This is a genomic window from Actinosynnema sp. CS-041913, from assembly GCF_050942485.1.
Classification (GTDB): Bacteria; Actinomycetota; Actinomycetes; order Mycobacteriales; family Pseudonocardiaceae; genus Actinosynnema.
In genome coordinates, this window is the sequence record NZ_CP192037.1 from 1,307,584 (window position 1) to 1,362,262 (window position 54,679).

General features: G+C 70.8%; 63 protein-coding genes and 1 tRNA gene (1 of these 64 cut by a window edge). 29 read left to right on the plus strand and 35 right to left on the minus strand.

Going from position 1 to position 54,679, the window contains the following annotated elements; translation table 11 throughout:
* The 4 genes in view from ACQPZF_RS06425 to ACQPZF_RS06440 are tightly spaced (at most 53 nt apart) and all read left to right on the plus strand, a layout consistent with a single transcriptional unit that may run on beyond the window.
* Positions 1 to 345 carry the 3' portion of a DUF2231 domain-containing protein gene (locus ACQPZF_RS06425; RefSeq protein WP_433269251.1) on the plus strand. 171 nt of this gene lie to the left of the window's left edge, so only the last 345 of its 516 coding nucleotides appear in the window; its start codon lies off the left edge, out of view; the stop codon is at positions 343 to 345.
* 52 nt (positions 346 to 397) lie between these two features.
* A complete protein-coding gene (locus tag ACQPZF_RS06430; protein ID WP_433269253.1) occupies positions 398 to 853 on the plus strand; it encodes a Mov34/MPN/PAD-1 family protein in 456 nt (151 codons plus the stop codon).
* Between the two features lie 53 nt (positions 854 to 906).
* Positions 907 to 1,179, plus strand: a complete 273-nt coding sequence (locus ACQPZF_RS06435; RefSeq protein WP_433269255.1) for a MoaD/ThiS family protein — start codon at positions 907 to 909, stop codon at positions 1,177 to 1,179.
* 2 nt (positions 1,180 to 1,181) lie between these two features.
* The gene (locus ACQPZF_RS06440; protein WP_433269256.1) at positions 1,182 to 2,132 is read left to right on the plus strand and encodes a PLP-dependent cysteine synthase family protein; all 951 of its coding nucleotides are present in this window, start codon (positions 1,182 to 1,184) and stop codon (positions 2,130 to 2,132) included.
* Between the two features lie 95 nt (positions 2,133 to 2,227).
* On the opposite strand, the gene ACQPZF_RS06445 is transcribed toward ACQPZF_RS06440, so the two are convergent.
* Complete coding sequence (locus ACQPZF_RS06445; protein WP_433269258.1) at positions 2,228 to 2,872, minus strand: polysaccharide deacetylase family protein; 645 nt, start codon at positions 2,870 to 2,872, stop codon at positions 2,228 to 2,230.
* Positions 2,873 to 3,073: 201 nt separating this feature from the next.
* On the opposite strand from ACQPZF_RS06445, the gene ACQPZF_RS06450 reads away from it, so the two are divergent.
* A complete protein-coding gene (locus ACQPZF_RS06450; protein WP_433269260.1) occupies positions 3,074 to 3,478 on the plus strand; it encodes a cytidine deaminase family protein in 405 nt (134 codons plus the stop codon).
* Here ACQPZF_RS06450 and ACQPZF_RS06455 read toward each other — a convergent pair.
* Genes ACQPZF_RS06455 through ACQPZF_RS06465 form a run of 3 tightly spaced genes read right to left on the minus strand, consistent with a single transcriptional unit; the run spans position 3,408 to position 4,666 of the window.
* Positions 3,408 to 3,818 (minus strand): hypothetical protein, encoded by a 411-nt coding sequence (locus ACQPZF_RS06455; protein WP_433269262.1) that lies wholly within the window; start codon positions 3,816 to 3,818, stop codon positions 3,408 to 3,410. The genes ACQPZF_RS06450 and ACQPZF_RS06455 overlap by 71 nt on opposite strands.
* A gap of 15 nt (positions 3,819 to 3,833) precedes the next feature.
* Positions 3,834 to 4,157: a hypothetical protein gene (locus ACQPZF_RS06460; RefSeq protein WP_433269263.1), complete on the minus strand. Its 324-nt coding sequence runs from the start codon at positions 4,155 to 4,157 to the stop codon at positions 3,834 to 3,836.
* A 20-nt stretch (positions 4,158 to 4,177) separates the two neighbouring features.
* Entirely contained in the window at positions 4,178 to 4,666 is a 489-nt protein-coding gene (locus tag ACQPZF_RS06465) for a hypothetical protein (RefSeq protein ID WP_433269265.1), read from the minus strand.
* 107 nt (positions 4,667 to 4,773) lie between these two features.
* Between ACQPZF_RS06465 and ACQPZF_RS06470 the strand changes: the two genes are divergently transcribed.
* Positions 4,774 to 5,538 (plus strand): MBL fold metallo-hydrolase, encoded by a 765-nt coding sequence (locus ACQPZF_RS06470; protein WP_433269267.1) that lies wholly within the window; start codon positions 4,774 to 4,776, stop codon positions 5,536 to 5,538.
* Positions 5,539 to 5,566: 28 nt separating this feature from the next.
* Here ACQPZF_RS06470 and ACQPZF_RS06475 read toward each other — a convergent pair whose 3' ends face one another.
* Positions 5,567 to 6,403 carry an SMP-30/gluconolactonase/LRE family protein gene (locus ACQPZF_RS06475; protein WP_433269269.1) on the minus strand — a complete coding sequence of 279 codons (837 nt, stop codon included), beginning with the start codon at positions 6,401 to 6,403 and terminating at the stop codon, positions 5,567 to 5,569.
* A 360-nt stretch (positions 6,404 to 6,763) separates the two neighbouring features.
* Between ACQPZF_RS06475 and ACQPZF_RS06480 the strand changes: the two genes are divergently transcribed.
* The 5 genes from ACQPZF_RS06480 to ACQPZF_RS06500 are packed head-to-tail and all read left to right on the plus strand — an operon-like array spanning position 6,764 to position 9,898.
* Entirely contained in the window at positions 6,764 to 7,381 is a 618-nt protein-coding gene (locus ACQPZF_RS06480) for a rhomboid family intramembrane serine protease (RefSeq protein ID WP_433269271.1), read from the plus strand.
* The gene (gene murI, locus ACQPZF_RS06485; RefSeq protein ID WP_433269273.1) at positions 7,378 to 8,172 is read left to right on the plus strand and encodes a glutamate racemase; all 795 of its coding nucleotides are present in this window, start codon (positions 7,378 to 7,380) and stop codon (positions 8,170 to 8,172) included. The genes ACQPZF_RS06480 and murI overlap by 4 nt, the downstream gene beginning before the upstream one ends.
* 17 nt (positions 8,173 to 8,189) lie before the next feature.
* Positions 8,190 to 8,999, plus strand: a complete 810-nt coding sequence (locus ACQPZF_RS06490; protein WP_433269274.1) for an MBL fold metallo-hydrolase — start codon at positions 8,190 to 8,192, stop codon at positions 8,997 to 8,999.
* The gene (locus ACQPZF_RS06495; protein WP_433269276.1) at positions 8,989 to 9,492 is read left to right on the plus strand and encodes a hemerythrin domain-containing protein; all 504 of its coding nucleotides are present in this window, start codon (positions 8,989 to 8,991) and stop codon (positions 9,490 to 9,492) included. Before ACQPZF_RS06490 ends, ACQPZF_RS06495 begins: the two co-directional genes overlap by 11 nt.
* A gap of 10 nt (positions 9,493 to 9,502) precedes the next feature.
* A complete protein-coding gene (locus ACQPZF_RS06500) occupies positions 9,503 to 9,898 on the plus strand; it encodes an OsmC family protein (protein ID WP_433269278.1) in 396 nt (131 codons plus the stop codon).
* A gap of 105 nt (positions 9,899 to 10,003) precedes the next feature.
* Here ACQPZF_RS06500 and ACQPZF_RS06505 read toward each other — a convergent pair whose 3' ends face one another.
* Positions 10,004 to 10,522 carry a DUF2231 domain-containing protein gene (locus ACQPZF_RS06505; RefSeq protein ID WP_433269280.1) on the minus strand — a complete coding sequence of 173 codons (519 nt, stop codon included), beginning with the start codon at positions 10,520 to 10,522 and terminating at the stop codon, positions 10,004 to 10,006.
* 54 nt (positions 10,523 to 10,576) lie between these two features.
* Here ACQPZF_RS06505 and rph point away from each other — a divergent pair, with 54 nt between their 5' ends.
* Together rph and rdgB are read left to right on the plus strand one after the other, a co-directional pair.
* Positions 10,577 to 11,341, plus strand: coding sequence for a ribonuclease PH (gene rph, locus ACQPZF_RS06510; protein WP_433269282.1), 765 nt, complete (start codon positions 10,577 to 10,579; stop codon positions 11,339 to 11,341).
* Positions 11,338 to 11,943: an RdgB/HAM1 family non-canonical purine NTP pyrophosphatase gene (gene rdgB / locus ACQPZF_RS06515; protein WP_433269284.1), complete on the plus strand. Its 606-nt coding sequence runs from the start codon at positions 11,338 to 11,340 to the stop codon at positions 11,941 to 11,943. Before rph ends, rdgB begins: the two co-directional genes overlap by 4 nt.
* Here the strand turns inward: rdgB and ACQPZF_RS06520 are convergent.
* From ACQPZF_RS06520 to ACQPZF_RS06535, 4 genes are all read right to left on the minus strand, one after another.
* A complete protein-coding gene (locus ACQPZF_RS06520) occupies positions 11,934 to 12,452 on the minus strand; it encodes a hypothetical protein (protein WP_433269286.1) in 519 nt (172 codons plus the stop codon). The two genes, rdgB and ACQPZF_RS06520, sit on opposite strands and share 10 nt — an antisense overlap.
* Before the next feature lie 291 nt (positions 12,453 to 12,743).
* Complete coding sequence (bcp, locus tag ACQPZF_RS06525) at positions 12,744 to 13,217, minus strand: thioredoxin-dependent thiol peroxidase (RefSeq protein WP_433269288.1); 474 nt, start codon at positions 13,215 to 13,217, stop codon at positions 12,744 to 12,746.
* Positions 13,218 to 13,408: 191 nt separating this feature from the next.
* On the minus strand, positions 13,409 to 13,945 hold the full coding sequence (locus tag ACQPZF_RS06530) for a hypothetical protein (protein ID WP_433269290.1): 537 nt from the start codon (positions 13,943 to 13,945) through the stop codon (positions 13,409 to 13,411).
* Positions 13,946 to 14,234: 289 nt separating this feature from the next.
* Positions 14,235 to 15,269, minus strand: coding sequence for an LLM class flavin-dependent oxidoreductase (locus tag ACQPZF_RS06535; protein WP_433269291.1), 1,035 nt, complete (start codon positions 15,267 to 15,269; stop codon positions 14,235 to 14,237).
* A gap of 120 nt (positions 15,270 to 15,389) precedes the next feature.
* On the opposite strand from ACQPZF_RS06535, the gene ACQPZF_RS06540 reads away from it, so the two are divergent.
* The 3 genes from ACQPZF_RS06540 to ACQPZF_RS06550 are packed head-to-tail and all read left to right on the plus strand — an operon-like array spanning position 15,390 to position 18,148.
* Positions 15,390 to 16,427: an FAD-dependent oxidoreductase gene (locus ACQPZF_RS06540; protein WP_433269293.1), complete on the plus strand. Its 1,038-nt coding sequence runs from the start codon at positions 15,390 to 15,392 to the stop codon at positions 16,425 to 16,427.
* Between the two features lie 21 nt (positions 16,428 to 16,448).
* The gene (locus ACQPZF_RS06545; protein ID WP_433269295.1) at positions 16,449 to 17,519 is read left to right on the plus strand and encodes a sensor histidine kinase; all 1,071 of its coding nucleotides are present in this window, start codon (positions 16,449 to 16,451) and stop codon (positions 17,517 to 17,519) included.
* Positions 17,510 to 18,148, plus strand: a complete 639-nt coding sequence (locus ACQPZF_RS06550; protein WP_433269297.1) for a response regulator transcription factor — start codon at positions 17,510 to 17,512, stop codon at positions 18,146 to 18,148. The genes ACQPZF_RS06545 and ACQPZF_RS06550 overlap by 10 nt, the downstream gene beginning before the upstream one ends.
* Here the strand turns inward: ACQPZF_RS06550 and ACQPZF_RS06555 are convergent.
* Complete coding sequence (locus ACQPZF_RS06555; RefSeq protein ID WP_433269299.1) at positions 18,133 to 18,744, minus strand: DedA family protein; 612 nt, start codon at positions 18,742 to 18,744, stop codon at positions 18,133 to 18,135. The genes ACQPZF_RS06550 and ACQPZF_RS06555 overlap by 16 nt on opposite strands.
* A gap of 128 nt (positions 18,745 to 18,872) precedes the next feature.
* Entirely contained in the window at positions 18,873 to 19,310 is a 438-nt protein-coding gene (locus ACQPZF_RS06560; protein WP_433269301.1) for an SRPBCC family protein, read from the minus strand.
* Between the two features lie 14 nt (positions 19,311 to 19,324).
* Between ACQPZF_RS06560 and ACQPZF_RS06565 the strand changes: the two genes are divergently transcribed.
* Both ACQPZF_RS06565 and ACQPZF_RS06570 read left to right on the plus strand, forming a co-directional pair.
* Positions 19,325 to 19,873 (plus strand): TetR/AcrR family transcriptional regulator, encoded by a 549-nt coding sequence (locus ACQPZF_RS06565; RefSeq protein ID WP_433269303.1) that lies wholly within the window; start codon positions 19,325 to 19,327, stop codon positions 19,871 to 19,873.
* A 10-nt stretch (positions 19,874 to 19,883) separates the two neighbouring features.
* The gene (locus ACQPZF_RS06570; protein WP_433269304.1) at positions 19,884 to 20,843 is read left to right on the plus strand and encodes a CobW family GTP-binding protein; all 960 of its coding nucleotides are present in this window, start codon (positions 19,884 to 19,886) and stop codon (positions 20,841 to 20,843) included.
* Position 20,844: 1 nt separating this feature from the next.
* On the opposite strand, the gene ACQPZF_RS06575 is transcribed toward ACQPZF_RS06570, so the two are convergent.
* Positions 20,845 to 20,918 (minus strand) — tRNA-Leu (locus tag ACQPZF_RS06575).
* Between the two features lie 222 nt (positions 20,919 to 21,140).
* Between ACQPZF_RS06575 and ACQPZF_RS06580 the strand changes: the two genes are divergently transcribed.
* Positions 21,141 to 21,362: a DUF3618 domain-containing protein gene (locus ACQPZF_RS06580; protein WP_121002835.1), complete on the plus strand. Its 222-nt coding sequence runs from the start codon at positions 21,141 to 21,143 to the stop codon at positions 21,360 to 21,362.
* Between the two features lie 5 nt (positions 21,363 to 21,367).
* Here ACQPZF_RS06580 and ACQPZF_RS06585 read toward each other — a convergent pair whose 3' ends face one another.
* Entirely contained in the window at positions 21,368 to 21,982 is a 615-nt protein-coding gene (locus tag ACQPZF_RS06585) for a TetR/AcrR family transcriptional regulator (protein ID WP_433269305.1), read from the minus strand.
* A 53-nt stretch (positions 21,983 to 22,035) separates the two neighbouring features.
* Entirely contained in the window at positions 22,036 to 22,338 is a 303-nt protein-coding gene (locus ACQPZF_RS06590; RefSeq protein ID WP_433269307.1) for a hypothetical protein, read from the minus strand.
* Positions 22,339 to 22,620: 282 nt separating this feature from the next.
* Here ACQPZF_RS06590 and ACQPZF_RS06595 point away from each other — a divergent pair, with 282 nt between their 5' ends.
* On the plus strand, positions 22,621 to 23,655 hold the full coding sequence (locus ACQPZF_RS06595; RefSeq protein ID WP_433269308.1) for a zinc-dependent alcohol dehydrogenase family protein: 1,035 nt from the start codon (positions 22,621 to 22,623) through the stop codon (positions 23,653 to 23,655).
* On the opposite strand, the gene ACQPZF_RS06600 is transcribed toward ACQPZF_RS06595, so the two are convergent.
* Positions 23,633 to 24,253, minus strand: coding sequence for a TetR/AcrR family transcriptional regulator (locus ACQPZF_RS06600; protein ID WP_433269310.1), 621 nt, complete (start codon positions 24,251 to 24,253; stop codon positions 23,633 to 23,635). The genes ACQPZF_RS06595 and ACQPZF_RS06600 overlap by 23 nt on opposite strands.
* Positions 24,254 to 24,326: 73 nt before the next feature.
* Between ACQPZF_RS06600 and ACQPZF_RS06605 the strand changes: the two genes are divergently transcribed.
* Positions 24,327 to 25,814 (plus strand): flavin-containing monooxygenase, encoded by a 1,488-nt coding sequence (locus tag ACQPZF_RS06605; RefSeq protein ID WP_433269312.1) that lies wholly within the window; start codon positions 24,327 to 24,329, stop codon positions 25,812 to 25,814.
* A gap of 51 nt (positions 25,815 to 25,865) precedes the next feature.
* On the opposite strand, the gene ACQPZF_RS06610 is transcribed toward ACQPZF_RS06605, so the two are convergent.
* The 5 genes from ACQPZF_RS06610 to ACQPZF_RS06630 all read right to left on the minus strand — a co-directional run bounded on the left by ACQPZF_RS06610 (position 25,866) and on the right by ACQPZF_RS06630 (position 30,565).
* Positions 25,866 to 26,573, minus strand: coding sequence for a type 1 glutamine amidotransferase (locus ACQPZF_RS06610; RefSeq protein ID WP_433269314.1), 708 nt, complete (start codon positions 26,571 to 26,573; stop codon positions 25,866 to 25,868).
* On the minus strand, positions 26,570 to 27,787 hold the full coding sequence (locus ACQPZF_RS06615) for a MurT ligase domain-containing protein (RefSeq protein ID WP_433269316.1): 1,218 nt from the start codon (positions 27,785 to 27,787) through the stop codon (positions 26,570 to 26,572). The genes ACQPZF_RS06610 and ACQPZF_RS06615 overlap by 4 nt, the downstream gene beginning before the upstream one ends.
* A 70-nt stretch (positions 27,788 to 27,857) precedes the next feature.
* Entirely contained in the window at positions 27,858 to 28,340 is a 483-nt protein-coding gene (locus ACQPZF_RS06620) for a helix-turn-helix domain-containing protein (protein ID WP_433269318.1), read from the minus strand.
* Between the two features lie 131 nt (positions 28,341 to 28,471).
* Positions 28,472 to 29,137 carry a SanA/YdcF family protein gene (locus ACQPZF_RS06625; RefSeq protein WP_433269320.1) on the minus strand — a complete coding sequence of 222 codons (666 nt, stop codon included), beginning with the start codon at positions 29,135 to 29,137 and terminating at the stop codon, positions 28,472 to 28,474.
* An 18-nt stretch (positions 29,138 to 29,155) separates the two neighbouring features.
* Positions 29,156 to 30,565, minus strand: coding sequence for an LCP family protein (locus ACQPZF_RS06630; RefSeq protein ID WP_433269322.1), 1,410 nt, complete (start codon positions 30,563 to 30,565; stop codon positions 29,156 to 29,158).
* A gap of 771 nt (positions 30,566 to 31,336) precedes the next feature.
* On the opposite strand from ACQPZF_RS06630, the gene ACQPZF_RS06635 reads away from it, so the two are divergent.
* Positions 31,337 to 34,282: a glycine--tRNA ligase gene (locus tag ACQPZF_RS06635; protein ID WP_433274452.1), complete on the plus strand. Its 2,946-nt coding sequence runs from the start codon at positions 31,337 to 31,339 to the stop codon at positions 34,280 to 34,282.
* Between the two features lie 538 nt (positions 34,283 to 34,820).
* On the opposite strand, the gene ACQPZF_RS06640 is transcribed toward ACQPZF_RS06635, so the two are convergent.
* Complete coding sequence (locus tag ACQPZF_RS06640; protein WP_433269324.1) at positions 34,821 to 36,551, minus strand: S8 family serine peptidase; 1,731 nt, start codon at positions 36,549 to 36,551, stop codon at positions 34,821 to 34,823.
* A 310-nt stretch (positions 36,552 to 36,861) separates the two neighbouring features.
* Here ACQPZF_RS06640 and ACQPZF_RS06645 point away from each other — a divergent pair, with 310 nt between their 5' ends.
* Positions 36,862 to 37,974, plus strand: a complete 1,113-nt coding sequence (locus ACQPZF_RS06645; protein WP_433269326.1) for a sugar ABC transporter substrate-binding protein — start codon at positions 36,862 to 36,864, stop codon at positions 37,972 to 37,974.
* Here the strand turns inward: ACQPZF_RS06645 and ACQPZF_RS06650 are convergent.
* Positions 37,967 to 38,413, minus strand: coding sequence for a winged helix-turn-helix transcriptional regulator (locus tag ACQPZF_RS06650; protein WP_433269328.1), 447 nt, complete (start codon positions 38,411 to 38,413; stop codon positions 37,967 to 37,969). The two genes, ACQPZF_RS06645 and ACQPZF_RS06650, sit on opposite strands and share 8 nt — an antisense overlap.
* Positions 38,414 to 38,497: 84 nt before the next feature.
* Here ACQPZF_RS06650 and ACQPZF_RS06655 point away from each other — a divergent pair, with 84 nt between their 5' ends.
* Together ACQPZF_RS06655 and ACQPZF_RS06660 are read left to right on the plus strand one after the other, a co-directional pair.
* Positions 38,498 to 39,154 carry a DUF899 family protein gene (locus ACQPZF_RS06655; RefSeq protein ID WP_433269330.1) on the plus strand — a complete coding sequence of 219 codons (657 nt, stop codon included), beginning with the start codon at positions 38,498 to 38,500 and terminating at the stop codon, positions 39,152 to 39,154.
* Positions 39,155 to 39,157: 3 nt separating this feature from the next.
* A complete protein-coding gene (locus tag ACQPZF_RS06660) occupies positions 39,158 to 39,592 on the plus strand; it encodes a hypothetical protein (RefSeq protein WP_433269332.1) in 435 nt (144 codons plus the stop codon).
* Here the strand turns inward: ACQPZF_RS06660 and ACQPZF_RS06665 are convergent.
* Positions 39,589 to 40,308, minus strand: a complete 720-nt coding sequence (locus ACQPZF_RS06665; protein WP_433269334.1) for a hypothetical protein — start codon at positions 40,306 to 40,308, stop codon at positions 39,589 to 39,591. The genes ACQPZF_RS06660 and ACQPZF_RS06665 overlap by 4 nt on opposite strands.
* Positions 40,309 to 40,345: 37 nt before the next feature.
* Positions 40,346 to 40,687 carry a hypothetical protein gene (locus ACQPZF_RS06670; RefSeq protein WP_433269336.1) on the minus strand — a complete coding sequence of 114 codons (342 nt, stop codon included), beginning with the start codon at positions 40,685 to 40,687 and terminating at the stop codon, positions 40,346 to 40,348.
* A gap of 245 nt (positions 40,688 to 40,932) precedes the next feature.
* On the opposite strand from ACQPZF_RS06670, the gene cspE reads away from it, so the two are divergent.
* Positions 40,933 to 41,139 (plus strand): transcription antiterminator/RNA stability regulator CspE, encoded by a 207-nt coding sequence (gene cspE / locus ACQPZF_RS06675; protein ID WP_053717138.1) that lies wholly within the window; start codon positions 40,933 to 40,935, stop codon positions 41,137 to 41,139.
* A 134-nt stretch (positions 41,140 to 41,273) separates the two neighbouring features.
* On the opposite strand, the gene ACQPZF_RS06680 is transcribed toward cspE, so the two are convergent.
* Positions 41,274 to 41,660, minus strand: coding sequence for a nuclear transport factor 2 family protein (locus ACQPZF_RS06680; protein ID WP_433269338.1), 387 nt, complete (start codon positions 41,658 to 41,660; stop codon positions 41,274 to 41,276).
* A 102-nt stretch (positions 41,661 to 41,762) separates the two neighbouring features.
* Complete coding sequence (locus ACQPZF_RS06685; RefSeq protein ID WP_433269340.1) at positions 41,763 to 43,472, minus strand: acyl-CoA dehydrogenase; 1,710 nt, start codon at positions 43,470 to 43,472, stop codon at positions 41,763 to 41,765.
* A 141-nt stretch (positions 43,473 to 43,613) separates the two neighbouring features.
* On the opposite strand from ACQPZF_RS06685, the gene ACQPZF_RS06690 reads away from it, so the two are divergent.
* Both ACQPZF_RS06690 and ACQPZF_RS06695 read left to right on the plus strand, forming a co-directional pair.
* Positions 43,614 to 44,672 (plus strand): WD40/YVTN/BNR-like repeat-containing protein, encoded by a 1,059-nt coding sequence (locus ACQPZF_RS06690; protein ID WP_433269342.1) that lies wholly within the window; start codon positions 43,614 to 43,616, stop codon positions 44,670 to 44,672.
* A 6-nt stretch (positions 44,673 to 44,678) separates the two neighbouring features.
* Positions 44,679 to 44,963 (plus strand): MoaD/ThiS family protein, encoded by a 285-nt coding sequence (locus ACQPZF_RS06695; protein WP_433269344.1) that lies wholly within the window; start codon positions 44,679 to 44,681, stop codon positions 44,961 to 44,963.
* A gap of 166 nt (positions 44,964 to 45,129) precedes the next feature.
* Here the strand turns inward: ACQPZF_RS06695 and ACQPZF_RS06700 are convergent, their stop codons facing one another.
* The 8 genes from ACQPZF_RS06700 to ACQPZF_RS06735 all read right to left on the minus strand — a co-directional run bounded on the left by ACQPZF_RS06700 (position 45,130) and on the right by ACQPZF_RS06735 (position 53,788).
* On the minus strand, positions 45,130 to 45,945 hold the full coding sequence (locus ACQPZF_RS06700; RefSeq protein ID WP_433269346.1) for an SWIM zinc finger family protein: 816 nt from the start codon (positions 45,943 to 45,945) through the stop codon (positions 45,130 to 45,132).
* Positions 45,946 to 45,993: 48 nt separating this feature from the next.
* On the minus strand, positions 45,994 to 48,951 hold the full coding sequence (locus ACQPZF_RS06705) for a DEAD/DEAH box helicase (RefSeq protein WP_433269348.1): 2,958 nt from the start codon (positions 48,949 to 48,951) through the stop codon (positions 45,994 to 45,996).
* Positions 48,952 to 49,365: 414 nt separating this feature from the next.
* On the minus strand, positions 49,366 to 49,638 hold the full coding sequence (locus ACQPZF_RS06710) for a GlsB/YeaQ/YmgE family stress response membrane protein (RefSeq protein ID WP_433269350.1): 273 nt from the start codon (positions 49,636 to 49,638) through the stop codon (positions 49,366 to 49,368).
* Between the two features lie 40 nt (positions 49,639 to 49,678).
* Entirely contained in the window at positions 49,679 to 50,209 is a 531-nt protein-coding gene (locus ACQPZF_RS06715) for a hypothetical protein (protein ID WP_433269352.1), read from the minus strand.
* A gap of 72 nt (positions 50,210 to 50,281) precedes the next feature.
* Entirely contained in the window at positions 50,282 to 51,370 is a 1,089-nt protein-coding gene (locus tag ACQPZF_RS06720; RefSeq protein WP_433274454.1) for a DNA cytosine methyltransferase, read from the minus strand.
* A 14-nt stretch (positions 51,371 to 51,384) separates the two neighbouring features.
* Complete coding sequence (locus ACQPZF_RS06725; RefSeq protein WP_433274456.1) at positions 51,385 to 51,771, minus strand: very short patch repair endonuclease; 387 nt, start codon at positions 51,769 to 51,771, stop codon at positions 51,385 to 51,387.
* A gap of 53 nt (positions 51,772 to 51,824) precedes the next feature.
* Positions 51,825 to 52,556, minus strand: a complete 732-nt coding sequence (locus tag ACQPZF_RS06730) for a hypothetical protein (RefSeq protein ID WP_433269354.1) — start codon at positions 52,554 to 52,556, stop codon at positions 51,825 to 51,827.
* A 113-nt stretch (positions 52,557 to 52,669) separates the two neighbouring features.
* Positions 52,670 to 53,788 (minus strand): DUF2786 domain-containing protein, encoded by a 1,119-nt coding sequence (locus ACQPZF_RS06735; RefSeq protein WP_433269356.1) that lies wholly within the window; start codon positions 53,786 to 53,788, stop codon positions 52,670 to 52,672.
* Positions 53,789 to 53,859: 71 nt separating this feature from the next.
* Here ACQPZF_RS06735 and ACQPZF_RS06740 point away from each other — a divergent pair, with 71 nt between their 5' ends.
* On the plus strand, positions 53,860 to 54,528 hold the full coding sequence (locus ACQPZF_RS06740) for a hypothetical protein (RefSeq protein ID WP_433269358.1): 669 nt from the start codon (positions 53,860 to 53,862) through the stop codon (positions 54,526 to 54,528).
* The last annotated feature ends 151 nt before the right edge of the window (positions 54,529 to 54,679 follow it).

A 54,679-nucleotide genomic window follows, 5' to 3' on the forward strand; every position in this document is an offset into this window, starting at 1 on the left:
ATGTTCGCCGCCTCCTCCCTGCTCGACCTGATTCCCGGTGAGGGCAAGGCCGCGCAGGCGCTGATCGGGGTGGGCCTGGCGACGGCGCCGGCGGCCATCGCGACCGGCCTGGCCGAGTACACGACCCTGGACGAGAAGCAGCGGCGCACCGCGTTCGTGCACCTCGCGGCCAACGCCACGGCCAACGTCCTCTACCTGACGTCGTTCCGGCTGCGCGCCCACGGCTTCGGCGTGGTCGCCCGCGCGGTGTCGGCGATCGGTCTGGCGGCGATCGGCGCGGGCGGCCTGCTCGGCGGCCACCTGGCGTACACCCAGGCAGCCGGAGTGGAGCGCGAGCCGGCCTAGGTGCCGGTTCTCACACACCGGGACACCTTCCGCCACCACGTAGGATGAGCACGTGCTGGTGATTCGCCGTGACCTCGTCGACGCGATGGTGGCGCACGCCCGTCGCGACCACCCCGACGAGGCGTGCGGGATCATCGCGGGCCCCGAGGGCTCCGACCGCCCCGAGCGGTTCATCGCGATGGACAACGCCGAGCGCTCGCCGACGTTCTACCGGTTCGACTCGGCGGAGCAGCTCAAGGTCTGGCGCGAGATGGACCGCGACGACGAGGTGCCGGTGGTCGTCTACCACTCGCACACCGCCACCGAGGCCTACCCCTCGCGCACGGACGTCTCCTACGCCAGCGAGCCCGACGCCCACTACGTCCTGGTGTCCACCAGAGACCCGGAGCAGCACGAGCTGCGCTCCTACCGGATCGTGGACGGCGTCGTGACCGAAGAACCGGTCGAGGTTGTCGAGTCGTACATGTTCGCGCACACGGGCGCGGACGACACACCCGACTGTCGCTGACGCGCCGCCGTCCGCTCACATCCCGATATCCGGCCCCTCTCGGAGGTTCCAGCATGGCCGTCACCGTCTCCATCCCCACGATCCTGCGCACCCACACGGGCGGGCAGAAGTCGGTCGAGGCCGCGGGTGGCACGCTCGCCCAGGTCATCGACGACCTGGAGGCCAACCACGGTGGTTTGAAGGCGCGTCTGGTCAAGGAAGGCACGCTGCACCGGTTCGTCAACGTCTACGTCAACGACGAGGACGTCCGCTTCGCGGGCGGGCTCGAAGCGGAGGTCAAGGACGGCGACACCGTGACGATCCTCCCGGCCGTCGCAGGCGGCTGACCATGGCCCGGTACGAGTCGCTGCTCGACGCGGTCGGTGGCACGCCCCTCGTGGGGCTGCCCCGGCTGTCGCCGTCGAGGGACGTGCGGCTGTGGGCGAAGCTGGAGGACCGCAACCCGACCGGCTCGATCAAGGACCGCCCGGTCCTGATGATGATCGAGGAGGCGGAGCGGTCCGGCGCGCTGACGCCCGGCTGCACGATCCTGGAGCCGACCTCGGGCAACACCGGCATCGCCCTGGCCATGGCCGCCAAGCTCAAGGGCTACGGGCTGGTGTGCGTGATGCCGGAGAACACCTCCACGGAACGCAAGCAGCTACTCCAGGCCTACGGCGCGCGGATCGTGTTCTCACCCGCCGCCGGCGGCTCGAACCAGGCGGTGGCGCGGGCCAAGGAGCTGGCCGCGCAGAACCCCGACTGGGTGATGCTCTACCAGTACGGCAACCCCGCGAACGCGGGCGCGCACTACCACTCCACCGGTCCGGAGATCCTCAAGGACCTGCCCGCGATCACGCACTTCGTGGCCGGTCTGGGCACCACCGGCACGCTCGTCGGCGTCGGCCGCTACCTGCGCGAGCAGAAGCCGGACGTGCAGATCATCGCCGCCGAGCCGCGGTACGGCGAGCTGGTGTACGGCCTGCGCAACCTGGACGAGGGCTTCGTGCCCGAGCTGTACGACGCGGACGTGCTGACCGGCCGCTACTCGGTCGGCTCGTACGACGCGCTGCGCCGCACCCGGCAGTTGCTGGAGGTGGAGGGCATCTTCGCGGGCATCTCGACGGGCGCGATCCTGCACGCCGCGCTCGCGGTGGCGGAGAAGGCCGCGGGTCGGGGCGAGCAGGCGGACGTGGCGTTCATCGTGGCCGACGCCGGCTGGAAGTACCTGTCCACCGGCGCTTACGCGGGCACGCTGGACGAGGCCGCCGAACGTCTCGACGGACATCTCTGGGCGTGAGCCGTCCACTGGAATGAGACGTGTCGGTCTACGGACACGGAAAAGGGAGCCCGAATCGGGCTCCCTTTCCTATTGGACGTAACAGTAGACGTCCGCTAAGGGGCCACGGCGCGGCCACCCGAAATCCGTCCGGGGCACAGCCCCTTGGCCCGCAGGCCCTGCACGACCAGCGGCACGGCGTCCACGGTGTTCTGGTAGCCGTCGTGCATCAGCACGATGCCACCCGCCGTGGCACTGGTCGCCGACCGCACGATCTCCTCGGTCGGCGGACTGGTCCAGTCCCTGGTGTCGACCGTCCACAACACCTGGTCGAGACCCTGGCGCCGGGCCTCGGCCGCCACGGCGGCGTTCGTGTCGCCGTAGGGCGGCCGGAACAGCGTCGGCACGCGGCCGGTGATCCGGCGGAGTTCGTCCTGCGTGCTCGCGATCTCCTTGGACAGCTCATCCGGTGTCGCCCGGGTCAGGAACGGGTGCGACCAGGTGTGGTTGCCGAGCCACATGCCGGCCCGCGCGGTCGCCCGCACCAGGTCCGGGTGCTCCTTCGCGCGGGTGCCGATGTCGAAGAACGTGGCCCTCGCGCGCGCCGACCGCAGCGCGGCCAGCAAGGGCCGGGTGAACTGGGCGTATGGGCCGTCGTCGTAGGTGAGCGCCACGTACCCGGAGCAGCCGGGCGCGGCGTTGGCCGGCACGGCCGGCGCGACGAACAGCACGGCCGACACGAGGAGGGTTCTCAGCAGCATGGTCGCTCCCTGGCCTGAGGTTTCCGTCCACTATCAGTCCGCCGGACGTGGGCGGACAACGGTTCCGGCGGATTTTGCGGGTCTCAAATGGTCGATTCCGACTCGGCGAATACCGGTGTCGTCCATTCGGTCCTAGCCGTACGGCCGGGACTATTCCTACGATTCGCGAAAACCGTCGGCCGACGACGCGGTGGTGCCCCTGTGACTTTGTCCGAAGCGGACCGCGACCTGCTGGCCCGCGCTCTGGCCCTCGCCCGCGCGCGCACCCGGTGGCGGCACCACAACGTCGCCGCCGCCGGCCGTTCGGCCGACGGGCGCACGTTCACCGGCCTCAACGTCTTCCACTTCGCCGGCGGCCCGTGCGCGGAACTCGTCGTGCTCGGCGCGGCGGCGGCCGAGGGCGTCTACGACCTGGACGCCATCGTGGCCGCCGACACGACCGGCGTGATCCCGCCCTGCGGTCGGTGCCGCCAGGTCCTGTGCGACCTGACGCCGGAGGTCCGCGTGATCGTGGCGGACACCGAAGCCGTGCCCGTCACCGCGCTGCTCCCGCGGGCCTACCGCTGGTCGGAGCACCTGGCGGCGCTGGAGCGGCGCGGCCGGTGATCAGGTCGCGGACGTGGCCGATCTCGCGCACGACCTGCCCGAGCGGCAGCGGGTCGAGGGCGACCGACTCGCCGGACCGGATCGGGTGCTCCGCGTAGACGTCCACCGGCTCGTCCTTGTGCGGGCCCTGGAGGATGATCGTCACCGTCGTGCGGTCGGCCGGGCTCACCACGCGGTGCAGGACGTCCGAGGTGAGCAGGTAGCTGCTCCCCGCGCCCAGTTCCGCGTCGAACCGGCAGCGCAGCCGGGTGCGGCCGGTCGGTTGCAGGGAATAGCCGGTGGTGCCCGAGTGGCCGTGGTAGCGGAAACCGTGGAAATCCTCGCCGTGCTCGTCCGGCACGTACTCCTGGAACCGTTAGCCGCCCACCAGGACCGCCGACGCGAAGTCCCAGCGGTGGTTGTGCACGTTCTCCGTCGCGACCGGTGAATCCGGCTCCGGGCGCCACACGTGCAGCCGCAGTTGGAATTCCACCTCGGCGATCAGGACGATCTTCAGAAAGCCGTTCGGGTGCCGATACGCGCGGTCCGGCAGGTCGCTCTCCGCGGTCCGCCCCAACAACGGGCCGAGGTATTCCGGGCGGGCCACCCGGCGCACGCAGCCGACCAGCGCGGAGTCGTTCCCCGCCCGGTACTCGGCGACGCACCCGGCGATCTCGCGGGCCGCCGTGGACAGTTCCACGGAATACCGCCGTTTCGCTGCTAGCCGAGGGCGATGTGGGCGTTGCGGAACAGCGGTTCGTCGGTCACCTCGCGCAGCACGGCGAGGAATTCCGGCAACGCCACCACGTCGTCTTCCCGGCTCACCTGGACTTCCAGCAGCCAGCACGCCCGGCCGGCCGGCTCGCGGATGTGGTCCACCTCGTACTGCCACGCGTCCCACGGGAATGTGCGGCGGGTTTTCCGGATGACCTGCCGCGTGCCGTCCCGGCCGGCCAGCAGGCGGTCGTACTCCGCGCCGTCGATGGCCACCTCGTCCACCGCCCGCACGCCCGGCCGCAGCGGTCGGAGATGGGCGTACTCATAGCTGGTCACGCCGTTCGCGGTGCGCTTGCGGATGCGCTTCTCCTCGACCTCGGTGACTCTCAGGTAGACCTGTTCGAACTCGATCCGGCCGATCGTCTGCCCGGCGAATGCGGACCAATCAGGTTCCGCGCCGAGGAGGAACTTGCGTTCGATCTCGACCGACACCAGACCCCCGGTTGATGCATTCGAGTGAACCTTGCGCATTGATATTGCCAGGTTCTCCGAAGGTGTTTTCCGCAATTTTGCCGAGAGCGGGCTGCTATCGTGCCGCCATGCAATTGACGGTGCTCGGGTGTTCGGGCAGCGCGCCCGGTCCGGACCGGCCCACTTCGGGCTACCTGGTCGAAGCGGCCGGGATCCGCATCGCGCTGGAACTCGGCGGCGGCGTGTTCGGCCCGTTGCAGCAGAGGTGCGATCCGTTCGAACTCGACGCCGTCCTCCTGTCACACCTGCACCTCGACCACTGCGCGGACTTCAGCGCCCTCACCACCTACCTGCGCGCCCACCCCGCGCCGCCCGCGTCGTTCGACCGGCTGCGGGTGCTCGCGCCGTCCCACGCGCCGTCCCGGCTGGCCGCCGCGCACGCCGCGTCCGAAGAGGAGTTGGACGCGCTGCGCCTGGCGGACACGTTCGACTTCGTGCCGCTGGAGGAGGGCCGCTTCACGGTGGGGCCGGTGTCCATCGAGGTCGCGCCGATGCGGCACATCTGCGAGGCCTACGCGTTCCGCATCTCGCACGAGGGCGCGTCGCTGGTGTTCACCGGTGACACCGTGCCGTGCCCGGAGTTGGTGGCGTTAGCGCGGGGGGCGGACCTGCTGCTGGCCGACGCGGCGTGGCGGGAACAGGCCGGGCGCGCCAACTACCTGCACATGAGCGGCCGGGAGACCAGCGTGGTGGCGACGGAAGCCGGCGTGCGCCGACTCGTGCTGACCCACGTCCTGCCGTGGTCCGACCGGGACGGGGTGCTGGCCGACGCGGTGGAGGCGTTCACCGGCCCGGTGTCCCTGGCCGAACCCGGCGCGACCTACGTCGTCTGACGGCGCCGGCTCGGCCTGGACACCGGCGCTAGCCCGCGAACGCGCTGGACGGCCTGCCCTCGCCCGCGCCGGGCACCACCAGCACGGACCCTGCGAGTTCACTGGACGAGTCCCCGGCCCGCGCCGTCGTGACGTAGAGGTCGGTGAAGTCCTCGCCGCCGAACGCGCACGCCGTCGGCTGCCCGACCGGCAACTCGATCTCGGCGTCGAGCCGGCCGTCGGGCGTGTACCGGCGAACGGCCGCGCCACCCCACAGGGCGACCCACAACGCGCCCGACGCGTCCACGCACAACCCGTGCGGCTGCCCGCGGTCGACCTCGACCACCGGCCGCCGGTTGGTGGCGTCGCCGGAGTCGCGGTCGTAGTCCAGCACGTCGACGCGCCGCGTGGCCGAGTCGACGAAGTACATGCGCGCGCCGTCCGGACTCCACCCGATGCCGTTGCCGGCGCCGACCTCGCCCAACCCGACCTTGGCGTCCCCGGTCGGCTCGACCCGGGCCAGCCACCCGTCGGGTTCCTCGTCGTAGCGGGACGTCCCGGCCCACAGCCGACCGGCCGGGTCGACCGCCGCGTCGCTGCCGCGCACGCCGTCGCGGGCCCAGTAGACGAGCCAGGTCTTCAGGCCGTCCCGGTCGACCAGCGCGATGCCGTCCCGGAGGTTCAGCACCAGCCCGCCGCGCGTGCGGGGCTTGGCGGCGCCGACGTGCTGCGGCACGTCGAGCACGGCGTCCTCGTCCCGCGCCGGGGCGTAGCGGTGGACCTGGCTGCTGAGGACGTCGACCCAGACGAGTGTTCCGCTGCCGTGGTCCCAGGTGGGGGCTCCACCCAGGACGGCTTCGGTCCGCACGGCGACTTCGATCGGCACGGCGTCAGCGTATGCGCCGGCCAACGCGGAGCGATGCGGGCGTACCCCCTGGCGGGGAACCCCCTGCGTTCAGCCAAGCACGGGGGTACGACATTTCACGGTGCGGCGGCTGAGAACGGGCGGTGCGGCGGCTGAGATCGGGGGTGCGGTGGCAGTGCCGGGCGGTGCGGTGGCGGGCGGTGCGGTGCGCGGCCGGGAGGTGCGGCGGCTGTGAGTGGGTAGCGGGGCTGGGCGGTGTGGCGGAGGGGCAGGGCGGTGCGGTGGTGGTGGTCCGGAGTTTCGCCGGCGGCACAATCCGATCAGGGCCTACCGGGCACAAACAGTGCCCTGCAACCCCGTCTTCGCACGTAACCTGAAGGCGTGGATCCCACGGTCGTGTCCCCGGCGCCCAGGTCGCCGGCCAAGCGCGTCATCCCGCCGAACCCGGTGCTGTCGGCGGCCGTCGTGTTGGGTTTCGTCGGGCTGCTCTTCGTGGTCGAAGGCATCGACACGGCCCTCGGCGGGCGGCTGGACGCCGACGGGATCAGCCCGCGCGACTTCACGGAGTGGGACAACATCCTCTGGTCGCCGCTCCTGCACGGCGGCTGGGATCACCTGGTGGGCAACGCCGTGCCGCTGCTGGTCCTCGGCTTCCTCGCGTCCTCCGGCGGCATCAAGCAGTTCCTCCAGGTGACCGCCGTGATCTGGCTGACCGAAGGCCTCGGCGTCTGGATCATCGGCTCACCGGGCAGCCACATCGGCGCGTCCGGGCTGATCTTCGGGTACCTGCTGTTCCTGCTGGTGCGCGGTGTCTTCGCCCGGTCCGCCGGGCAGATCGTGGTCGCGCTGGTGGTCTGCGCGGTGTACGGCGCGGTCCTCTGGGGCGTGCTGCCCGGCCAGCCCGGCATCTCCTGGGAGGGCCACCTGTGCGGCGCGCTGGGCGGTGTGCTCGCGGCCTGGGGTGTCGCCCGGGACGACCGTCGGGCCGTAGCCGCGTGACCGCCGCGGACGCGCCGATCGGCATCTTCGACTCGGGGGTGGGCGGGCTGACCGTCGCCCGCGCGATCATGGACCAACTGCCGGAGGAGAGCATCCGGTACGTCGGCGACACGGCCAACGCCCCGTACGGCCCGCTGCCGATCGCCGACGTCCGCAAGCACGCGCTCGAACTCGCCGACCAGCTCGTCGACGACGGCGTGAAGATGCTGGTGATCGCCTGCAACACGGCGTCCTCCGCGTGCCTGCGCGACGCCCGCGAGCGCTACGACGTGCCGGTGGTCGAGGTCGTGCTGCCCGCTGTCCGCCGCGCCGTCGCCACCACCCGCAGCGGGCGCGTCGGCGTGATCGGCACGCAGAGCACCATCACCTCCGGCGCGTACCAGGACTCGTTCGCCGCCGCACCGGACATCGAGGTCACCGCCGTCTCCTGCCCGAGGTTCGTGGACTTCGTGGAACGCGGCACCACCTCCGGTCGCCAGGTGCTCGGCCTCGCCCAGGCCTACCTGGAGCCGTTGCAGCGCGCCGAGGTCGACACCCTCGTCCTCGGCTGCACGCACTACCCGCTGCTGACCGGCGTGCTCCAGATCGTCATGGGCGACCGGGTGATGTTGGTCTCCAGCGCGGAGGAGACCGTCAAGGACGTCGTGCGGGTGCTCACCGAGCGCGACCAGTTCCGAAGCGGTGACCCCGACCTGCGGTTCTCCTGCACGGGACCGGTGGAGCCGTTCGCGAAGCTGGCCCGGCGATTCCTGCCCCGCCTGGAAAACGCGTCCTTCCACCCCCACGAATGATTTGGCACTCTCCAACGGTGCTGTTGACCATCCTCGGCTGCTCGGGCAGCCTGCCGGGGCCGCAGGGCCCCGCATCCGGCTACCTCGTCGAGGCGGACGGCTACCGGATCGCGCTCGAACTGGGCAACGGTGTGCTGGCTTCGCTGCAAGCGCACTGCGATCCGTTCTCGCTGGACGCGCTGCTGTTCTCGCACCTGCACCCGGACCACTGCGCCGACTTCACCACGCTCACCGTGATGCGCCGCTACCACACCGACCCGCCGCACGACACGACCGAACACCGGCTCCCGGTGCACGGCCCGTCCGACGCGCCGCAGCGCTTCGCCCGCGCCTACGCCGAGAACGCCGAGGAACTGCGCACCGCCGACCTGTCCGACGTGTTCGAGTTCCACGCCTTCACCGCCGAACCCTGCCACGTCGGCCCGTTCGAGATCACCGCCGCCCGCGTCGACCACCCTTGCGAGGCCTACGGGTTCCGCATCGCCACCGAGAACGCGTCGCTCGCGTTCACCGGCGACAGCGGCCCGTGCGACTCGTTGCGCACCCTCGCCAGCGGCGTGGACGTGCTGCTGTCCGAAGCGACCTGGACGCACTCCGACGACCGCCCGCCCGGCACGCACCTGTCCGGCGTGCAGGCGGGCGAACTCGCGACGGCGGCGGGGGTGGGCAGGCTGCTGCTCACCCACATCGCGCCGTGGACGGACCCGGAGGCGGTGCTCGCCGAGGCGCGCAGCACGTTCGCCGGGCCGGTCGAACTCGCACGTCAGGGCCACAAGTACGCGGTTGACGAGCCGGCGGTCCGGGTAATCGGCGGGCATGGCAACTGACGTCGTGGAACTGATCCTCGCCGACCACCGCCGGTTCGAGGAGCTGTTCCGCCAGTTGAGGGACCGCTCCACCGACCGGCTCGCGCTGCTCGGCGACCTCGCGGCACTGCTCGTCGCGCACGCGGAAGCCGAGGAGTCCGAGGTGTACCCGGCGCTGAAGCAGTACCGAAGAGTGGACGACGAGGTCGTCGACCACGGCGCCGAGGAGCACGCCGAGGGCCACCAGGCGCTGCTCGCGCTGATGGAGGTCTCCGACCCCGAGTCCGAGGAGTGGGAGTCCGCACTGGAGGACCTGGTGGAAGCTCTCAACCACCACGTGGACGAGGAGGAGCGGACCATCCTCAACGACACCAGGGAGCAGGTCCCCGACGAGCGCCGCGCCGAACTGGGCAGGCTGTTCCTGGAAGTGCGCCAGGAACGGCTGGACGAGGACTGCGGAGACCTCGAATACGTGCGCAAGATCGCCAGGGCCACCGCCGACCGCATCGACTAACGTCGATCACGTGTCGAACGTCGAAGTGCGTCAGGTCGGTAAGCACGAGTTCGTCGCCACCAACGACCGGGGCGCCGCGGTGCGCGTCGGCCGCAAGGGCGCGGAAGGCTCCTTCACACCGGTCGAGCTGCTGCTGGCCGCGGCGGCGGGCTGTGCGGCGGTGACGGCGGAGACGCTGATCACCCGCCGGGTCGGCGACGGCCTGGTGGCACGGGCGGACGACGTCCGGCCGGAAGGCGCGCACGAGCTGGACGCCGTGCCGGTGACGCTGGACTACGACGTGTCGTCGCTGGAGCCGGAGCAGCGTGCGGCGCTGGACGCGGCCGTGCGGCGGGCGATCGAGCAGCTTTGCACGGTGACGCGGACGTTGAAGAAGGCCCCGCCGACACCGTTGACGCTGCCGTGAGGACACCGTTGACGCTGCCGTGACGCCGCCGCCGACGCTGCCCTAGCGGCACCGTCGTTGCCGTGACGTCGCTGTCGATGGTGCCGTGATCGACCGCGCGGACCGCTAGTTCGTGCCGACGCCGTCCCACACGGCGGTGGATCCGCTGTGCCCGATCCGCACCGTCTGCACGGTCGTGGCCGCGCCCGCCGCGATGACCAGCACGGCCACCACGATCGAGATCCGCCGCCACGTCTTCGGCACGTTCGTGTCGTCCACCGCGGCCGTGCGCTCGCGGTCGGCGAGGCGGCCCGCGACCAGCAGCGCCACGACCACCACCCCGAAGCCCAACGCGAACGGCAGCAGGTCGTTGCCCAGGTCGGCGTGGTGCTGGATCAGCGGGTTCTCCAGCCCGGCCAGCCGGGCGTTGAGCTGCTCACCCGCTGTCTGGGCGGGCAGCACCGAGCCCACGCCGAGCAGCGTGACGCCCAACAGCGGCCACGTGTAGCGCTGCCGCCAGCGCGGCACCACGGCCAGCGCGGCGGCGGCCACGGCGGACAGCGGGAGCAGCACCACGACCGCGTGAACCAGCAGTGGGTGCGCCGGGAGACCGAAGATCGTCACCAGGTCGTCTGCGAGTGCCATGCCTCTCCCTACGCCAGTGGGACGGTCCCGGGTTCAGCGCCTTAGGGTAGTGGCGTGCTGAGGACCGATGGCAGGAACGACGACGTACTGCGCGACATCAGGATCACCCGGGGCTTCCAGCAGTGGCCCGCGGGTTCGGTGCTGATCGAGTTCGGCAACACCCGCGTGCTGTGCGCGGCCAGTGTGACGGAAGGCGTCCCCCGGTGGAGGTCGGGCTCCGGTCTCGGATGGGTGACGGCCGAATACGCGATGCTCCCGTCCGCCACCCACAGCCGCAGCGACCGCGAGTCCGTGAAGGGCCGCATCGGCGGTCGGACGCACGAGATCTCCCGGCTCATCGGCCGCTCGCTCCGGGCGTGCATCGACCTGGCGGCGCTGGGCGAGAACACCATCGTCATCGACTGCGACGTGATCCAGGCCGACGGCGGCACGAGGACCGCCGCGATCACCGGCGCGTACGTGGCGCTGGCCGACGCCGTGACCTGGCTGGCCGCAGCCGGCCGCCTGGCCGACCCGCAGCCCCTGTCGTGCGCGGTGTCGGCCGTGTCGGTCGGCGTGGTGGACGGCCGCGTGCGGCTCGACCTGCCGTACGAGGAGGACTCGCGGGCCGAGGTCGACATGAACGTGGTGGCGACCGACGCCGGGACGCTGATCGAGATCCAGGGCACCGGCGAGGGCGCGACGTTCGCCCGGTCCACTCTGGACAAGATGCTCGACCTCGCGCTCGCGGGCTGCGCCGAGCTGAACCGGATCCAGTCCGAGGCGCTGGCCCAGCCCTACCCCGGCGTGCTGCCCGAGCCGAAGGGCCGGAAGAAGTGAAGATCCTCCTCGCGTCCCGCAACGCCAAGAAGCTCGGCGAGCTGCGCCGGATCCTCGTGTCCGAGGGCTTGGCCGGCCTGGAGGTCGTGGGCCTGGACGACGTGCCCGAGTTCCCGGAGGCCCCGGAGACCGACCCGACCTTCGAGGGCAACGCGCTGGCCAAGGCCCGCGACGCCTTCGCGGCCACGGGTCTGGCTTCCGTCGCCGACGACTCCGGCATCGCCGTCGACGCACTCAACGGGATGCCCGGTGTGCTGTCGGCCCGGTGGTCCGGGGCGCACGGGAACGACCTCGCCAACCTGGAGCTGCTCCTGGGGCAGTTGCGCGACGTGCCGGACGAGCGCCGCGGCGCGGCCTTCGTGTGCACGGCGGCACTCGTCGCGCCCGGCGGGGTGGAGACGGTGGTGCGCGGCGAGTGGCGCGGCACGATCCGCCGCGAACCCGCCGGCGCCAACGGGTTCGGGTACGACCCGATCTTCCAGCCCGAGGGGTGCGAGGTGACGTCGGCCGAGCTTTCGCCCGCGGAGAAGGACGAGCTGTCCCACCGGGGCCGTGCGCTGCGCCTGCTGCTGCCGCACCTGCGGGAGCTGGCTCAGCGGTAGTACTCGACCCGGACGCCGGGCCCCAGCTCGTCCAGACCGGTGCAGCGGTCCGAGCGCGTCATCTCCAGCCGCACGGACATGTCGCGCAGCGGACGCAGGTCGATCGGCTCCGGCCGGCGCCAGTTCGTGACATAGAGCCGTTCCAGGCGCTCCAGCCGGCTGACCGCGCGCAGGTTGGCGGTCGCCCTGCCATACAGGTGGAGTTCGGCCAGGGCCCAGGGCTGGAAGGCCGGCAGGTGGCGGATCACCTGCACGAGGTACCGGCACGCCCGGTCCAGGGCGACGTCGTACAGGCGGGTCGCCCGGTCCGACAGTCCTGCCTCTCGGCGCAGGCTCGCGCGGACCTGGCGCGCGAGCACTTCCGGGTCCGCGTCGGCGGCCGGCAGAGCTTCGTCGGACAGGTCTAACGACATGAGGGCGTCGCTTACCGCTGTTAAGGCGGCGGTGGTCTCGTGCTCGAATCGAGCAGCGCGTTGCGCTGCCTGGTCTTGCGGCGACGTTCCAGCCACGACTTGGCGGCATGCTGCGCGACCGCTTGGCCGATCCTGCCGGCGGCGGCTTCCAACCCGGTGATGACGCCCTCCCCTGCTCGACGCCCGTCAGGCTGGGGCAGGGGAGGGGCCGCGGCAAGCGGTCAGACGGGTGATCACGCGACCGGACACCGACTACAGCCACCACGGCGGCCACTCGCTGCCGCGACGCGCGGCCACCACCCGCGACGGCCACCCGCGGCGAGCACCTGCCGGCCACCACCTGCGGCGGCCACCGAGGCGGCGACCCGCGTGATCAGGGCGGGCAGGTCAGGCGGGCAGTTCGCGCAGCAGCTTGGCGACGTGGCCGGTGGCGCGGACGTTGTACATCGCCTTGGCGATCTTGCCCTGCGGGTCGACCAGGAACGTCGAGCGGATGACGCCCAGGACCGTGCGGCCGTAGTTCTGCTTCTCGCCGAACGCGCCCCACTCGCTCAGGACCTTGCGGTCGACGTCCGACAGCAGGGGGAAGTTCAGGCCCTCCGCCTCGACGAACTTGGCCAGCTTCTCCGGCTTGTCGGGCGAGATGCCCACCACGTCGAACCCGGCGCCCGCCAGGTCGCCGACGCTGTCCCGGAAGTCGCACGCCTGCTTGGTGCAGCCGGGAGTCCCCGCCGCCGGGTAGAAGTAGACGACCACGGAACGGCCCAGGTAGTCGGAGAGCGAGACGGGCTTGCCCTCGCTGTCGGGCAGCGTGAACGCCGGGGCCTGGTCGCCGGGGGAGAGGCGCTTCTGCTCGGTCATGCCCCCAGACGCTACAGGCCGCCCCCGACACCGCCGCCCGGAACAGCTCGGTGGCTGCGGGGTGGGTGAGGCCTACCGCCGTCCGGAACAGCTCGGTGGCTGCGGGGCGAGGTGAGACATCCCGCCGCCCGGAACAGCGCGGTGGCTGCCGGCAGCGCGGGTCAGGATGGGCGAGGCCTACCGCCGCCGGATCAGGCCAGACCCTCGAACGTGGCGCTCGCGCCTTGGCCCGAGCCGTTCGGCTCCACCACGAGCTGCAGCCGCACCAGCTCCTCGGGCACGGCGAACGCCAAGGTCAGCATCGTGTCCGCGCCCGGCGCGAGTTCGTCCACCGCCGCCGCGAGGCCGTTGAGCCCCTGCACCGAGTCGAGCACCTCGGCGGCCGGCTCGCCGCCGACCAGCGCGCGCACCGCGAGCTGGCTGGTGCGATAGGTGGTGTCGGTGCCGTTGACCACCGTCAACACGAACACGGCGGTGCGTGGCGCGCGGGGGAACGAGGTGTCGCTCGGTTTGAGCGAGCGGGCCGGTGACACCGTGATGGACAGGCCGTTGGACCAGACCCGTTGCGCGCCGAACGCCGTGAACGCCGACGCGGGCGGCGCGTTGTTCGGCTCCGCGGTGCTGGAGGTCGTTTCGGGGACGGAGGGGTCGGAAAGCCCGGAGTGGTCCGCACATCCCGCCAAGGCCCCCGCCAGGCACAGGCCGACGGCCAGTCCGGCGAACTTCACGAACCTCCCCTTCCCGCCCCGGCGGTGGGCTGACAGCGACTGCCACCACCATGACGGTGCGCGGGACCGCTCGGGGGCGGATACGGGGCCTTGATTCGCACCTGGTGCCTGCCTGTGGCCGGACCGTGATGCCACGCCACCGCCCGCGTGGGCGGCGCCACACTCGGGGGCGCTGCCCACGCGGACCGCGGCGGCGTCCGCTCGGGCGGGACTCGCCGCCCGGAAGTTAGGGAGCGCGTCGGGGGGCCTGCGCGCTCATGAAGAATCATCGCGGTCTTTTGCCCGACCGCTACACCTCAACTTCAGTCTTCACTCGTTCGGATGAACGTGACAGACCGGCGAGTTCCGCGAGAAGTTCGTACGACCGGAGCCGGTCCGACTGGTCGGCGACCATGGTGGTGACCATCAGCTCGTCCGCCTCTGTGTCCGCGAGGAGCTGTTCGAGCTGCTCACGGGCGGTTTCGGCGGAGCCGATGATCTGCGACGACAGCCGCTCCCGCATGATCAGCCGGTCGAACTCGGTGTACGGGTAGTCCGCGGCCTCCTGCGGCGTCGCGAGCGGCGCCGGCCGGTTCTGCCGGAGCTTGAGGAACGCGAGGCCGCCCGGCGCGGCGATCCACCGGGCGTGCTCGTCGGTGTCCGCGACGATCACCGAGGCGCAGACCATGGCGTGCGGCTCGGACAGGACGGCCGACGGGCGGAAGCGCTCGCGGTACAGGCGCAGGGCGGGGAGGGTGTTCTCCGCGCTGAAGTGGTGCGCGAACGCGAACGGCAACCCGAGCAGCCCCGCGACCTGCGCGCTGTAGCCGCTGGACCCGAGCAGCCAGACCGGCGGCTTGTTGCCCTGCGCCGGCACGGCGGTCAGGTCCCCGGTGCCGTCGAAGTAGCCGATCAGCTCGGAGAGCTGCTGGGGGAAGTCGTCCACGGACAGCGGGCCCTCGGTGCGCCGCAGCGCCTGCGCCGTCCGCTGGTCCGTGCCGGGCGCGCGGCCGATGCCGAGGTCGATGCGGTCGGGGTGCAGCGCGGTCAGCGTGCCGAACTGCTCCGCCACCACCAGCGGCGGGTGGTTGGGCAGCATCACGCCGCCGGAGCCGACGCGCAGCGTGGTGGTGGCGTCGGCGACGTGGCCGATGAGGATCGCGGGGGACGAGCTGGCGATGCCGGGCATGTTGTGGTGCTCGGCCAGCCAGAACCGCCGGTAGCCGAGTGCCTCGACGTGCTGCGCGAGTTCCCGCGTGTGCCGGAGGGCCGTTCGCGCATCCGTCGCCGTCGTGACCGGCGCGAGGTCTAGGACGGACAGCGGGATGTCACGAAGTCGACTCATACCCCGGGCAACGCTCCTGCCGCCGGATGCCTTCCGGCTGTGATCCAAGGCACGGCGCGAGGCGCTGACTCCTCGGTCACACCGGGGAAGCCCGAATGACCTTGAAGCGTTGTCGAGACCATGGACGTCGTGGTCATCGGTGCAGGTCAAGCTGGTCTCTCCGCCGCCTACTTCCTCGGTCGGGCCAATCTCGACCACGTCGTCCTGGACGCCGACGAAGGCCCCGGCGGGGCGTGGCGGCATCGCTGGCCGACGCTGCGCATGGCCACCGTCCACGGCATCCACGACCTGCCCGGCATGCCGTTCGACCCGCCCGACCCCGCAGCGCCCGCCAACGAGGTGCTGCCCGCCTACTTCGCCGACTTCGAGCGCCGCAACGGCATCCACGTCCGCCGCCCGGTGCACGTCCACGCCGTCCGCGACGACGACGGCCTGCTGGAGGTCGAGACCGACCGGGGCGTCTGGCACACCAAGGCCCTGGTCAACGCCACCGGCACGTGGACGCGCCCGTTCTGGCCCCGCTACCCCGGCCAGGAGCGCTTCCGGGGCCGCCAACTGCACTCGTCGCAGTACCGGGGGCCGGAGGAGTTCGCGGGCAAGCACGTGATCGTGGTCGGCGGCGGCACGTCGGCCGTGCAGCAGTTGCTGGAGATCGCGCAGACCGCGACCACGACCTGGGTCACCCGCCGTGAGCCGGAGTTCCGCGACGAGCCCTTCACCCCCGAGGTGGGCCGCGCGGTCGTGGCGCTGGTCGAGGAACGGGTGAAGGCGGGCCTCCCGCCCAAGAGCGTCGTCAGCGTCACCGGTCTGAGCCTGACGCCCGCCGTCCGCGAGGCGCTGGCGGACCAGACCCTGGACCGTCGGCCGATGTTCGACCGGATCACCGAGGACGGCGTGGTCTGGGCCGACGGCCGCACGGAACGAGCCGACGCCATCCTGTGGGCGACCGGCTTCCGCGCCGCCATCGACCACCTCGCCCCGCTCGGTCTGCGAGGCCCCGGCGGCGGCATCCGACTCGACGGAACGAGGGTCGTGGCCGACCCGCGCGTGCACCTCGTCGGCTACGGCCCGTCGGCCAGCACGGTCGGCGCGACCCGCGCCGGGCGGGCCGCCGCGAAGGAGCTCAAGAACCTGCTGACCCGCGAGTTGGTCGCCTGACCTACGACTAGCCTCGACCACGTGCTCAGGGGGTTGCGCGTGGTCGCCGGCCTGCTGCTCGGCTTCCTCACCGGGCTGGCGGGCCTGTTGGTCGTGGTGCTCGCCCGGCCGGCCGCCCAGCGGTTCGCCGGGCTGGAGCGCCGGCGGATCAGCACGTTCCTCGGCATCGACAGCGCTCCGCCGACGCGCCCGCAGGCGGTCCGCTACCTCGCCGCGCGGGCCCCGGTGGGCCTGTTCGGCGGTTTCGTGCTGGCCTGGCTGTTCTACGGCCTCGGCCTGGGCGTGATCGTGGTGTACCGGATCGTCACCAACGCCTCGGACGGCATCGAGTGGGGCGACGACGTGCTGGCGGTGCTGTGGACCGCCCTGATCGGCAGCGTCCTGCTGTACCTGGAGGTGCAGGGCATCATCGGGGTCGTGGCCCTGGAGGCCAAGGTGGCGCGGCGGTTCCTCGGCCCGAGCGAGGCCGAGCTGCTGCGCCTGCGCATCGACGAGCTGGCCGAGAGCCGTGCGGGCATCGTCGCCGCCGTGGACGCCGAGCGCCGCCGCATCGAACGCGACCTGCACGACGGCGTGCAGCAGCGCCTGGTGGCGCTGGGGATGCTGCTCGGCCGCGCCCGGCGGCATCCGGACCACGCCGACGACCTGCTGCGCCAGGCCCACGACGAGTCCCGGCAGGTGCTGGAGGACCTGCGGGAAGTCGCCTGGCGGGTGTACCCGGCGGCGCTGGACGCGCTCGGGCTCGCGGACGCGCTGGAGGCCGTGGCGGACCGGTCCGCCATCCCGGTGCGGATCCACTGTGGACGGTTCCGCGCGCCGGCGCGGGTCGAGACTGCGGTGTACTTCGTGGTGTCCGAGGCGGTGACGAACGCGGCGAAGCACTCGGGTGCGACCATGATCCGCGTGGACATCACCGGGGACGAGGGCGCGGTGCGCGTGCGGATCGAGGACGACGGCGTCGGGGGAGCGGACCCGGCGGGCGGCGGCCTGGCCGGGCTGTCCCGGCGGGTGCTGGCGCTGGACGGCCGGTTCGACGTGCGCAGCCCGGCGGGCGGCCCCACGGTGATCACGGCGGAGGTCCCGTGCGGGTGATCCTGGCCGAGGACTCGACGCTGCTGCGCGAGGGCCTGGCGCGGCTGCTGGCCGAGGAGGGGCACGAGGTGGTGGCGGCGGTCGGCGACGCGGATGCGCTGCTGCGCGTGGTGGCCGCGCACCTGCCGGACGTGGTGGTGACGGACGTGCGGATGCCTCCGACGAACTCCGACGAGGGCCTGAAGGCCGCGTTGGAGATCCGCCGGAGGCATCCCGGTGTCGGTGTCCTGGTGCTGTCGCAGTACGTCGAGCAGCGCTACGCGGTGGACCTCCTGACCGGGCACGCCGAGGGCGTCGGCTACCTGTTGAAGGACCGCGTGGTCCAGGTGGAGGAGTTCCTGGACGCCCTGCGCCGGGTGGGCACGGGCGGCGTGGCGTTCGACCCGGAGGTGGTGCGCCGGCTGCTGGCCAGGTCCGAGCACCCGCTCGACGTGCTGACCGCGCGGGAGCGGGAGGTGTTGGCGCACATGGCGGAGGGGCACACGAACAACGCGATCGCGGCGAAGCTGCACGTGTCGCGCAGCGCCGTGGAGAAGCACGTCAACTCGATCTTCGACAAGCTCCGCCTGTCCGATGTGGACGGTTACAGTCGACGGGTGCTGGCGATCCTGCGCTACCTGCGGTCGTGAGCCTTGCTCCGGGTCAGGCGCGACACCACGAACCACACCACGGCCAGCGCGACCGCGCCCAGCACGACCTTCGACGCGATGCCCATGTACTGCTCGACGATGTGCCAGTTCTCACCGAGGAAGTAGCCGGCGAGGATCAGCGCGGTGTTCCAGATCGCGCTGCCGGCCGCGGTGAACAGCAGGAACGTGGGCAGCGGCATCCGCTCCACACCTGCCGGGATGGAGATGAGGCTGCGGAAGATCGGGACCATCCGGCCGAAGAACACGGTCGCCTTGCCGTGCTTGCGGAACCACTCCTCGGTCTTGTCCACGTCGGACACCTTCACCAGCGGCATCTTCGCGGCGATCGCCCGCACCCGGTCCCGGCCGAGCAGCGCGCCCACGTAGTACAGCACCACCGCGCCCACCACCGATCCCGCGGTGGTCCACAGGATCGCGGCGATCAGCCCCATCCGGCCCTGGCTCGCGGTGAACCCGGCCAGCGGCAGGAACACCTCGCTGGGCAGCGGCGGGAACAGGTTCTCCAGCGCGATCGCGAGCCCGGCGCCCGGCGCGCCGAACGTCTCCATCAGATCGATGACCCACTTGACATCCATGATCAGCACGCTACGAACGGGCGGGGGTGGTGTGCCATGAAGCGGACCGCACAACGGGGTGTGGAAAACCTCAGTCCCCGGGCGGCATCCCCCTTCGGGAGCCGGCGCCGGGGTGGCGGAAGCCCACCTCACCGCGCGGCGTGCGCGGCCAACCCCTTGGCGTACTGCGTGATCACGGCCTGGAGCACCCGGCGGTAGAGCCACCCGGTGCCGCGCACCTCGGGCTCGAACGAAGAGTGCCAGTGGATCCTCGTCCCGCCGCCGTCCGGCACCAGGTCGATGAACGCCCGGTAGTCCCGGATGGCCAAGCCGGACAGCAGCACGTACCCGACCCTGCGGTTCGGCGTGAGCTCGACCACCTCCTCCCTGGTGGGGTTCCTCCTGCCCCGGTTGTGAAACACCCGGACCTCGCCGACACCGTGCGCGTCACCCGCCTTCTCCTGCTCGTACCGGAGCACGGGCGACCAGGAAGGCCAGGTGGCGCTGTCCGCCGCCAGTCGGTACACCCGCGCCGGGTCGGCGTCGCTGCGCACCGTGACGTCCACCTTCTGTACCATGTGGTACATGTACCATCCGGTACATGACAGGACAAGAGGCCAGGGACCGGCTGCTCGACCGGGTGGTGGCCCACTTGGCGGCGCACGGGCTCGGCGACCTGAGCCTGCGGCAGCTCGCGGCGGCCGTCGGCACCAGCCACCGGATGCTGATCTACCACTTCGGGTCCAAGGAAGGCCTGCTGGTGGCCGTGGTCCGGGCCGTCGAAGCCAACCAGCGGGCGCTCCTGGCATCCCTCCCGGCCGATGACCACGCCGAACTGGGTCGGGCGTTCTGGCGTGCGCTCACCGACCCGGCGCTGCGCGCCCACGAACGCCTGTTCTTCGAGCTGTACGGCCAAGCCGCCCAAGGCCGTCCGGGCACGACCGCGCTGCTGGACGGCATCGTGGACGCCTGGGTCGAGCCGGTCGCCGCGTTGGAACGCGCCCGGGGCCACGCGCCCGAGGTCGCCCGGACCCGGGCCCGGCTGGGGCTGGCCGTCGCGCGGGGCCTCCTGCTGGACCTGGTCGCGACCGACGACGAGGAGGGCGTCACGGCCGCCATGGACCTCTTCCTGGAAATGATGGTCGACTAGGATCGGCGGGGTGAAGCGGATCCCGGTGATCGTCGTGGCGGGTTTCCTGGGCGCCGGCAAGACGACCCTGCTCAACCACCTCCTCACCACCGCGCGCGGCACGCGGATCGGCGTGGTGGTCAACGACTTCGGCGCGATCGGCATCGACGCGATGACCGTGGCCGGCCAGGTCGACTCGACCGTGTCGCTGAGCAACGGGTGCCTGTGCTGCGCGGTCGACGTGAGCGGGCTGGACGACCTGCTCGGCAGGCTCGACTCGCTGGTGGACGTGATCGTGATCGAGGCCAGCGGCCTGGCCGAGCCGCAGGCCATGGCGAGGCTGGTGCTGGGCAGCGGGAACCCGCGCATCGCGTACGGCGGCCTGGTGCTGCTGGTGGACGCGGCCGAGTTCCCCGACGACCTGGAACGCCACCTGCGCGTCGCGGACCTGGTGGTGCTGAACAAGACCGACCGGGCGCCCGACTACCCGGCGCTGGCGGAGCGGATCGACCACCTGAGGCCCGGCGTGCCGGTGGTCGCCGCCACCCACGGCCGCATCGACCCGGCCCTGCTGTTCGACCCCCGCCCCCGTGCCGAGCGGGTCGGCCAGTTGTCGTTCGAGGACCTGGTGGAGGACCACGACCACGACCACGTGCGCTACGACAGCGTGGAGTTCACCGACTCGGCCATGAACCCCACGAGGCTGATGGCCTTCCTCGACGCCCGCCCGGCCGGCCTGTACCGGATCAAGGGCTTCGTCCACTTCGGCGTGCCCGGCCACCGGCAGCGGTTCAGCCTGCACACGGTCGGTGCGTTCCTGCGGTTCGAACGCCTGCCCTGGGGCGGTGAACCCCGCCGGACCCAACTGGTGCTGATCGGCAGCGGGCTGGATCCGGACGGGGTGACCAAGGCGTTGACCGACTGCGTGGAGCCCGACCCGGAGTCGGTGGACCCACAGTCCATGCTGGAAGTCCTGCGCTATCTCGCGTGAGTGGGGCCGGAGAGACTCGAACTCTCACTGGCACGGACCTAAACCGTGTGCCTCTGCCAATTGGGCTACGACCCCGTGGCCGCAAGCCTATCGGCCCGCCGCAGCAGGCCGGTACCGAGGGACACCGCCCTGGCCGGCAGCAGCACGCCCGCCACGCGGCGGGAGGCCGGGGTCGCGGGCGTGACGCTCCTCCCCAGCGAATGGAAACAGCGTTATGCAACCGCTGTCGCCGACGCCGGTCAACGGCCGTTCCACGCCTGAACTACGGTTACCGGCAGACCGCTGCTAGGAGGAGATGTGGCTCGCGACCCCGACACCATCCAGCGCGAGATCGAGCAGGCTCGTGACGCGCTGGCCACGACCTTGGACGAGCTGGGCACGAGGGCCAACCCCCAGCGCTTCGTCGAGGCGGGCAAGGACAGCGTGCGCGCGAAGCTCGACGAACCCAAGATCCGGTACTCGCTGATCGCGGTGGCCGTGCTCGTCGGGTTCGCCTTGCTGCGCAAGCTGTTCCGCTGACCTGGCTACTGCCCCTCGCCGACGAGGGGCAGTAGCACCTGGTCCACCACCCGGTCCACGAACGGCAGGTCCAGCGGGTCGCCGGTGAGCATCAGCCGGTAGATCAGGGCCGCGCCCGCCAGTTCGACCGCCATGCCGCGCGGCGCGTCCGCGCGCAGCTCACCCCGCCCGTCGGCGCGTTCCAGGATCCGGCGCAGCACGTCCCGCTGCGCGATCAGGAACGTCTCGCGGAACGCCGCCGCCAGTTCCGGCTCGTGCGGCAGTTCGCCCACCAGGGCCTGTGCCGCCTTGCCGATCGGGCCGGACAGGAAAGCCGCGAACGAACTCAGGAACTCCTTGAGGTCGCCCGCGAGCGACCCGGTGTCCGGTTCGGCCAGGTTCTCCGCCGCGAGGTGCGTGCACGTGTCGATGACGAGGTCCAGCTTGGACTCCCACCGTCGGTAGATGGTCGCTTTGCCCGCGCGGGCGCGCGCGGCGACGGCGTCCATGGTCAGCGCGCGGTAGCCGACCTCCGCCATCACCTCCAGTGCGGCTTGGCGCAGCGCGTCGTCGCGGCTTGCGTCCCTGGGTCTGCCTCGTTGTGGGGTCCGTGCCGCCCCGCTGTACACCGGTGTGGCCATGTCTGCGCTCCCGTTCGCCTTTGGCCGGACATCCTAAGCGGGAGAGGGCGGTTCTATACCTCGATTGCCTGGTCGTGAGCGGTGCTCGGTTCGGCCTGTCCGGTCTTGGGCGCGGGGAGACCGTGCCGGGTGTGCAGGTACGCCACGGAGAACGCGAACGCGTCGCCGTCCAGCAGGTGCACCACGGCCCGGTCGGCGTGTCCTTCGGCCAGCTCGTCCACCAACTGGTCGACCTGGACGCGGGCCGCGATCAGCCCCGGCGCGATGGCGTCGACCGACTTCTCGGCGGTCCGCACGGTCACCGCCCAGTCGTCGCCGGCGCGCCGGTAGTTCGCGGTGATGGGAAGTGTGGGCATGGGGTAGGGCCTCCGTTCTTCCTCCTATCTGACCGGTATTTCGGCGGGAGCAGGTGGTCATTCCTCCCTACGGGTGATGAGCGGCGTTGGCTTGTGTTGCATCAAGTTGGATCTTGGGCGGCGGGTGCTCGTGGCACTGTCCACTGTGGTCGGTGTCCGCCGGGTGCGCTGCCGTGGGTCCGATGTCGGGTGAGGCTGCGGGGGTCCGCTGCTGCCGGTGCGGGGTTGCCCGGAGGCTTGCGAGGATGGGTGGGTTCTGACCCATTCTCGGCTGGAGGCTCGGTGCGGGCGACGACTATTCACGGTCCGAAGGACATTCGAGTCGAAGACGTGCCCGATGCTGCCATCGAGCAGGTTGGCGACGTCGTCGTCGAGGTCGAGCTGGCCTGTATCTGCGGCAGTGACCTCTGGGCGTACCGGGGGGTGTCGAAACGCCAGGTCGGGCAGCGGATCGGGCATGAGTTCCTCGGTTCCGTGGTCGATGTCGGGGCCGGGGTGACGTCGGTCGGGGTGGGGGACCGGGTCATCGCGCCCTTCGTCTGGAGTGACGGGACCTGTCCGCATTGCGTCCAAGGGCTCCCGACGTCGTGTCCGGAGGGTGGTTTCTGGGGGTCCGGGTCCTCTGACGGTGGTCAGGGGGAGGCGGTTCGGGTGCCGTTCGCCGATGGCACGTTGGTGCGGATACCCGAAGGTGTCGATGACGGGTTGTTGCCCGCTCTGCTCGCCCTCACCGACGTCATGGGCACGGGGCACCACGCGGCGGTCGCCGCCGGGGTCGGGCCGGGGTCCACGGTCGCCGTCGTCGGTGACGGCGCCGTCGGGTTGTGCGGGGTGCTGGCCGCCAAGCGGTTGGGGGCGGAGCGGATCATCGCGTTGGGGCGGCACGCCGATCGGGCGGCGGTTGCGCGGTTGTTCGGTGCTACCGACCAGGTTGCCGAGCGTGGCGACGCTGCCGTCGAGCGGGTGCGGGAGCTCACCGGCGGGCTCGGCGCGGCGTGCGTCCTGGAGTGCGTCGGCACCGAGCAGTCTTGGCAGACCGGCATCGGGGTCGTTCGGGACGGTGGGCGGATCGGGTACGTCGGGGTGCCGCACCAGGCCCCCGCCTTGTCCTTGGGGACGTTGTTCGGGCGCAACATCGGGATTGCCGGTGGGCTCGCGCCGGTCCGTGCCTACCTGCCCGGACTGATGGCCGATGTGCTGGCCGGCCGGCTCGACCCGTCGCCGGTGTTCGACCGGACCGTGACCTTGGACGAGGTCGCCGACGGCTACGCCGCCATGGACGAGCGTTCGGCGCTCAAGGTCGTGGTCCGCCCGTGAGGCGGGTCGCCACACCCCGCCACACGACCTCCATGACGTAACCGGTGGCGAGCGCCGGTCCGACCTCGGGGCGGCGTTCGCACCACATGGCCAGGCGTTCGGTCGAGCCGACGACTATCTCGGCGAACGCTTCCGCCTCGATCGGGTCCACGTCGGTGTCGAAGCTCGCGATGACGGCCGCGATCAGGTCCGTCTGCTGGCGGCGGATGCCCTCGATCTCCTCGACCGCCGACGGCACGGTCACCGCCGCCTCCTGGCGCAGCAGGGACCACGACTGGTTGTGCTCGGCGATGAACTCGAAGAACGCCAGCAGGCCCTTGCGGAGGATGTCCTCCGGCCCGGCGGCGCCCGTGATCGCCTGCTGCGTCCGCTCCAGCAGCTCCGTGCGCGCTCGGCGGATGCAGCCGATGAGCAGGCCTTCCTTGGAGCCGAAGTACTCGTAGAGCATCGGCTTGGAGACGCCCACGCGTTCCGCGATCTCGTCCATCGACGCCGCCAGGTAGCCGAGCTCGGCGAAGACCTGCTCGGCGATGTCGAGCATCTGCGCCTTGCGCTGCGCCTTCGGCATGCGCTTGCGGCGGGGCTCCGTCGTGGTCACGAAGTCAGACTACCGCAAGTAACTTACTTCGAGTAACCTACTGAGCAGTATGTAGCCGGACTTGGAGGACGGGATGCACCGAGAGGTCAAAGTCCTGGTTGTCGGCACGGGTTTCTCCGGCCTGGGCATGGCGATCGAGCTGAAGCGCACCGGTGAGCGCGACTTCGTCGTGCTGGAGAAGGCGGGCGACCTCGGCGGCACCTGGCGGGACAACTCGTACCCCGGCTGCGCCTGCGACGTGCCGTCGCACATGTACTCGTACTCGTTCGAGCTGAACCCCAAGTGGTCGCGGATGTTCGCCCGGCAGCCGGAGATCTGGGACTACCTGAAGAAGGTGGCCGACAAGTACCGGCTGCGCGACCACATCAGGTTCGACACCAAGGTCTCCGGCGCGCGGTGGGACGAGGACGCCAAGGTGTGGCACGTGTCCACCGAGAAGGGCGACACCTACACCGCCAAAGCCGTCGTCGCGGGCGTCGGGGCGCTGCACATCCCGAACGTCCCCGACCTGCCGGGCATCGGGAAGTTCAAGGGCAAGACCTTCCACTCGGCGGAGTGGGACCACTCGTACGACCTGAAGGGCAAGAAGGTCGCGGTCGTCGGGACCGGCGCGTCGGCGATCCAGTTCGTGCCCCGGATCGCGGACGACGTGGCGCGGCTGACCCTCTTCCAGCGCACGCCGCCGTGGATCATGCCCAAGATGGACCGCTCCATCAACACCTGGGAGCAGAAGCTCTTCCGCGCCCTTCCGGTCACGCAGCGGCTGTACCGGGACTTCGTCTACTGGACGCGGGAGTCCAGCGCGCTCGGCTTCGCGGTGAACCCGAAGATCATGGAGCTGGCGCAGAACATCGCCAAGCGCCACCTGCGCTCCCAGGTCCCGGACCGCGAGCTGAGGGCGAAGCTCCAACCCGACTACACCATGGGCTGCAAGCGGGTCCTGATCTCCAACGACTTCTACCCGACGCTGATGAAGTCCACTGTGGACCTGAACACGGACGGCATCGCCGAGGTGCGGGCCCACAGCGTGGTCGACCGGGCCGGGGTGGAGCACGAGGTCGACGCCATCATCTACGGCACCGGGTTCCACGTGGTCGACAGCTTCGACTACCTGGACATCCAGGGCAAGGGCGGGGTGGACCTCGCCAAGCAGTGGCGCGAGACGGGGATCGAGACCTACTACGGCATCACGGTGTCCGGGTTCCCCAACCTGTTCTTCCTGCTCGGCCCCAACACCGGTCTCGGGCACAACTCCGTCGTGTTCATGATCGAGTCGCAGATCCGGTACGTCCGCCAGTGCCTGCAACTGCTCGACCGGCACCGGGCCGACGAGATCGACGTGCGGCCGGAGGTGCAGGCCCGGTTCAACGAGCGGTTGCAGCGCAAGCTGAGCAAGGGCGTCTGGACCGAGGGCGGGTGCAAGAGCTGGTACCTGGACGCGCAGGGGATCAACCGGACGGTGTGGCCGGGCTTCACGTGGCGCTATTGGATGCGCACCAAGGCCGTTCGCGCCGACGACTACACGTTGACGCGTGCGCGCCGGGAGCGCGTCTCCGCCTGACCGGACGTCAGGAGACCTCGCGGGGTGTCTGCCCCGCGAGGTCCTTCCGGATCAGACGCCCGCGGCCTTGGCGCGTTCGGCGCGCAGCCTCGTGACGTCGGGCAGGTCGAGCGGTGCGGGCTTGGCGCCGGTCGCCCACTCGATCAGCAGGTCGGCGATCTGCGGGTTGCGGGGCAGCACCGGGCCGTGCAGGTAGGTGCACAGGATTCGGCCCTGCACCGCGCCCTCCACCGAGCCGTCGTTGCCGGTGCCCACCTTGACGTGCGCCAGCGGTCGCGCGGACGGGCCCAGGACGGTGCGGCCCTGGTGGTTCTCGAAGCCCGTCAGCACGCCCTCGAACAGGCCGCCGGCCGGGGTGGCGATGACCTCGCCGATCGCGCGGCTGCCGCCGGCGTGCGAGGTCGAGTCGATGAGCCCCAGGCCGGGGTGGGTCACCTGGTCGGCCCGGGTGAACGACTCGCCGAAGATCTGGATGCCCGCGCAGACACCGAGGACCACCGCGCCGCGGGACGCCGCGCGCTGCATGCCGGGGTGCTCGCGCAGGTGGCGGACCGCCAGGGTTTGCGCGGTGTCCTCGCCGCCGCCCACCACGTAGATGTCGCACGAGTCCGGCACCGGCTCGCCGAAGCGGACCGTGACGATCTCCGCCGGGATGCCGCGCCACGTCATGCGCTTCTCCAGCACCACCGCGTTGCCGAAGTCGCCGTACGTGCCCAGCAGGTCCGGCAGGACCAGGGCGACCGAGACCTTGCTGCTCACTGGGCGGCCCTCGCGTTCAGGTCGCGGAAAGCGGTGTAGTTGGCGATGACCTCGACCGCGCCGGGCGGCATCGCGTCGATCGCCTGCAACGGGTCCGGCACGATGGTGTGCTCGACCTCCGCGTACGTCAGCCGCACCGCGAGGTCGGTCGCCCGCTCGCCGGACGCGATGACCTGCCGGCCGCGCAGCCGTTCGAACGGCACGTCCCACAGCCACGACAGGTCGCGGCCGTCGGCCTCCTGGGCGTTGATCACCAGCACCGCCGGGTGGTCGGCTTCCCGCACTACCGTCAGCGTCTCGCTCCACCCCGCCGGGTTCTTCGACAGCAGCAGCCGGGCGCGGTGCCCGCTGCGCTGGATCGTCCGGTAGCGGCCGGCCACGTTGGACACCGCGCGCAGCCGTTCCACCGCCTCCGGGACCGGCACGCCCAGCGCGAACGCGGCGGCGGTCGCCATCACGGCGTTCGCCTGGTTGAACTTGCCCGGCAGCCGCAGCGACAGGTCGACCTTCTCACCGCTGGGCGTCACCAGGTAGCCGTCGCCGGTCACCCAGTCCGGGCGCGGCCGGGCCAGGTCGCAGCCGGTGCAGTGCCAGTGCTCGCCCTCCCAGCGGATCGGGTCGCCGCAGCGCGGGCAGGACGCCGCGTCGTTGTGCCACCCCGTGCCGGTCGCCACCCACACGACCCGCGCGGAGTCCCGGGCCGCCGACGTCACCATGATGTCGTCGCAGTTCGCCACGACCACGCCCGCCACCGACGCGAGCGCCGTGCGCAGCGACTTCTCGATGGTGCGCACCTCGCCCACCCGGTCGAGCTGGTCGCGCGACAGGTTCAGCAGCACGGCCACGGCGGGCGCGGCGGCCCGGCAGACCTCGGGGAAGTACCCCTCGTCCACCTCCAGCACCGCGTACGGCGCGTCGGGCTGCTTGGACAGCGCCGTCACGTGCCCGTCGGGCATGTTCGCGCCGCCGTGGTTGGTGGCGACCTGCCCCAGGAACGACACCGCGCGGCTGAGCATCATCGTGCTCGTCGTCTTGCCGTTGGTGCCCGTGACCAGGGCGACCGACCGGCCGGACGTCAGGTGCGCCAGCGCCTGCGGATCGAGCTTGAGCGCTACCCGGCCGCCGATCATGCCGCCCGCGCCCAGCCCCATCTTCTGCGACAGCTTCGAACTCATGTTGCCCAGGCGCACGGCCGCCGCGGTGCGCAGCGGCAAACGGGCTGGGTCTGCACCAGGAGTGTTCGGCAAGCGACTTCCCGCGTCGGTAGAAGGGATGCCGCCGATGCTACCGGGGCCCGTGGTCGGCCAATTCCCGCAGGGTCCGGATCAGGTCCACGGTGCTGAGCCGGCACAACTGCGCCATGTACTCCAGCGCCGGCAGATCGAGGTGCACCTCGGGGACCTGGCCGGGGGTGAGGTGGTGCAGTCTGCCCTGCGCCCAGCGGCGCAGCGGCAGCAACTGCGGTCGCGTGTCGGCGACGACCGCGGCGAGGTTGACCGACAGGTGGCCCGCGGGCGCGTCGCCGAAGACCCGGTCGTGCACGCGGGCCAGCACCTGGTGGGCGGGCACACCGAGCGCGACGCAGATCTCCACCAGCCGGACCACCGAGCACTGGCGGGTGCCCAGTTCGTAGGTCGCGAGCGTTTGCAGCGAGATTTCGCTCTGCAGCCTGCGGTTGAGCTCCTTGCGGGTCCATCCACGCTGCTTGCGAAGGCTGCGGAGCTCATCACCGAGCACGCGTTGGTACACCGCTGTGTCGATCTGCACCGTCGAGTCCTCCATGTTCGCGGGGGCCCGACAGCCCCACGGAGATGGAAAGCGCGACTTGCCGTCCGCTTACGCGACTCGCCCGGAACATAACCCGATCGGGTTAATCGAGAAGCACTCACAGTAGCTGTTCAGGAATCAAGTGCCCTGGTCACGCCGGTCTCCGGCGGCCCGAGGAACATCGGGTCCGGCTTGGCGACGAGCCCGTCCCACATCGCCTTGCCGCTCGCGACCGCCTCCCGGAAGTGCCCGTACGCGGTGGTGGGCGCCCACCGCCGCGACGTGTCGTGCCCGACGCCGAACGCCTCCAGCCCGGCCTCCCGGCACAGCGCCACGGCCCGCGGCAGGTGGAACTCCTGCGTGACGACCGTGGCCTTGGACACGCCGAAGATGCGCTTGGCGCGCGAGCACGAGTCCCACGTGTCGAGGCCGGCGTAGTCGGCGACGATCACGCGCTCGGGCACGCCCTTCCCGGTCAGGTAGGTGCGCATGGCGCTGGGCTCGTCGTACTCCTTGCGGCTGTTGTCGCCGCTGACCAGCAGCACCTTGACCTTGCCGCGCCGGTAGAGGTCGGCGGCCACGTCCAGCCGCCCGGCCAGGAACAGCGACGGCCGCCCCTCACGCAGGCCTGCGCCGAGCACCAGCGCCACGGGCGCCTCGGGCACGTCCGCCGCCGCGTATCGGTGCGGCGCGCTCGCGGTCTGCACCCAGACCCACGGCACGGACGCCACGACGCCGAGCAGCGCCGCCACGACCAGCACGCGTCGCCACCGGATGCGCCGGATGAACTCCTTCACCAATCCCCCCGAAGATCGTCAGTTGACGCAGCGCACCCCGTCCGCGGTGATCGGCTGCTCGGTCGTCGTCGGCTGCCGGTGCGCCCCGTCCAGGTTCACCAGCGGTGAGCCCGCCAGGTTCTGCGTCCCCGGACCGGAGTAGTCGCTGCCCAAGAACACCCGCGCCGTGCCGTCCGGGATGTCGTCGTCCTGCTCGGTCCGGATGCCGCCCAGCGCCAGCGAGACGGCCTCCGCGCCCGCCTCGCCGCCCTTGCCGTGGCGCACGACCGACGTCTTCGTGGTCAGCCCGGCGTTGTGCGCGCCGCCGTCCACGAACTTCTTGGCCACCAGCGTCTGGAGCACGCGGGCCGCCAGCCCCGGCACGTTGGCGGCGTTGTGCACCTCGACGGTGACGGTCGCCGGGTCGACGGTCGGCGTGGCGGCCGTGCCCGCGTTCGGGTCGGCGTTCAGGTTCTTGATGAACCGCCGGACCTGGCTCTCGCTGACCTCGACCGCCACGCCGTCCTCGGGTGTCTCCAGCGCCGGGTTGCCGGTCGGGATCGTCTCGAACTTGATGTTGCCGCCGGTCAGGTCCTTCATCTGGGTGGCGAACCGGAGGATGTCCCAGTCCTTGTCCAGCACGATCGACTTGGTCAGCGCGTCGATCAGGGCGCGCAGCTTGCCGGGGTCGGACAGCGTGCCGGCGGACAGCGTCTTCTTCGCCAGGCCCGCCATGAACACCTGCTGGCGCACGATCCGGTCCAGGTCGCCGCCGGGCAGGCCGTACCGCTGGCGGACGAACGACAGCGCGTCGCGGCCCTCGACCGACTGCGGGCCGGCGCGGAAGTCCGCGCCGGAGAGCGGGTCCTTGGTGGCCTCGTTCAGGCACACGTCCACGCCGCCGACGGCCTTGGTGATGTCGTAGAACCCGACCAGGTTGATCTCCGCGTAGTGGTCGATCGTGACGCCGGTCAGACCCTCGATGGTGCCGATGAGGTTCTTGGCGCCTTCCCTGCGGGACTCCGCCTCCACCTTCGCCGGATCGCTGACGCCCTTCTTCTGGAGATTGGCCACGGCGTCGTTCTTGCCGTAGCCGTAGGCGGAGTTGATCTTGTGCCGCCCGTAGCCGCCGGCGATCTTCACGTACGCGTCGCGCGGGAACGACACGGCGACCGCCTTGCCGGTGTCGTTCGGGATGTGCATCAGGATGAGCGTGTCGGTGTTCAGGCCGCCCTCCGACTCGTCACCCGCCTGCAGCTCGTCCAGGATCTCCCGGGGCAGCGGGTTGCCCTTGGCGTCGGTGCGGCTGTCCATGCCGACCATCAGGATGTCCATCGAGCCGTCGGCGGGGCGCTCGCCGCCGCCCGCTTCGCCGATCACGTCGGTGGTGGTCAGGTTGTCGGCCAGCGACTGGAAGTTCGACCACGCGTAGCCGGTGCCGATGAGCACCACGGCCGAGCAGAACGCGGCGATCGTGCGGCCGGCCAGGGAGCCGTTCGACTGCCTGACGGGTGGCCGCCTGCGTGGCGGTCCGCCCGCGGGACGGGCCGGGATACGGGTCGGCCGGCCCTCGGCGCGGGACGGGCGGGCTCCTTCACGGGCCGCCGAGCGCTCTCCGCGGGGTGGGGCGCCCGCCGCGCGCGTGCGTTCCCCGGGATTGCGGCGTTCTCCGTCACGGGACGCGCCACGCGGTGCGTCGTCGCGGCGCGTGCCGCGAGGGGTGTCGCCACGGGATGCGCCGCGCGGGACGTCGCCACGGGTCGTGCCACGCGGTCCTCGGTCGGCCGGTGGGACGCGAGGCGGGATGTCACCCGATCGGGGCGGAACGCGGCTGCCCGGCGCCGGACGGCCGGCAGCGCCGCGATCGCGGTCGCTGGCCGGACGGCCACGTTCGCCGCTCGGGCGTCCAGGCTGGCGGCCCGGCGGCTGCGGACCGTCGCCACGAGGGGGCTGACCTGCGGAGGAACTCCGAGGGGGAACTGGTCGCCTGCGGAACCCATCGGGCTCGCCTGGCCTCGGCGGCCGGTTGTCCACTCGCACTCCTCCCTGCGTCCGGATATGCCCTGTTGGACGTCCCGGTGGCCTTTAGGGTTGCCCACAGCGTGACACAGCCCCACATCACGACCCGGTGATACCGGGTCTTGACGAACAGTGACCAGCGAAGTAGCCCGATTGTGAGCGCACCGGTGACCCGTTCGTAGACTTCACCCCGTGCTCACGATGCAGGACGCGCTGCTGGCGTTGACCAGGTACTGGACCGAACGGGGCTGCATCGTCGTGCAGCCGTACAACACCGAGGTCGGCGCGGGCACGTTGAACCCGGCCACCGTGCTGCGGGTGCTCGGCCCCGAGCCGTGGCGGGTCGCCTACGTCGAGCCGAGCGTGCGGCCCGACGACGCCCGGTACGGCGAGAACCCCAACCGCCTCCAGACCCACACCCAGTTCCAGGTCATCCTCAAGCCCGACCCGGGCGACCCGCAGGAGCTGTACCTGGGCAGCCTCGAAGCGCTGGGCATCGACGTGCGCGCGCACGACGTGCGGTTCGTCGAGGACAACTGGGCCTCGCCCGCGCTGGGCGCGTGGGGACTGGGCTGGGAGGTGTGGCTGGACGGGCTGGAGATCACCCAGTTCACCTACTTCCAGCAGGCCGGCGGCATGTCGCTGGACCCGGTGTCGGTGGAGATCACCTACGGCATCGAGCGCATCATGATGGCGTTGCAGGGCGTCGACCACTTCAAGGACATCGCCTACGCGCCCGGCATCTCCTACGGCGAGGCGTTCGGCCAGGCCGAGTACGAGATGTCCCGCTACTACCTGGACGACGCCGACGTCGAGGCCAACAAGCGGCTGTTCGAGGAGTACGCCTCCGAGGCCCGGCGGATGCTGGACGCCCGCCTGCCCGTGCCCGCGCACAACTACGTGCTCAAGTGCTCCCACGCGTTCAACGTGCTCGACGCCCGTGGCGCGATCAGCACCACCGAACGGGCCCGCGCGTTCGCCCGGATGCGCGGGCTCGCGCGCGAGGTGGCGCAGTTGTGGGCGGCGCGGCGGGAGGAGCTGGGACACCCGTTGGGCCTGGTGGAGCCGCTTGAGGCTCCTGCGCTGCCGGCCGCCGGCGGGGTGGTCGACCGGCCCGAGATGTTGCTGTTCGAAATCGGCACCGAGGAGTTGCCGCCCGCCGAGGTGACGCGGACGGTCGAGGCGGTGCGGACGGCGGTCGCCGAGAAGCTCGCCGCCACGCGCCTCGCGCACGGGACCGTGGAGGCGCACGGCACGCCGCGCCGGATCGTGGTGCTGGTGCCCGATGTCGCGCCCCGTGAGCCGGATGCCGAGAAGACCATGCGCGGGCCTCGGGTCTCGGCCGCGTTCGATGCCTCGGGTGAGCCGACCAAGGCCGCGCTCGGGTTCGCCCGTGGTCAGGGCGTGGACGTCTCCGATCTGGGGCGGGTCGTGGAGAACGGCGTCGAGCACGTCGCCGTGGTGCGCACGGTCGTCGGTGGCGGCGCGGTCGAGGTGTTGGGGCCGTTGCTCGCTTCCGTGGTGGACGGGCTGCGTGCCGAGAAGAACATGAAGTGGAACGACCCGAAGCTGTCGTTCACCCGGCCCATCCGGTGGCTGCTGGCCCGACTCGGCTCCGCCCCCGTGCCGTTCGTGGTGTCGTCGTTGGCTTCCGGCACCAGCACTCGCGTCCACCGCACGGCCGCGTCGCCCGTGGTGGAAGTGCCCTCTTCCGACGGCTACCCGGAACTGCTCGCCTCGCACGGGATCACGGTGTCCGCCGAGGCCCGACGGGCGGCGATCGTGGCGCGTGCCGAGGAGCTGGCCGCGTCGGTCGGCGGTGTCGTGGACTTCGCCGGTGTGCTGGACGAGGTGACGAACCTGGTCGAGCAGCCGACACCGATCCTGGGTTCGTTCGACGCCGAGTACCTGGAGTTGCCGGGACAGATCCTCACCACCGTCATGCGGAAGCACCAGCGGTACCTGCCGGTGCGTGGCGCGGACGGGTCGCTGCTGCCGCACTTCGTGGCCGTGGCGAACGGCGCGGTGGACGAGGACTTGGTGCGAGCCGGCAACGAGGCCGTGTTGCGCGCCCGGTACGAGGACGCCGCGTTCTTCTGGCGGGCGGACCTGCGGACTCCGCTGGAGCGGATGAAGGCGGGGCTGGAGAAGCTGACGTTCGCCGACAAGCTCGGGTCGATGGCGGACCGGGCCGATCGCATCGCGGCGTTGGCGACGCGGCTGGCCGGCGAGGTCGGCGGTGCGGACGAGACGTTGGCGCGCGCCGGTGAGCTGGCCAAGTTCGACCTCGGTTCGGCGATGGTGATCGAGCTGTCCAGCCTGGCTGGCGTGATGGCGCGGGAGTACGCCGAGCGGGCCGGCGAGCCGTCGGCCGTGGCGGCTGCGCTGTACGAGATGGAGCTGCCCCGGTCGGCCGGCGACGCGCTGCCCGCTTCCCGGGCGGGCGCGCTGCTGTCGTTGGCGGACCGGTTCGACCTGCTGGCGGGCCTGTTCGGGATCGGCGCCAACCCGACCGGCAGCTCCGACCCGTTCGGCCTGCGCCGGGCGGCGCTCGGCGCGGTGAGCGTGCTGCGGGCGTTCCCGGACTTGCGGGAGATCACGCTGAGCCGGGCACTCTCCCTTGCTTCGCAGGGGCTTGAGGTGTCGGCGGAAGCCCTGGAGACCGCTCGCGAGTTTGCCGTGCGGCGGTATGAGCAGCAGTTGCTGGACGCCGGCCACGACCACCGTTACGTCAACGCCGTCTTGCCGCTCGCCGATGCTCCTGCGCGCGCGGATGAGACTTTGGTGGAGCTGACCACGTTGGCCGGCGACGCCGACTTCGCCGCTCTGGTGGCCGCTTTGCAGCGCGTGCGGCGGATCGTGCCGGCCGAGACGGTGGGGGAGTACGACCCCCAGCTCCTGGCGGAGCCGGCGGAAGTGGCCCTGCACAAGGCTTTTTCCGAGGTGCCCCGTGATGTGACGGGCTTGGCGGCGTTCGTCGCGGCGGCCGGCGGGTTGACCGGTCCTGTGAACACGTTCTTCGATGAGGTGCTGGTGATGGCCGAGGACCCGTCGGTCCGGCAGGCCCGGCTGGGCCTGCTCGCGGCAATCCGCGATATGGCCGCTCCGGTTCTCGACTGGCAGGCGTTGGGAACGGCTTTGGGCTGACCAGAACGGCAACACGCGAGTACCCGACCCGAGGCCTGCGCGAGCACAACCACCCGAAGCCCGCGCGAGCACACAAAGGGGCCTCGTGTTCTCCCCGTATGGCCTGCCCGCAGGGCTACCGCGCTTGTCAAGGAGGTGCAAGCACGCTTTTCGCTTGCGCCTCCTTGACAAGTGTGGTGGTCTTTGACAGGTCATACGGGGAGAACACGACGCCTTTTCTTTTCCCTCCCCGGAGGCCTGCCAAGCGGCGAGCGTCGCTTTTCGCTCTTAGACGAAAAGCTAAAAGCGTCCTCGCCGGACAGGCAGGCCGCCAAGGATGTACACAAAAGCAAGACTCGGGCGTCGTGCCATCCCCGCATGTCCTGGTCAAAAGACAACCACCCTTGTCCTGGGAATGCAAGCGAAAAGCGTGCTTGCATTCCCAGGACAAGCGCGGTTCCCTGCGGGCAGGCCATACGGGGATGACACGCAGCCCACCGGGAGGTGTGGCGCTGCGCGCGCCGTGGCTTCGGGTGTGGGGCGCGCGTGGTTGGTTCTGTTAGATGTGGTTGCCGCCTCTGGTTACTGCTCCGTAGGCGTCAACGATGCCGTGGCCATAGAAGCCGTTGAACTTGGTGTCGCCGACGCATGTCGCCGTGTATTCGGGTGAACGGTCGACGTTTTCGTACGACACTGTTCGTGGCGACGGGCAAGGGCGTTGGGTGGCCGTTTTGATCAGGACCTTTTCGACCTTGTCCGGGGACAGGGTCAAGGTTCCGGGGTGGGCCTTGTCCTTCTTGCCGTACTGGCTGACCACCAATGCCGCGACGCCGGTCGCGTGTGGCGACGCCATGGACGTGCCCTGTAGGTACTGGTAGTAGGCGCAGGTTGTGCCCTCGCAGTACTTCACGACTCCGGCGTCGATGCCCTTTTGGGTCAGGTTGCCGTCCGCGTCGATGTTGTCTTCGTCAAAGGCCACGTTGCGGGGGTAGGTTGATCGGATCAGGTTTTCGTTGGTCCGGTACCAAGGGGTGCCCAGACCGTCGCGGAAGTAGCCGCCGGGGGCGGACAGTTCGGTTTGCTCCGTGCCGTAGTTGGAGTAGTCGGCCTTCAGGGTCGACGGGCCCAGGGCCGAGATCGAGATGACGTGGTTGCCCTCCGTCGGGAGGACCAGGCAGGTGTTGTTGTCGATGGTGCGGGTGTAGGCCGTCTCGACCGGGTAGTTCGGGCTGCGGGTGTCCGAGCGTGGGTTGCCCAGGTCCTCGTGGTTGTTGCCGCCCGAGCCGATGAGGGTGACGCCCTTGCGGTGTGCGTAGTTCAGGGCGCGCTGGACGGCGGTGACGGTGGCGCGTTGTGCCAGTTTGGCCTCGGGGCTGTCGGCCGGGTTGTTGGTGCAGTTCATGTACCACGGGTCGAGGTAGAACGACATGTTGATCACGTCGAGGCCCGCGTCGGCTCCGTACGTGATCGCGTCCACGACCGGCTGGAGGAAGAAGTAGCCCGAGTCCTGGGCGCCTCGGATGTTCACCAGGGACACGTTCGGGGCGACGCCGGAGATGCCGAAGCCGTTCGCCGCCGCGCCGATGGTGCCTGCCACGTGGGTGCCGTGGCCGTTGTCGTCGTGGTCGGCCGGGTCCACGCAGCCGCGGAACTCGCACGGGCCGTCGACCTCGTTGCCCTCGGGGTCGGCGGGGAGGTCGATGGTGAAGTTCCGGGACAGCTCGCGGTTGAAGTTGGGTGCGATGTCCGGGTGGTTGCCGTCCACGCCGGTGTCGAGGATGCCCACGTAGACGCGCTTGTCGCCGGACTGGCGAGCGCGGGCCATGTCGGAGCGGACCAGTTTCAGGCCCCACAGGCCGTCGTCCAACGGGTCCATGCCGGCGGTCGCGGGCTTCTTGTCGGCGGTGACGGGGCTGGGGTTGGCGGCGTTCAGGTGTTCCCGCTCGACCACGTTCCACTCGCGGTTGCCGGGGCCGTTGCCCCGGGGGGCCGCGCCGATGGGTTTCACCGGGGCCGCGCCGAGCACCGCGTCGGAGGCGGAGACGCGCTGCACGAAGCCCGCTGCCGGGGCCGTCACGGTCAAGGTGCCCACGGCGCTGTTCTCGCCGGTGATCCGGCCACCGGCGGCGGTCACCGCGGCCCGTGCCGCGGCGGCGTTCGCGCCTTCCTCCACGACGACGGTGAAGTCGGCGGTCTCGCCCTGCCCGGCGGCGGGTTGGGTTCCCGCCGCCAGCAAAGCCGCGGTGGTCGCCACCACGAGTGCCGACGGAACGAATCTGCGTGTTCTCACGCTGTCTCCTCACACCCGGTCAGGGTTTGGGTCGGGCGACACCCTGACACAGAAAAGACCTGGTGGTCAGCCGTCGTTCGTAGTCAGTCGGGACCGTAGCCGAAGGTGCGCGGAGCGTGACTTTTTCGCGCTTTGGTAACGACCCTGCCAGCAGCTTCGATGTCCCAGGGAGGTCAATACGCCCATTGGCGCGGACCATTCGGCGCTGGGTCGTTGCTACGTCTTGACGAAGCCGCTCCGCGGGGGATGAAATCCGCACAATCCGATTTTCGCGGTCTACGGGCGTCCGGTCCGTGCAGGGGGTTGGCGAATGCGAAGACTACGCGGAGCGGCGTCCTGCGCTGTGCTCGTCCTGTTCGTCACGTCCTGCGGCGGCAAGGGCGACGCGCAGTCGCCGGGGACCGCCGCGTCGGGCGACAAGCCGGTCGTCGGCGTGATCCTGCCCGACCGCGAGTCGTCCACCCGGTGGGAGGAGCAGGACCGGCCGATGCTCGCCTCGGCGTTCACCGTCGCGGGCATCGAGCCGTTGATCGAGAACGCGGACGGCGACGAGGCGAAGTTCTCCAGCATCGCCGACGAGATGATCGAGCGCGGCGTGGACGTGCTCATGACCACGCCGCTGAGCACCGAGGGCGGCGCGACGGTCGAGCGCAAGGCCAAGCAGGCGGGCATCCCGGTGATCAACTACGACCGGATCAGCCTGGGCGGCACGGCCGACTACTACGTGTCGTTCGACAACCTGAACGTGGGCGAACTCCAGGCCGAGGGCCTGTTGCAGTGCCTGGGCGCCGTCAAGCCGGGCGCGCAGATCATCGAGATCCAGGGCTCGCCGACGGACAACAACGCGACCCTGTTCGCCGACGGGCAGCGCCGCAAGCTCGGCCCGATGTACGACAGCAGCGCGCTGCGCCTGGTGAAGAGCCAGGCCATCGACAGGTGGGATCCGGTGCTGGGCAAGGGCGTCTTCGAGCAGATCCTCAACAGCAACGGGGGCAAGGTCGACGGCGTGGTCGCGGCCAACGACGCGCTGGCGGGCGCGGTGATCGAGGTGCTCAAGGACAAGGGGCTCGCGGGACGCGTTCCGGTCACCGGGCAGGACGCCACGCTGGCAGGGCTGCGCGCGGTGCTGCGCGGCGACCAGTGCATGACGATCCACAAGCCGATCCGGGACGAGGCCCAGGCGGCGGCGCGGCTGGCGATCGCCGTGGCGCGCGGCGACATCAGCGGCGCGGACGACCTGGCCACCGGCAACACCCGGGACCTGGTGTCGCGGCGGGACGTGAAGTCGGTGCTGCTGGGCGCGGACCTGGTCATGCGCGACAACGTGCGGGCGCTGGTCGCGCAGAGCGTGGTCAAGTCGGCCGACCTGTGCGCGGGCGATGTGGCGGCGGACTGCGACGAGTTGGGGATCGTCGTCAGCTAGCGCCCGGACCGGGCAGGACGTCGATGTCGGCGGCCCCCATGGGCCGACCGCAGGCCGAGCACGCCAGGGTCGCGTGGCCGATCCCGCCGCACGCGTGGTGGCGGTAGAGCACGGGCGGGCCGGCCTCGCCCGCCAGCCACTTGTCGCCCCACCTGACCATCACCATGAGCACGTCGACGAGTTCCAGGCCGCGGTCGGTCAGCGCGTACTCGTGGCGGTTGGCGGCGTACTCGCGGCGTTCCAGGACCTGCTGCTCGACCAGCCAGCGGAGGCGTTCGGCGAGCACCTTGCGGGAGATGCCGAGCTGCTGCTGGATCTGGTCGAAGCGGTTGATGCCCACGTAGACGTTGCGCAGGACGAGCGGTGACCACGGTTCGCCGATGACGTCCATGGTGCGTGCGATCGAGCACGCCATCTCTCCGAAGTTCGTCCGCTGCACGTGGTGGATCCTACCCGGTTAAGTTCCCTGAGGGAACTAAACCTGTTACGGTCCCCTCAGGGAACTCAACGGAGGTGTGCGGACGTGAACCACCCGAACGTGGTGTCGGCCGACGAGTGGCAGGCTGCCTTGGACGAACTGCTGGTCAAGGAGAAGGAGCAGACCAGAGCACTGGACGCGCTGGCCGCGGCCCGCCGCCGGCTCCCGATGGCGCGGGTGTCGGCGGACCACCGGTTCGTCGCCCCCGACGGCACGCCCGTGGGCCTGCTCGACCTGTTCGCGGGACGTCGACAGCTCGTCGTCTACCACCACATGCTCGAACCGGGCCAGGACTGGCTGTGCCCCGGCTGCACGTCGTTCACCGACAACATCGCCGACCAGTCCCACCTCAACGTCCGGGACACCAGGCTGATCCTGATGTCCCGCGCGCCCCAGGACGAGATCGGCGTCGTGCGCGACAGGTTCGGCTACACGGTGCCGTGGTACTCGTCCGAGCCGGCGTTCTACGACGAGATCGGCCTGGTCGGAGGGTTCCGGCTGAGCGTGTTCCTCCGCGTGGGTGACGACGTGTTCCGCACGTACTACACGACCGCTCGGGGCGTGGACCGGCTGCGGCTGGACTTCAACCTGCTCGACCTCACGCCGTACGGCAGGCAGGAGGAGTGGGAGGACTCACCGGAGGGTTGGCCTCGGACACCCACCATGGAGTGGCTGCGCGTCCGCGACGAGTACGAAAGCTGAGCCGTGCCGATCGCCGACGACGTGCGTGACGAGTTCTTCGGCCGGCCGTGGGTGGCCGTGCTGAGCGTGGCCGCCGACGACGGCCGGCCGCCGTTGACCGTGCCCGTCTTCTACGCGTACGAGGGCGGGCTCATCACGTTCTTCACCGGCACGCAGGGGCGTAAGGCGCGCAAGACCAAGCTCATCGCGCGCGCCGGGCAGGTCAGCGTGTGCGTGCAGCTTCCCGAACTGCCGTTCCAGACCATCACGGCCGAGTGCACCGTGGTCGACGCCGACCGTGCGCCGACGACCGGGCAGGTGCTCGCCGTGGTGCGCCGGTACGTGCCGGAGGAGGCCGCGCGCGAGTTCGCCACGGGCGAGACGGATCCGCCCAGCGGGACGTTCGTGCTGTTCACGGCCCGCCCCGACCGGTGGCTGAGTGCGGGGTTCGACGACTAGTCGTCGTCGTGCCGGCCCGAGATGAACTCCTGGAACCGGATCTTCGCCCGGATCAGCGGCTGCCTGATCCGGGCCTCCCGGCGGTAGGCGCGGCGCAGCTTGCGGGAGCCCTCGGTGTACCGCCAGCGCGCCCACGGCGACCCCGGCCGGGCCAGCCGCAGCGCCCCGATCTCCGGCAGCACCGGCACCAGCAGGCCGAGCAGGCCCGTCCAGACCTTGCCCTTGAGCAGCGCCACGATGGCGAAGCCGAGGTTCACCAGGATGATGACGACCCGCAGCCAGACGCCCTCGTCGTAGAACTCGTCGTACCCCAGTGGGCGCGCGCCGAGCAGCAGCAGGCCGGTCATGCCGATCGCCAGGAACACCGCGTCCACGGACAGCCGGCCGTCCTTGGACCAGTACACGTCCCGCAGGTGCAGGATCAGCGCGAACTCGTCCAGCACCAGCGCCGCGCCCACCCCGAGCAGCGCCGCTGCGGACACCCGTATCCCGTGCTCGTCGTCCGGGGCCGCGAGGCCCGTCACACCGCCGAGCAGCAGGAAGACGGTGCCGAACACCACGTGGTGGATGTGCGTGCCGCCGGGCTTGATGTTGCCCGGCCACCAGCGGACCTTGGCGCGGATCATCCGCACGCTGATCCTGATCAGGACGAACGTGACCACCAAGCCGAGGAGGAAGAACAACAGCCGGGACTGGGGCAGGTGGAGCGTGGTCACCACTCCATCTTGACGCCCCGCGCCGGACCGGGTCCGGTCAGGTGAAGCTCACACCGCCCTGGATGTCGCCCGCCTGGAGAACGTTCCCGTGCACGGTGCCGGAGACCTGGTTGGTCACCCGGCCGGTCTGCGTCACGGCCGCCTGCTCGTGCGCCCGGCGCAGCTCCTCGCCGAACCGCGGGTCCGCCGCCTCCGCCCGGCCCAGGGCCTCGCCCAACGCGTGGACCTGCGCGGAGTCCGGCGGCGCGCCCTCGGCGGCGGTCAGCGCGGCGGTCGCCACGGGGTCGCCCGCGAACTTCACCCGGACGAGTTCGTACAGGCTCGCGACGGCTCGGGTGGCGAGCGACGCGGCGATGGACACCAGCACCGGCTCCGGCATGGCAGACCCCCTGTGATCGCTTCCTCGCCCACGGTATCAGTGCGACTCGCCGTATTCTGTTGCTCGACTGCCGGCGGTCTCTCATGGTTGACTGTCTTCGGTCGTACCTTTCTGTGTTCGTGTTCCACCACGCTCGCGGAACGGAGTTGCGGGCGCCGAACTTTCTCCGCCAGGAGGGGCCGTCGCCCTAGCTGACCCGGTGGTCGCAAGCGCGATCCGGCACCTGTTAGAGGAGAAGTAGCAAGATGGCAGTTCAGGGCACCGTCAAGTGGTTCAACGCGGAGAAGGGCTTCGGCTTCATCTCCCCGGACAACGGTGGCGCCGACGTGTTCGTGCACTACTCGGAGATCCAGAGCAACGGCTACCGCACCCTGGAAGAGAACCAGCGGGTGGAGTTCGAGATCGGCCAGGGCCAGAAGGGCCCGCAGGCGCAGACGGTCCGACCGCTCTGACCTAGTACCGGGTCACCGACCCGGAAGTCGAGCCGCCACCCCCGGGCCACGGGGGTGGCGGCTCTTCCCATCGCTACCCGGCCGACGCCGAGGGCTCGCACCGCTACCAGGCAGCGGGCCGGGGCGGTTGACCGCTACCCGGTCAGCGCCGGGGCGTGGGCATCGCCGTAGAGCCGCTTGCCGACCAGTCGCGCGCCGTCGAACAGGAAGAACGCGGTCATCCCCACCTGGAACCGCCGACCGGCGCGGGTGCCGTCGAGCGTCAGCTCCACGATCACCGCGTCGTCGGCGTGATGTAACTCGATCAGGTGACTTCGCTGGTCCGGGCACGCGGCGTGGGACCGTGCGTAGTACCCGGCGAACTCCGCGGGCCCGTCGAACACCTCGCCGGTGGCGACGACCTCGCAGCGCGGGTGGTCGAACGCGCCCACCGCCGCGGCGAACTCGTGCTCGTTCTCCGACTCCAGGTGCTCCAGCACGATCGCCTCGCGCAGCGCCCGCAGTGACTTGGACGCGGTCATGCGTCCCCTTCCCCTCGCCTCGGTGCCCGACCAAACACCCGGCGCGGGCCACCAGTCAAGACGGCACCCGGCTGACGGGCGCCGTCCCGACCCCGGCGTTCGCTAGGGGTTCATCTCGTAGGCGCCGGAGAGGGCCGCGACCCGGCCCCAGACCCGTTCGAAGCGGTCCCGGTCCACCACCGGCTTGCGGACCTGGCCCAACGCCCAGGCCTGCTGCGCCTCGGTGGAGGACGCCTTGCCGTGCAGCGCGACCGCGTAGCCGGAGAAGTCGCGGATCAGCACGTCGAAGACCTGGTCCAGCAGGTCGGCGTCCAGGCCGGTCAGCCGGGCCTGTTCGAGGATGAGCTGGCCGTAGACGACGAGCGTGAACAGGTGGCCGAGGTTGAGCAGGAAGTCCAGGTCCTTCTGCTGCTCGGCGTCCGGCGCGGCGGTGGTGAGCAGGGTGCGGATCGCCGCGGCCTGCTCGTGGAAGCGGGCGACGTTCGGGACGTGCGCGAACTCGCGGTACGCGGCCTCCCAGTCGTGGAACCTGATGTCGCCGAGCCCGCGCGCCGGGCCCTGCCGCCAGAAGAAGTCGTCGTCCTCGGCGTCGTGCCTGGTCGGGACCTCGGGGTAGGCGACGGGGTGGAACAGGTAGGCGGGCATGAACTTGAGCACCAGGGCCAGGTTCACGTGCACGGTGCCTTCGAGCTTGGGCAGCGCGCCGATGTCGCGGCCGGCCATCGCGAAGTAGGTGTCCTTCTCGAAGCCCTTCGCCGCGATGACGTCCCACAGCAGGTCGACCACCTGCTCGCCCTCGCTGGTGACCTTCATCTTGGTGATGGGGTTGAACAGCAGGTAGCGGCGGTCGTCGGGGGAGGCGGTGCGGAAGTAGTCCACGGCGCGGTCGGAGAACAGCTTCATCGCGGCCAGGCGGGCGTAGGCGTCCACGAAGTTCTGCCGGACGTGCGGGAAGTCGGTGACGCGCTTGCCGTAGAGGACGCGGTTGTGGGCGTGCGTGATGGCTTCGTAGAAGGCGTGCTCGGAGATGCCGATGGAGGCCGTGCACAGGTTGAACTTGCCCACGTTGACGGTGTTGAGGGCGGCGCTGAACGCGTCCTGGCCGGTGTGCAGGATGTCGTCCGCGGTCAGCGGGTAGTCCTCCAGGCGGAACTCGCTGACGAACATCTGGGAGTCCACGATGTTCTTGACCAGCTTGAAGTTCGGGTGGCGGCTCTCGACCGCGAAGAACACGTAGCCGTCGGGGCCCTCGATGTCGGCGCGGCGGCCGAAGACGGAGACCATGCCGGCGACGTTGCCGTTGCCGATGTAGTACTTGCCGCCGCTCGCCGTGAAGCCGCCGTCGTCGGTGGGCGTGAGGATCATGTCGGTGGAGTAGACGTCCGCGCCGTGCTCCTTCTCCGACAGGCCGAACGCGAACACCGCGCCGTCGTCGAGCAGGTCGGCGGCCCGTTTGCGGGCGAGGGCGTTGCCGCTCATCCAGATCGGGCCGAGGCCGAGCACCGTGACCTGCCACGTGTACCAGTACTGGAGGCCGTAGAAGCCGAGGATCTCGCTCAGGGCGGCGTTGCGGGCGGCGTCCCAGCGCTTGTCCGGGGCTCCGCCGGCTTCGGCGCGGGGCGTGCAGAACGTGGCGAAGAGCTTCTCGCGCCCGGCGAAGTCGAGGAACTCGGTGTACCAGACCCTGGCCTGGTCGTCCGCGATGAGACGGCGCTTGCCGCGGTTCTCGAACCAGTCGACGGTGGCTCGCAGCAGCCGCCTGCTCTCCGGGTCCAGGTGCGCGCCGTCGAAGTTGTGGGGATCGAACAACACCGGCCTACTCCCTTCGTCCGCAGCGCACGCTACCAGTCGGTAACTTATCCGGCTGATTCGCCGCGAGGGCGAAATTGTCGTACCCCGGGCGTAGCGTGCTCCACGTCACAGCGAAGGCTCAGTTCCTGCCCGGAGGCCGCCATGCACGTGCTCGCGATCGGCACCCGCAAGGGTTTGTGGCTCGCGACGAGTGAGGATCGCGAGTCGTGGGAGCTGCGCGGGCCGCACCACCCGATGGCGGAGGTGTACGCGGTCGCCATCGACCCGCGGGTGCCGCGCCTGCTGGTCGGCGTCGACAGCTCGCACTTCGGGCCCGGCGTGCTGAGCAGCCACGACCTCGGGGAGTCGTGGCAGGAGCCGGACCAGGCGCCCGTCGCGTTCCCGTCCGACGGGGCGGTGGAGCGCGTGTGGCAGTTGGCGCTGACCCCGGACCCGGAGGTCGTCTACGCGGGCACGCAGCCGTCCGCGCTGTTCCGTTCGGTCGACGGCGGCAAGTCGTTCTCGCTGGTGGAAGGCTTGTGGAACCACCCGCACCGGCCGGATTGGGGCGCCGGGTTCGGCGGTCAGGCCGTGCACACGGTGCTGCCCGACCCGCGCGACCCGCAGCGCCTGACGGTGGCGATGTCCACCGGCGGGGTGTACCGGACGTTCGACGGCGGCACGTCGTGGGAGGCGAGCAACCGGGGCATCGAGGCCTACTTCCTGCCCGACCCGTACCCGGAGTACGGCCAGTGCGTGCACAAGATCGCCGGCCACCCGACCACGCCGGACCGGCTGTACCTCCAGAACCACCACGGCGTGTACCGCTCGTCCGACGGCGGCGGGACGTGGGAGTCGATCGCGGAGGGCCTGCCGAGCGACTTCGGCTTCGCGATGGTCGTGCACCCGCACAGACCGGAAGTGATCTACAACTTCCCGCTCGCGGCCGACAGCAACCGGTTCCCGCCGAACGGCGACTGCGCCGTCTACCGGTCGCCCGACGGCGGCGCCACGTGGACCGCGCTGCGCACCGGCCTGCCGAGCGGCTTCTGGACGGCGGTGATGCGCGACGCGATGTGCGTGGACACCGCGACCCCGGCCGGCGTGTACTTCGGGTCGAGGTCGGGAGAGGTGTACGCGAGCGCCGACGAGGGCGAGAGCTGGTACCGGGTGGCCGAACACCTGCCGGACGTCCTGTGCGTGCGCGCGGCGGAGGTGTAGGCCGAGATGCGCGTTGTGGTGCTGCTGCCCGGCGTCCTGAGGCCCACCGCCGAGGACAGGCCGAAGCTGGAACTGGACGTCGAGGAACCGGCCACCCTCGGCGACGCACTAGACCTCTTAGCCGCCCGCTACCCCCAGCTCGACCGCCGCCTACGCGACGAGCGGTCAACCCTGCGCCGCTACGTGAACTTCTACGTCGACGGCGAAGAATGCCGCCGCCTCGACGGCCCGAACACCCGCCTACACCCCAACACGGAAATCCAAATCCTGCCCTCAGTAGCAGGCGGCTGACCCACGCCCGATCGCCGCTTGACCACGCCCGCCACTGCCGCGGTCTGACCACACCCTTTGCCGCGCTCTGCCCACGCCGCTGCCGCGGTCTGACCGCGACGAGGCCCGACCTGTGCCGACAGGTGATCGGAAGCCCCCTGGTCGGTGGTCGGGCCAAGGCCGCGGACTAGGACTCGGCGATCCTCCGGTAGAGCGGTCGCAGGTCGTCGGTGACCGAGCGCCCCAGCACCGTCAGCGGGTCGAGTTGGTCCAGGATCGCGTCCGGCCGTCGGGCGACCGGCTCCTCCGGCTCGGGCACGGCCGGCGTCTTGGGGCGCAGCCAGAACGTGTCGAGCTGGTCCTCCAGCCGGGGCACGGAGTCCTCGCGCGACTCGTCGGCCGGGATCGGGTCGCGCAGTTCCCGCAACCGGTCCAGCAGATCCTCACGGGACCGCCCGCGCCACGCCAGGATCTCGAACGGGTCGGTGTCGAACGACTCGGCGAGCAGGTAGCAGGTCGCCGCCAAGTGCTTGCAGGGCACCTCCCAGTCCGGGCACGTGCAGTCCATGGACATCTCGCGCAACGTCTCCGGGAACAACGCCAACCCGAGTTCGGCGAACACGTCCTCGATCTCCGGCGGCATCTCGCCCGCCAGCAGCTTCGCCGCGAACACCGCCCGATCGGCCAACGCGTGCTCGATCCGGCGCCAGTCGTCGTCACTGAACTTCCGCACCCCGACCCGAGCCCGGTAAGGCTCCGGCCGCGACCCGGCCACCAACGCCACGACCAGGCTGGTGGACAGCGACAGGCTCATCACCTGCCCACTGCGGGCGTACGTCCGCCCGCGCGCCAGCCGACCACCCATGCCGAACGACTCCAGCACCTCGATGAACCGCCGCGACCACCACGTCCGGGCGATGTCACCGCGCTTGCTGCGCAACGTCAGGCCGCCCTCGACCCGGACAGGCCGCGACGGCGGACGTTCTCCGTGCCAGTCGCTCATGCGCACCCCACCAGCGGTCCATGGCGGGTTACCGCGTCGTCTTGCCCTTCACTCACCGACGGCCTCCCCGGACAGGGCGAACAGGTCCCGCAGCTCACCTGTGGACAGCTCGGTCAGCCACTCCTCGCCCGCGCCGACCACCAGTTGCGCCAGCCCGCGCTTCTCCTCGATCATCCGGTCGATGCGCTCCTCCACCGTGCCGACGCACACGAACTTGCGCACCTGCACGTGGTTGCGCTGGCCGATGCGGAACGCGCGGTCGGTCGCCTGGTCCTCCACCGCCGGGTTCCACCAGCGGTCCAGGTGGATGACGTGGTTCGCGGCGGTCAGGTTCAGGCCGGTGCCGCCGGCTTTCAGCGACAGCACGAAGATCGACGGCCCGTCGTCGGACTGGAAGCGGCGCACCATCTCGTCGCGCGCCTTCTTGGTCGTGCCGCCGTGCAGGAACAGCACCTCGGTGTCGAAGCGCGCGGCCAGGTGCGGCACGACCAGCCCGCCGAACCCGGTGAACTGCGTGAAGCACAGCGCCTTGTCGCCGTCGGCCAGCGCCTCGTCCAGGATCTCCTCCAAGCGCGCCACCTTGCCCGACCGCCCGGCGACCCGTGAGCCGTCGCCCAGCAGTTGCGCCGGGTGGTTGCACACCTGCTTGAGCTTCGACATCGTCGCCAGCACCAGACCCTTGCGCTTGATGCCCTCCGACTCGGCGATCCGCGCGAACATGTCGTCGATCACCGCCTGGTACAGCGACGCCTGCTCGGCGGTGAGCGTGCAGAGCTGCTTGACCTCGATCTTCTCCGGCAGATCGGTGATGATCCGCGGATCGGTCTTCAACCGGCGCAGCACGAACGGCCTGGTGATCCGCCGCAGCCGCACGGCGGCGTCCTCGTCGTGGTGCCGTTCGATGGGCACGGCGAACCGCGCGCGGAACGTGTTGACCGTCCCGAGCACACCGGGGTTGACGAAGTCCATGATCGACCACAGCTCCGCCAGCCGGTTCTCCACCGGCGTCCCGGTCAACGCCACCCGGTGCCGAGCGGACAACGCCCGCACCGCACGCGACTGCCGCGTGGCGCTGTTCTTGACGTTCTGCGCCTCGTCCAGCACCACCCGATCCCAGCCGACCTCGGCCAGGGCGTCGACATCCCGCGTCGCCACGGCATACGTGGTGATCACCAGGTCGTGCCCCCGCCCAAGCCCGACCGCCGACCGCTCGCCCCCGTGGTGCACGTGCACCCGGAGCCCCGGCGCGAACCGCGCCGCCTCGCGCTGCCAGTTGCCCACCACGGACATCGGACAGATCAGCAACGTCGGCGGCCGGACCTCGTGCTGCCGCGCGTACGCCTCCAACGCCAGCAGTTGGACGGTCTTGCCCAGCCCCATGTCGTCGGCGAGACACGCACCCAACCCGAGCCGGTCCAGGAACACCAGCCACGACAGCCCGCGGACCTGGTAGGGCCGCAGCGTCGCGGTCAACCCGGCAGGCGGCTCGACCGGTTCGAGCTGGTGCTCGACCTCGCCGGACAGCAGGTCGCCCAGCCAGCCCTCGCCACGCACCGCGTTGAGCGGCAACGGCAGGTCGGCGTCCTCCGGCCCCAACCCCGAGTGCAGCAGCACCTGCGCGGCGGACATCTGACCACCACCGCGGGCGAGGAACGCCAAGCCTTCGGCCAGCCGCTTCCGGTCGACGTGCACCCACTGCCCGCGCAGCCGCACCAGCGGCGCCTTGGCCTTGGCCAAGGAGGACAGCTCGGCCTCGGTCAGCCGCTCGTCGCCCAGCGCGAGCTCCCAGCGGTAGTCCACCAGCACCTTCAGGCCCAGCTCGCTCTCCTTGGCGACGACCCCGGCCGTGCCCCGGCCGGCCGCGGTGAGCGTGAGCCCGAGCTGCCGGGGCTGCCGCCACCACGACGGCAGCAGCACACCGAACCCGGCCTGCGCCAACAGCGACGCGTGGGTGAGGAACTCGTACGCCCCGCCGACGTCGAGCACCATCCCGGTCGGCTTCTGCTCGGCCAACGCGCGGTCGAGCGCCGGGTAGAGCCGACTGGCCCGCCCGAGATCCCCGAGCAGCACCTCCTGCGGCCGGGACACCCACCTCCGCAACACGGCCTCCCGCCGCCGCCAGACCTGCGCGGCGGTCACCAGGACACTCGGCTCGTCAACGGCCTGGAGCAGGAACTCCAGCCGCCACCCGTCGTCGCCAGGACCACCCTGTTCCGGTGAACTCAACCGGAAACACGTGCGCACCCGGTCGCCACGCGCATCACCGGCACCCCACTCGGCCACCTCCGCCCGCAGTCGGCCGACCTCGGCCGGATCGGCCGTGAAGTCCGGAGACCCGGCCAACGCGGCGAGCCACCGCCCGACCGTGCCACGGCCGCCAGTGCGGAACCCCTTGAGCCGACGCCGTACCTCGGCGTCCACCAGGGAGTCGAGCACAGGGTGGAGCACGTCCTCCGCACCTTCGGCGGCGCGGAACGCGGGCGGCATCCCGGCCCGGAGACCGGCGTGCCGCAACGCGTCCACCCCGGACAGCGCGGCCCGCCACCGAGCCGCGGCCCGATGCCCGTCCACCGCCGGCACCACACGCCCACGTGCCACCAGGTCCTTGGCGAACGCCACCACGTCACGGAGGTACTTGGCGGACGCGCCGAACCGACAGTCCGGCAGGTCGGACGGCGGCTCCCCGTCCACCCAGACCACCGGCACCAGCCAACTGCGCAACCGCACCGCACCACGCCGCGACGGCGCCGCGGCCAGCGGATCCCGGACGAGTTCCGGAGACCCGACCGGTCCGGAGGCATAGGACGGCAACCGCACCGCCACGGTGCCGACCGCCGAGCCCGCGGCACCTCCGACGAGCCCGGCAAGGGGCCCGCCGTCGAGCGCGAACGGATGCTCCACCGTGGCTCGCGAAAGCCGCCCCGCCACCCGCGCGGGCAACCGCGAGTCCTCGGCCCACACCGCCAACCGACCTTCGGCCGTGCAGAGGCCGTGCAGCACCAACACGGACACGACTCTATGCGTGACCTGCGCAGCCGACCCGGCAGGGCACAGTCGCGCTCGGCAGCCCAGACCGCCCTGCGGCGGATTCTGTTGTGTCACGCGCCATCGCGGCGCGGCCGGACTCGGACCGGCGGTGGTTCGCTTCGCCCAACACGACCTGACCCTGGCCCAACGACCCGACTCTGGCCCCACACGGCCTGACCCTGGCGCAGCCGACCGGACCGGATCTGGACCGGATCGGACCGTGGCGGGGCGGACCGAACCGGACAAGACCGAAACGGGTCGGGCTGGAGCGGGCAGAGCTGGAGCGGGCAGGGCTGGACCTGGCTTGGCCGGGTCCAGCCGGTCAGGCACTGGCTGGCTGTGGCTGTGGGTCTCGTGTCGTCAGGGTTGGCTGTGAAGAGTGGGTCGAGGGGCCTACTGGTGCTGACGGATCTTCGAGCGGCCGGAGAGGATGGCTACGCCGACGCCTGCGAGGCCTACCTGTAGGGCCAACTCGATCCAGTCGATGCCGCCCGTGTCGGACACCCCGATGACCGAGGCGGCGAAGGTGCCGACCAGGGCCGCCGCGATGCCGACCAGCATGGTCATCAGCAGTGAGATCCGCTGCTTGCCCGGCACGACGAGTCGTCCCAGGCCGCCGGTGAGCACGCCGATGAACAGGGCCGAGATGATGCCGGTGATCTCCACTTGAGGTCCCCTCTTCGCTGCTACGCGTTCACCATGAGCATCACTCCTCACCTGCCTCGTCCGAATCAGGCTTGCCCCTGAACTCGCCCTGATGCCGACCCTGAACTCCCAGCAGGTGCGCGGCCTCCGGGGACAGCGGCCGGCCCGCGATGTCCGGATCGCAGCCCACCCTGGCGAGGCGGGAGCGGATGGAGGTGGCGGAGCGCTCCAACTGTTTGGCGATGGCTCGGATCAGGTCGGTGGTCGGCGTGCCCGGTGGGGCGGCCAGCCAAGTGGCGCGTAGATCCTCGTCCAGGTCTCCGGTCCAGGGCAGGTTGGCGTTGGCCGGGCGGTGGCGGCCGGACTTCGGTGGTGGAGCGCCGAGTTTGCCCAGGGCGTCGAGGACCTGGCTCAGGAGTTTGCCCACGGGGCCGCCGGCGTCCGCCGGCAGGCGGAGATTGCCTTCCGCCACGAGGGCGCCGGACGTGTCCGTGCCGGCCACTTCCAGGAACAGTTCCGGGTCGGCCGAGGCCCGCAGGCGGTAGGTCGTGGGGCCGATCCGGGTTTCGGTTTCGTACGTGGTTGTCGTCATGGTGATGACGGTAGAGCACGGGTACGACAATTCTGGGTGTTGGCTGGTCAGAGGCCGTTCTGGTGCGCGGGTTCAGGGGCAGAGGGGGCACTTCGGGGCGGTGCGGGCCGCGCCCGTCAGGTACGGCTTGAGGTGCTCTGCGATGGCCCTGGCCAGGGACGGCGGGACGGCGTTGCCGATCTGCCTGGCCACCTCGATCTTCGTGCCGCACCACTCGAAGTCGTCCGGGAAGCTCTGGAGGCGGGCGGCTTCCAGGTGGGTGATGGGGCGGTCGACGCGGTGGCCGTGCTCGCCCGGTTCCCACTGCGGGTGCAGGTACTGGCCCTTCTCGGGCTTGTAGAACTCGGTGCGGATGGTCAGGGACGGCTCGTCCCAGCGCATCCGGCCCATCACGTCCGTCGTGCCGGTCTTCTTCTCCCGCCAGCAGCGCGGCAGCAGGGCGTCGGGCAGGTCGAACCGGCCGCCGCCGGGCGGGATGTGGCGGTAGCGCTCCACCGACAGCGGGGTCGGGTTGCGGCCGATGTGCAGGTCCGGGCTCTTGTGCCGGCCGGGCAGGGTGGTGCCGAAGAACTCCACCGTCGACTTGGGCAGCGCCGTGGTCGCGGGGACTTCCGGCAGACCGGTCAGCACGTCGCGGACGGTGTGCCGGCGTTCGCGCGGGTGGGTCGGCGTCGGCAGCGGGATGGGGCCGATGCGGGAGCCGATCACGATCGCGCGCCGCCTGCGTTGCGGCACACCGAAGTCCGCGGCGAGCAGGATGCCCGCGCTCAGTTCGTAGCCCTCGGTCTCGGCTTGGAGCAAGGCGAACTCGGTCGAGGACAGGAACCGGTCGACGTTCTCGATCACGAACACCTTCGGCCGTGCCTTGCGCACGAACCGCAGGTACTCGCGCCACAGCGAGTTGCGCGGGTCGTTGACGTCCCGCGAGCCCAGGTTCGAGAACCCCTGGCACGGCGGGCCGCCCACGATCACGTCGGCCTCGGGGATCTTCCCGTCCGGGATCGCGGCGATGTCGGACCAGAACGTGTGGTCCTCGCCGAAGTTCGCCGCGTAGGTCGCCGCCGCGTGCAGGTCCCACTCGACCGCCATGACCGGCCGATACCCGCCCGCCGACGTGAACCCGGAGGTCATGCCGCCACAGCCGGCGAACAGGTCGATCATGGACAGCACGTCGGTCAGGCTAGCCCACCGCGCCGCGCCAACACCGTCTCCCGCACCCGACTCGCCGCCGAGGCCGGGTCCTCGTGCTCCCAGACCCGCACGGCGAGCCAGCCCGCCTCCGCCAGCACCTGGTCGGTGTTGGCGTCGCGCGCCTGGTTCGTCTCGATCTTGGTGCGCCAGAAGTCGCCGTTGCGCTTCGGCCACGTGCCGTGTTCCGGGCACCCGTGCCAGAAGCAGCCGTCCACGAACACCGCCACCTTCGCGGGCCCGAACACGACATCCGCCTCCCGGCGGACCGCACGAACCGGCCGCTGGTGCACCCGGTAGCGCAGGCCGAGCCGATGCAGCTCCCGGCGCAGCGCGATCTCGATCTCCGTGTCGCGCGAGCGCTGCTTGCTCATCCTGGCGCGGACGTCGTCCGTGGTCTCCAGCTTCGCCACCGCGCCATGATGGCTCACTCCGGGTACAGCACCGCGCGCAGCCTCCCCACGGCCCGGTCGAGCTGACGCCGCGCCGGCAACGCGACCGCGCCGACCTGCTCGGTCTCCGTGATCCCCAGGTCGTGGAAGAAGAACGGCGGCATGGCGTGGACGAGCAGATCCGCGGACCGCTGCGGCCCGCCACGCGGGTTGAGGATGAGCCTTTCCACCCAGGCGTCGACCTCGAACACCACGTCCGCCAACGGGTGCACGCGCACGTCCAGCCCGTGCTGGCGTAAGTGGGCCACCACGAAGGTGTCACGCAGGAAGGCTTTGAAGTCGGCGACCACCTTGTGGTGCATGGCGATGCGGGCCACCGACTTGTCGGCGCGGGCGTCGGCGATCGCCTCCTTCGCAGGGGTCCAGAGCATGGCGCGCGTCTTGTCGTCCGCCTCGCAGAACTGCCGGAACTCGTCCCAGCCGGGTAATCGGCCCAGGGTCTCGACCACGTGGTGGGCGACGTGGGTGAACGCGAACTCGGGCCGCCAGTCGCGGATGTCGAGGATGTCCGGGGGTGGGCCGGTCTCCGGTGCGCTACGGCAGGCGACCGCCACGTCCTGCGGTGTCACGCGGTGGATCGCGTCGGCTTCGTGGGCCATCACGTGCTCCACGACCTGGTCGCGTCTGCTGTACCAGCCGTTGAAGCGGAATCGGGTCTCTTGGGTGACGTTGAAGATCTTGCGGACGTCCATGGCTGTCGTGGTCATGACGGAGAGGTTACGGACGGGCACCGACAGTTCTTGGAAGTCGCAGGTCAGACCGCCTAGATGATCTCATCGTCGTGGCCCCGGACGTGCGCCGAGCCGGACGCGCCGTGGTCCTAGGGGCGATCGATGTCCAGGTCGGCTCGGTCAGCCGCAACGCGGCCGGCGTCCCAGCCCGCGGCACTGCGGATTGGGGTGGACTTGCTGGTGGTGCGGGTGAAGAGCGTGGTGAAGAGGTCGTCTACCGCGCGTTTCCGGTCGGCCAGCACTGGTAGCAGGCGGTCGTCGGCGGTGGGGGTGTTGGCTGCTTTCAGGCGTTCGCCGATGCGGTGGGCGTAGGAGAGCAGGAACGACTTCCGGTAGGCCAGGGTGCGGGCTTCGGAGCCTTTGCGGGCTCCGTCGCCGGCCGCGACCATGGCTCGGGTCGCCTGGATGAGCAGGGAGGCGGACAGGAGTTCCACGATCTCCAGGTCCAGTTCCTCGCCCACCAGCGCCACGAAGCCGAGGTCGTAGACGACCGCACGGCAGCGGTTGGCGTCCGCTACCACGTGCACCACGTGGGCCTTGCCGTCGAAGTAGCGCTTGTCCAGCCACAGACGACGGGACGTGGTGGTGGGGGCCTCGGACGGCATGCGTTCCAGGGCGTGGCGGGTGACCAGTTCCTGCGCCTTCGCCGACAGGGCCTCGGCTTCCTCCGGGAACGGGGTCGACTCGGCCTTCGCCAGGAGGGACCGCACGCGCTTGAGGATCTTCGGGTCCACGCTGTGGTGGGTGATCCCGGCCAGCGGCGTGCCGGGGCGGGGGACGATGGTGGGCAGGCCGGGGAGTGCCATCAGGCTGCTCAACAGGGTTACGGCCACGGCTACGGCGTCGTCCGGGAGTTCGATGTGCTTCGTCGCCCACTGGGCCAGGTGAGGTTCGGACTCGTCCCACCAGACGGTCGCGTCGATCTCCGTCAACTGCTCGGTCCAGCGTGGGTGCAGCGACTGGTAGCGCGAGGTCTTGCGGGCCAGTGCGTCCACCAGGAACGAGAGTGCGCGCTCGTCGTCGTTGCGCCTGACGACCTCGTACAGGTCGTAAGGCAGCCATCCGTGGTTCCACAGGTGGTCCAGTGTCTCGTCCAGAACGGCCTGTACGGCACTGTCCACTTCGGTCGGCGTCAGGCCCGCGGTGCGTGGCAGTGGGGCACGGCGGTTCGCCGCGGCCCGTCGGATCGCCTCGCGCAGGGTGTCCACGATGGGTGATTCTGCCTCGTGCCGTGGTGTCGCTGCGGTCGGAGTGGCGTGGGACGTGCCAGCCTCGCGCGGTGAGCCGGAAGACGCAGCGCCCCAAGCGGCGGCCGATCGTGGTGGTGCAACGTCCATTGGGGACGCCGCTGAGTCCGGTGCAGCGTCAGGTCGTGGACCGGTGTCGTGCGTTGCCGCAGTTGACTGATCCGTTGGACGCCGAGCTGGTGGTGAGCAGCGCGGTGGCCGACGTGGTCACCGACGAGGAGTTCTGGGCGGGGATCATCGAGCACGCGGTGTCGTTGCCGAGTCGGCGCAACGACCGGTTGCTGCGCGTGCTGGCGGCGATGCTCACGGGGAGGCCGCGGGAGTGGGCGTCCGACGCGGTGTGTCCGGCGGGGCCCGCGCTGGACGTCGGTGGTTCGTGGATCTGCGACCGTTCGATCGACGCCGGGTATCTGGCGTTGATCTGCGTGTACCGGTTCGTGGACGAGCACGCGATGGTGTTCCTGATCGACGAGCTGTCCGGCGGGATGGTGCGTAAGGCGTTCGTCACGCGGGACGTGGACGTCGCGCGTCGGCGGCTGGCCGAGCAGGGGCCGTTGAACGAGATCGGGGCGGAGGCGGCGCACTGGCTGCTGGCCAAGTCCTACGACCGCCTGGACCGCACGCCCGAGGTTCGGGTGGACTCGGAGGTGCGGCGCACCCGGCTGCTGGCCGGCCGCAGGATCGCGCTCGCGTTCGGCTGACACCCGCGAGTACCGTGGCGGGCGACTAGGAGTCGCCCGCCGTGTGTGCCTATGTGCGGACGCGGACGCACGTGGCTTACTGAGCCTTCATCGGAGCTCCGGCTCCAGCGGTTTTATAAATGATGGTTGGCCATGCGTTGGCGGTTGGAGC

Coding starts and splice junctions, on each gene's coding strand:
- ACQPZF_RS06435 (WP_433269255.1), top strand. CDS start 907: ATGGCCGTCACCGTCTCCATCCCCACGATCCTGCGCACCCACACGGGC.
- ACQPZF_RS06440 (WP_433269256.1), top strand. CDS start 1,182: ATGGCCCGGTACGAGTCGCTGCTCGACGCGGTCGGTGGCACGCCCCTC.
- ACQPZF_RS06445 (WP_433269258.1), bottom strand. CDS start 2,872: ATGCTGCTGAGAACCCTCCTCGTGTCGGCCGTGCTGTTCGTCGCGCCG.
- ACQPZF_RS06470 (WP_433269267.1), top strand. CDS start 4,774: ATGCAATTGACGGTGCTCGGGTGTTCGGGCAGCGCGCCCGGTCCGGAC.
- ACQPZF_RS06495 (WP_433269276.1), top strand. CDS start 8,989: ATGGCAACTGACGTCGTGGAACTGATCCTCGCCGACCACCGCCGGTTC.
- ACQPZF_RS06505 (WP_433269280.1), bottom strand. CDS start 10,522: ATGGCACTCGCAGACGACCTGGTGACGATCTTCGGTCTCCCGGCGCAC.
- bcp (WP_433269288.1), bottom strand. CDS start 13,217: ATGACCGAGCAGAAGCGCCTCTCCCCCGGCGACCAGGCCCCGGCGTTC.
- ACQPZF_RS06535 (WP_433269291.1), bottom strand. CDS start 15,269: ATGAGTCGACTTCGTGACATCCCGCTGTCCGTCCTAGACCTCGCGCCG.
- ACQPZF_RS06540 (WP_433269293.1), top strand. CDS start 15,390: ATGGACGTCGTGGTCATCGGTGCAGGTCAAGCTGGTCTCTCCGCCGCC.
- ACQPZF_RS06555 (WP_433269299.1), bottom strand. CDS start 18,744: ATGGATGTCAAGTGGGTCATCGATCTGATGGAGACGTTCGGCGCGCCG.
- ACQPZF_RS06560 (WP_433269301.1), bottom strand. CDS start 19,310: ATGTACCACATGGTACAGAAGGTGGACGTCACGGTGCGCAGCGACGCC.
- ACQPZF_RS06565 (WP_433269303.1), top strand. CDS start 19,325: ATGACAGGACAAGAGGCCAGGGACCGGCTGCTCGACCGGGTGGTGGCC.
- ACQPZF_RS06585 (WP_433269305.1), bottom strand. CDS start 21,982: ATGGCCACACCGGTGTACAGCGGGGCGGCACGGACCCCACAACGAGGC.
- ACQPZF_RS06590 (WP_433269307.1), bottom strand. CDS start 22,338: ATGCCCACACTTCCCATCACCGCGAACTACCGGCGCGCCGGCGACGAC.
- ACQPZF_RS06605 (WP_433269312.1), top strand. CDS start 24,327: ATGCACCGAGAGGTCAAAGTCCTGGTTGTCGGCACGGGTTTCTCCGGC.
- ACQPZF_RS06635 (WP_433274452.1), top strand. CDS start 31,337: ATGCAGGACGCGCTGCTGGCGTTGACCAGGTACTGGACCGAACGGGGC.
- ACQPZF_RS06645 (WP_433269326.1), top strand. CDS start 36,862: ATGCGAAGACTACGCGGAGCGGCGTCCTGCGCTGTGCTCGTCCTGTTC.
- ACQPZF_RS06670 (WP_433269336.1), bottom strand. CDS start 40,687: ATGCCGGAGCCGGTGCTGGTGTCCATCGCCGCGTCGCTCGCCACCCGA.
- cspE (WP_053717138.1), top strand. CDS start 40,933: ATGGCAGTTCAGGGCACCGTCAAGTGGTTCAACGCGGAGAAGGGCTTC.
- ACQPZF_RS06680 (WP_433269338.1), bottom strand. CDS start 41,660: ATGACCGCGTCCAAGTCACTGCGGGCGCTGCGCGAGGCGATCGTGCTG.
- ACQPZF_RS06690 (WP_433269342.1), top strand. CDS start 43,614: ATGCACGTGCTCGCGATCGGCACCCGCAAGGGTTTGTGGCTCGCGACG.
- ACQPZF_RS06695 (WP_433269344.1), top strand. CDS start 44,679: ATGCGCGTTGTGGTGCTGCTGCCCGGCGTCCTGAGGCCCACCGCCGAG.
- ACQPZF_RS06700 (WP_433269346.1), bottom strand. CDS start 45,945: ATGAGCGACTGGCACGGAGAACGTCCGCCGTCGCGGCCTGTCCGGGTC.
- ACQPZF_RS06715 (WP_433269352.1), bottom strand. CDS start 50,209: ATGACGACAACCACGTACGAAACCGAAACCCGGATCGGCCCCACGACC.
- ACQPZF_RS06720 (WP_433274454.1), bottom strand. CDS start 51,370: ATGATCGACCTGTTCGCCGGCTGTGGCGGCATGACCTCCGGGTTCACG.
- ACQPZF_RS06725 (WP_433274456.1), bottom strand. CDS start 51,771: ATGAGCAAGCAGCGCTCGCGCGACACGGAGATCGAGATCGCGCTGCGC.
- ACQPZF_RS06730 (WP_433269354.1), bottom strand. CDS start 52,556: ATGACCACGACAGCCATGGACGTCCGCAAGATCTTCAACGTCACCCAA.